Origin of the sequence: Salmonella sp. NW884, from assembly GCF_051700745.1 — a bacterium.
Taxonomy (GTDB): domain Bacteria; phylum Pseudomonadota; class Gammaproteobacteria; order Enterobacterales; family Enterobacteriaceae; genus Salmonella; species Salmonella enterica.
This window is the reverse complement of record NZ_JAMMDE010000012.1, coordinates 57,672-114,652: the sequence shown is the minus strand read 5'-3', so window position 1 is coordinate 114,652 and position 56,981 is coordinate 57,672. Positions and strand designations below refer to the sequence as shown.

The window sequence follows — 56,981 nt, the reverse complement described above, 5'->3', positions numbered from 1 at the left end:
CAGGCGAAACGAACACAGGAGCAAGGCAATCGGATAATGCCATACCGGTCTCCGTTAGCCGGAGGCGACTGCCATTCTGATAGCAGTAACCCTGCCGTATGAAGCGTTCAAGGTCGGGGAAATCCCTTAGCGCATCGCTGGCAAAATATTGCTGATAATCGCTAAGAGAAAGTCCCTGCCAGAAAAATAGATTTTTAATGATAAAGCGGCGTTTCATTTCATCAGGGGGAAGCAGATAACCGTGATTAATGACGGTTTTATCCGGGCTGTCGATAAACGCCTGAATGATTTTTCGTGATGTTTGCAGGTTCGACGACCACGGTGAACAGTAATGCAGATTGCCAAGATAACTTCTGCCGCCCGCGCCGAGCGCCAGTGAGTTTTCAAATCCGCAGCTTTCCGCCGCGGCGGATGGCGCTGGATTAAGGACGAAACGGCGCATGGACGTTTGGGTGTAGCCCGCGTTGCGTAAAAGATCGCGGGCTAAAACGTAGTAGCTATGCATATTTTCCTGGCGAGGCATATTATAAAGCGGATAAAGGAACAGCTCTTCCGGTTGATAAACGAGCGCCTGATGTAACGATTCCGTCAGGCTTGCGTGAGTCTGGCCGGGAATGCCATAAATAATATCAATATTGAGTGATGGAAAATGACCCGCCTTTAGCCATTCCAGCGCCTGGTGCGCGCTGGCGGCATTGTGGCGGCGGTGCAGCGTATGTAACTCGCTATCATGAAAACTTTGTACGCCAATACTGACGCGATTAACGGAAAAGGCGTTTAATAGCGCTACTTTTTCTGCCGTGGTATCCGTAGGGGAAGTTTCAATCGTTTTATAAATATTCCAGTCAACATTGAGCACATCAAAGACGGAAAAAAATAACTTCTCTAATTGCGCAATATTTAATAGCAGAGGTGTGCCGCCGCCTACGGTAAAGCTTGCCCAGTGGGCGGGCGCCAGCGCCATTTGTCGGCCCTGGGTAATAATCGCGTCGATATAGCTATCAATGAACGTATTATCTGCGCCAGTGCAGGTAAATAAATTACAGAACCCGCAGCGACTTTGACAAAACGGCATATGAACATACAGATGTGTGTCGTGCTCGTAAATGCGCGGTTTTACTTTGCTAAAGCTGACGTTCTCCAGCTCCCGATAAGCCGTCTTATGCGGATAACTGTACATATACTGACGATAAATATCATTGTTATTCATATTAATGATTACCGCTCAACAAGAAATGCATATAAGGAACGGTATTAACGATCGGATGATTAAAACTATGGAAATATTTCCCGTCTTCGCCATAGCAGGTACCGTGATCGGAACAGACAATAACGAACGTTTCGCCGCCGGTTTGGCGGAAAATGTTCAGTAATCCGTCGATGCGGGCGTCGATATAGCGTAGCGCGGCGGCATGGGTCTCTACGGTATCGCCAGGGGCCGCGCCCTCAACGTAAAAATGGTTAGGGTAATGAATAGTATCGATATTGATATACATCATGACCGGTTGGTTGCCAGCACGTTCGGCCATGATTTTTTGGATATAATGGATCTGGTTATCCATACTCTCTTTAACCGTACAGGCAAAGCGTGGATGCCAGTAACTCTCTTTAAACATCGACGGGAACACTTTTCCCATGCCGGAGCGGTTATTAAAGAAAGAGACGCCGCCAATACAGATGGTCTGGTAGCCTTTATTTTCCAGACTTTTTATCCATGTTGCGTCTTCAAAGGCAAATGCATTTTTCGGGCCTTTACGACCAAGTCCGATATCTTTTGGGAAAAACAGCATGGTCTGATTAACGGTATCATCAATAGGTTTTGGCATAAAACCTGAAAACATGGCGTGATGCGAAGGCCAGGTAAAATTACCGGCCGCCTCGCATTTCGTCCATTGTCCATAATGATTAAGGTTGGGCGTATTTCCGGCGGTTTGTTCCTGAAGCGCAATGTCGTAGCGTAACGAGTCCAGCACAATAAAAAGAATATGAGCGTTATTACTAATTAGCGCATTCATATCGAATTCGCCATCGCCTGTGTCAATCGACGCGTGCAGCGAGACGGGGACTTCATCCATTGAATTATACATTTTGCTTCCTCATGGCCCGGATTTGCGCCTGATAAATTAGATTATTCTGCTGCGCATCCTGATAAATCAAATCACCCTGGCCATTAATTTCAATAATATACGGCGTCAGGCTGGTGGTAAGTAAAACATCAATACCCGCTAAGCGAATGCCAGGGAAAAGTCGCATGGCATTTTGACAGAGCGTATCGATCTCAGTCACTTTTGCGGCAGATAACTCCAGACTTTCGAAGCAGTAAGCCTGGTTTTGCAGATGTAAGTTAGTAATGGGCTGCGAGGAGGTTCTGACCACTCGCCAGATAATTTCGCCATCCAGGCAGACGATGCGTAAATCATAGGTTTTATGCTTTACGCTGGCTTTGGGCAGCCACTGTTCGACGAGGTTTTCCTGCTGAAGAACGCCATCAATAATGAGCTGGATATCTTCTTTCTGACGATACTGTTGGATTTTTTTGCTGTTAAATAGCTGTTGTCCTGATATGGCAATCGCGCTGTAAAGCACCTGCTTTATGCCATCAGGGTGGCGGCGCAAAGCGATAACGCCCGCCGCGCCAGAACCCAGCGAGGGCTTAATGAACACGCTGGCGACCCTTTTTTCCTCCATGATGGCGGTGAGCTGTACAAAACTTTTTACGTCTTCCGCTACCAACGGCGGCGTGGGGATGCCGTGTTCCAGTAAGCGCCGCTTGCAGCGTTTTTTATCCAACAGGTGAATGAGGCCCGCCGGATGGTTAAGCCAGGTGACGCCAGGACGCGCCGCCATGTTCTGCAAAAAATGGATATAGTCCAGACCGATCGCGTTTATTTTGCGGATGTCTGTTTCACTGTGTACTGGCGGGTCGATTTTAACGATGCCAGAGGTCAGCGAAGCGTCCAGCGCTTGCGGATGAGTCAGCGCCGTGACGGGTTCCCCAAGTACGGCGGCAGCCTGCATAAAATAATGCGTGCGCTTGCTCTGATGGGGGCCAATGAGCGTAATCACAATAAATCCCTTTATCGGTGTGTAGGGGAATGTGCACATTCCCCTACACAATCACTCGGTGTACATCGCATTCATATAAATATCGCCATCGTAATCATCAGGCTCCAGCGCTTCTGAAAGATTCAGGTTTATCGGCAGTGTGGCTTTTAGCTTTTCCTGCATCTCCGGCGTCAAATAGTGGTGGTGGAGATCGAGTGTTTCCAGATGCGCAATTCGGTCTTTATGCTCCAGCAGCGCCTCTGCGCCGTTGTCCGTTAAGGTACCGCATGAGAGTTCCAGCACGTTAAGCTGCGGCAGGATATTACTTTCCAGCACCCGGCGGGCGATATCATCCTGCTCTTCGCTGTTCATCAACCCCAGATGGGTGAGCTGAGGGAAAAGATCTTTCGATGCCAGCGTCATCACGTCATCCAGCGAACCGTCAAAACCGTATTCCTCTACGCCCAGGAAGAGCTTCAGCGTTTTTAATGCAGGGAGCTGCGCATTTTGTAGTTCGGCAAGCACATTAGAAGGGATGCCGCCGGAAATGATTTCCAGGTGCTCCAGTTTCTCATGATGTATAGCGCCCAGTTGCAGATCCGACGCGCCTTTAATAATCAGTTCTTTCAGATTGGGTAACGCCGCATAGAGCCTGGAATAGTCACCTTGTTTAATCCAGGAGATCTCGCAGTCTTCGCTCTCCATATCACCGATAAACAGTGATTCCAGGTGAGAAAAGCGGGGGGCGTTCTCCACAATCATATCAATAATAGGCTGGCAGGTTTCGTCTTCCCAACAATCACCCCAGTTACCAATGGTCAGTGAGCGAAGCTTTGGCAGATCTTCATCGGTTAAAATCAAATTAATGAGCTGTTCCTGGGTTAATTCATTGCCCCAATCAATATTAAATCGCTTATTCATTTGTTTCCCTTTTCTATAAGCATGAATATGGTAAAACGCTTTGCGAATATTATCATGGCGCTTAGGGGCGGGATATCGGGAGTCTGATTCAGGATGAATGAGCGGGCAGAACAACTACCCGCTGTGATGCAGATTCGAAAAATAGAAGCGATAATATCAGAAGAAATACTTCGCCCCGATACGAATCTGGTTTTGCTCTCTATGGTAGGGGCCCACGTTACGATCTAACCAGCGTAATTCAAAGTAGGGCAACCAGTGTTCATTGATACGATAACGGAAGGTATTGGTGATTTCCCAATGATGCTTCGTACCATTACTACTATTAAAATCATTAACGTTATAAAAATAGTGTGGTTCAAAGGTATAAGAAAATTTATCGGTAATGATAAAATTCCAATAGTTACCGATTTCATAGCTGTCATTATTATCCAGTTCGCCATTCAAATCGGTTGAACTATAATTATTGTGATTATATCGGTTACGTACCGTAAGATTAAACCACGGGGTAAATTTATAGTTAACATCCAGATAGACGGCGCCGCCGGAACCAATGCTTTTGTCGTTTATTAACCCCCCAGGCTGGATGGTTAATTTATCTGTAGGTTTAAATAATGGATACCAGCCCTCAATCTCATTATAACCGTGCTTTAATTCATCATCACGCTGTAGCGTATAGGTATTGGTCAACATAATTCCGGCCCCCATATCGGAGTTATAGCCGACGCGCAGCATAAACTCCATTTGGTCAGACGCCAGGTTATAGGCCTCACGGTTTTCTACATAAGCGCCAGCAAAAACAGAGGTGGATATTACTGAAGTTAATATCACTAGAGTATTCAGAGATTTCATAATAAATCCATTTTTCAAATATAGGGAAGCCGCCATCCATCGGGATGGATAAAGCGGCAAGCGTCGTTTAATTATTTACAGTAGAAATACTTTGTTTATTATTAGTCGCGACAATTTGATTACCTGTTTTCTTTCGTTGGGCAATTTCCTCGATAATAAAAGCGAAACGTTGTTCATTGAGCTTATAAAAAAAGCCCATCGTTAGTGCTGCGATAATGGCAAGACCGCAAGGCCATAAAAAAATGAGCTGACGCAAACCAAGCAACGTGGTGTCACTTTGAGCTATGTTGGGGATATAACCGATTTGCGTCAGCATAATACCTGGCAAAAAGCCAGCAAGCGCAGCGGAAATTTTGCGGGAAAAGGTATAACCCGTATACACCGAGCCTTCAGCGCGAATACCCGTTTTCCATTCACCGTAGTCAACCGTATCCGGAACCAGCGCCCAGTTCAGGCTGTTGACGAAAGCGGTACCGAAGAAGGCGATACAAGAAAAAATGACAAAATAAAAGGAGTTATAACCCCAAAAATAATTTAAAACATCGCCCGCGGCCCATAAAAGCATACCTGCTAAATACACGCGTTTCTTGCCAAAGCATTTTACGGTCCAGGGAACTAACAAAACACCAATAATTACACAGCCCATACTAAAAAAACCCATCCAGGATAATAGGTTAATGTCATTTAGTACATATTGGGTATAATAAACCTGAATAGCGAGCTTGATATTAAATGCTGCTAGTGTACACAAATTTGCAATGCATAGAACTAATAGTGGTGGGTTGTGAAAAATTGCACAAAATGATTTGATGATGCTTGCCTTATGTCCCGGCGATGGGGGTTCAATGTAATGTTCTTTGGTTCCTTTATAACATAACATAATAAAAATGAAACCAAAGATAGAGAAAGTTAAGGCTGCATAACCATAACCAATGGTAGTTGTAGAGAATAAAGATTGAAGTGGAATAAAAGCAACCGTACAGATTAATAATCCTATTGTTGCCCCTCCCTGCCGGAAAGCTGCCAGTTGTGCGCGTTCATTTGGATTTTTTGTTATTGCTGGGATCATAGCGCCATATGAACAGTTCATTAGACTGTAAAACAGTCCGAATAACATAAATAGACCGGTAGCAATAGCGGTCTTTATCGGCAGACTAAATGTTGTAGCAATAAACTGAACTGTCGCAATAATTGCTGATGGTACTGCTGCATACAGAATGAAAGGTCTAAATTTCCCTCTGATTCCAATGTTTTTTTGAGAATCGAGAAGAAATCCGGTTAGCATATCTGTAAATGCAGTAAAGAATTTTGCTATGAGGAAAATAACCCCGCCATAATATGCAGGCATTCCTAGCTCATCTGTGTAAAACTTGAGCAAATATAATGTGCCAATGCTTAGCATTAGATTAGAGCCAATATCACCCGCACCGTAAGCGAGTTTTTCTCTCAAGCTTAGTTTTAGCGTTAGCGGATCATGGTCAGGCATAACCACTCCTTACAACGCCCCGAAGGGCATCAGTCATCATTATTGTTAAGCAGTACGTTTACGTGCTTCTATTTCCTCAACGATACGTATGTACATTTTCTCGTTGAGGTTGTAAAAACAGCCCATTGTAATCATGGCCAACACTGCGAGGGCACAAGGATATATGAAGATCAACTGACGTAATCCTTCAACAGTGCTGGTTGATTGCACCACGTTGGGTATGTAGCCAATTTGAGTAAGCATCCATCCGGGAAAAAATCCAGCCAACGCTTGGGACATTTTGCGAAAGAAGGTGAGCCCGGTATAAACGGTCCCTTCGGAACGAACACCTGTACGCCATTCACCATATTCCACTGTGTCCGAGACTAGCGCCCAGTTCAGGCTGTTGACGAATGCTGAACCAAAGAATGCCAGACAGGAGAAGGCCACGAAGCTCACCGAACTGTCGCCGAAGCTGTAGTTAAGCAAATCACCCACGGCCCAAATTAGCAGTCCGCCGATATAGACTTTTTTCTTACCAAAACGGCGTACAGCTGTAGGCATTAAAAATACGCCGATGAAGATACAACCCATACTGAAGAATCCCATATAGGACAACAGAATCGGATCGTTCAGCACGTACTGGGTGTAGTAGACCTGAATCGCCAGTTTGACATTAAATGCCGCAAGGGTGCAAAGGTTGGCGACGCACAGAATAAACAACGGGCGGTTACCGGCGATGGCGCGAAAGGATTGCAAAATTCCTGCTTTTTGTGCGGAATCAGCCTGTTTGACCTCGACATAACGCTCTTTGACACCCGCATAGCAAAGCCACATAAATAGCAGCCCGCATAACGAGAAAAGAGCAGCGGTTACGCCATATTGCAATTGTTGATTGCCTTCAATCAAATTCATTACTGGTACAAAAGCAACGGTGCCAATGAGAAGGCCTAAGGTGGATCCGCCCTGGCGCCAGGCTGCCAGCGAGGCACGTTCATTTGGATTTTTGGTTATAGCTGGCACCATCGCGCCATAAGAGCAGTTCATTAGGCTGTAGCATAATCCATACAGCATAAACAGCAGCGTTGCGACGACCGTTTTGCCCGTAATTTCTAACGGTGTTCCTATAAAGTTGGCTGTAGCCAGCAGTGCTACTGGGAATGAGCCATACAGAACGAACGGGCGAAATTTACCTTTCGGTCCTATTTTTCGCCGCGAGTCGAGCACAATACCAGTGCCCATATCGGCAAATGCGGTAAAGAATTTAGCGATTAAGAAAATAATCCCACCATAGGTTCCCGGAAGACCGAGGACATCTGTGTAGAATTTCAACAAATAGAGTGTGCCAATATCCAGCAGAATATTGGAACCCAGATCGCCTATGCCATAAGCTATTTTTTCTTTAAGCGGCAGGCGTAGCGTTGCCGGATCAGCAGAGGTCTGACTCATTATTTTTCTCCATCTGCCCGCAGGTTTCCCTGCGGGCGAGCCGTATTAGATATTCCGTAAAGAAGCAAAAAGTGAAGCCCACTCGCTCTTCGCGCGATAGAAGACCGGCGGCTTGCCAATGGGCGCATCCACGGTAATGTCACCGCCGTGGTGAACTTCGCCGGTCCAGATATTCACCCAGTGATCTTCCGGCAGGTACAGCGTCCAGTCGCAACGCCCCTGCTCGTGAACCGGCGCGACCAGCAGATCCTGACCGAGCAGATATTGATATTTCAGGGTGTAGGTTGCGGCATCGTTCTCGTAGTGCAGGAATAGCGGACGCATGACCGGCAGACCGGTAGCCGCGTTTTGCGCCACCGCCTGCTTGAGATACGGTTTCAGCGTGGTAAAGACGGTGGTCATGCGGGCAAAGTGGGCAATAGTTTCCGCGTCGCCGTCGAACTGCCAGTTATCGCCGGGGCGGTTGCCTTCATGGGTGCGCATCATCGGCGTAAAGGCGCTGAAATCGCACCAGCGCAGCAGCAACTCTTTGCTGCGTTTCATGTCAAACAGGGTGGTGTAGCCGCCGATATCGCTGTGATGTAGACCGTGGCCGGTCATCGCCAGCGACAATGCCGCAGGCACGACAGAGGCCAGACCATCATCAAGGCTCCAGTCAACGTTCTGGTCGCCTGCCCACATCATGGTGGAATATTTCTGACTGCCGGTGTAACCCGCACGCATAAAGAACAGGATCTCGCCGAGCTTGCCGGTCTCCTGTAGCGCTTCGTAGTTACACTTCGCCCACAGCGTAGGCCAGGCGTTATGCATGATCTCGGCGCTGACGCCGTTGTGCAGATACGTGTCGGTCGGCAGATATTCGCCGAAATCCGCCATCCAGCCGCTGCAGCCGAGCGCGATCATGTTCTTTTTGATGACGTCTTTGAACCAGTCGTAAGCTTCAGGATTGGTCAGATCGACCACGCCGCCGTAGAATTCGCCAAACTCGACCAGATAGTCGCCGCCCGTGGCGTCTTTCGCCAGGTAGCCGTGTTTCGCCGCCTCGGCGCAGAGGTCTTTATCACTGGCGACGTATGGGTTGATATAAGAGAGGAACTGGACGCCTTCTTCTTTCCACTGTTTGATACGGCTATCCAGCTGTGGATAGTTGTCGCTATTCCACTTCCAGTTCCACATCACGCGCTTGCCAAAGGAGGTCATGCGAATGCCGGACCAGTCCTGCGCCCAAATACCGTTCACTTTTACGCCTGCGTTGCGCATGGTATCCAGTTTTTGCTGACAAACTTCCGTACCGCCCTGAATGCCTAGCGTGACGCCGTCGTAAACCCAGTCCGGCAGCTCCGGCTGGCGGCCTAACAGCGCAGTCAGTTTTTCCAGCAGGGCGATGTAGGTGTCGGCACACTCAAAACGCAGCGTAGTTTTATCTTCCCACAGCGCCAGTTCGTGATACTCCGGCGCGCTGAAGTCGAAATTCATATAGCAGCTATTATCGACGTGGCAGTAATACTTCTGCGTGCTGACAAAGGTTGGCTGGGGGAAGAAGGTCCAGTAATAGTCGCCGCCGGCGTTCTCTTTGCAGTCTGCCTGCCAGGTGACATAGCTGGTTTTATTACGGCCAACGCCCTGTTCGCTGGTCCACAGCGGGAACGGCTTGCCGCGCAAATCGAAATAAGAGAACTGTTCGCCGCAGCCGTAGATATGGTCGTCTGGATTAGCCGCGAGGCGTAACCAGATACGGTTATGGTGCAGGTCGTCGTTTTGCAGATCCAACGTCAGGCGTCCCGCCTCATCGGCGGAGATGCGAAGGGTGGCGCTAATTGTTGCGCCACGGCTGAATTGTATCAGCCAGCCGTCGGGTAGCTCGCTGACCGTGGCCTCCGTTAATGCAATCTTCTCGTTAAGTTTGTCTTTGATGCTGAAGTTGCCGCGAAACATGTCAATGTCGGCAACGCCCGCGCCAATCCACAGACAGGGATTTTCGGTGCTGTGGCGTAAAATCAGGCGCTGGTGGTACGTCAGCGTAAAGCCCTCAATGTTCTTTTCTATCAGGACAGAGGATAAATGCTTACTTTGCGTGCTCATAAAATATTCTCCATGAAATTGAGGAACGCGAGCATACTGATTGTTTATGATTCGTTATTATTCATTAGCCTTAAATAGTTATGCGCTACTCTTGAAGTAGCGCCTGAACAAAGCAAGCACTTATTATTTGCTGGCATCCACTTTACGAATCTCAGCAATTTTTTTGCCTAAAAGTATTTGTAATATTGCCAACAGTACAAATGGTGGTAGAAGCGCAGTAGCCGCTGAAACACCTAATGCACCTTTTATTAACATTGCACCCGAAGCAATTAATAATAAAAATACTAAAACGCGGAATACTTTTACCGAAATACGCTTATGAACATATTGCCCGACTAAGGAACCGAGTATCATGGTAGGGATACAGAAAATAACCAGTTTAAATGTTGAAATTGTTAATATTCCACTGGTTGCCAGGCCGCCGACAACTGCAATGTTGTTTGCCGTAAAGAATGCATTCAGCGTACCGCGAAAAGCGGCTGGGCCAAGGTTACGTAGCATTCCATACATCACAACTGGCGGTCCATTTGTGGAAAAGGCCGCTCCTAGCGCCCCAGCTATCGCCCCTAACGGTGCAGCAATCCAACGTCTGTCATAGATGGGTAGACGGGGAATAAACATACTGTAGAATGAGTAGAGAATAAGAAACCCACCCAATCCTATTTTCATTATGTGATCAGGTAGATAGGAAAGAGCATATAAACCTACCGGAATGCCAAGAAAAGAGAAGCCGATAAGAACGGCAGCCGATCGCCAGTCCGTTTCTTTACGAGATAACCATGTGGCATAAATGGCGGTCGCTGTTCCGACAATAACAGAAAGTGGTGTTGCCATTTTTACAGGTAGCATTAGGGTTATGAGCGGCATGGTAGTCAATCCACCACCAAAGCCAGCACATATTCCTACGAATGTATAAAGAAACATTAAGGCGATAACGGTGTATATAACACCAGGTTCCAACATCACGCCATCAGGTGTAAATAAATTAAAGAAATCCATTATAATTCCTTCATTATCAAATTCTAAAATATTACTTTGACTGTTTTAAGTCAGGGTAATAGGTATCCTGCACAAATAAATACATGAACTATATGCATTCACCACAAATATTAAAAAACAATATATGCTGTTGTTTTGGTTTAAGTAATAGTAAGTCGATCCCAGAATTAAAGGCATTCGGCGGACAACTCATCGGTTCGATAGCTAATCCCCGGCGATTCAACTTTTCGCCACTATAGACCTGAAGCCACGGTTGATCGGAACATAAACTAACAGCCAGTTCCTGTTGATGGTTAATAATTTTCGCCTCCCATCGCTCGCTGTAAGTTTTGAAAGTATGATCAATCCGTTTATCACCAATTTTTTGTTGGATGGAATAGTCCAGATTCAGCTCATCGACGCGTAGTAACGTTGATGAGTTAGACTGTGTATCGAAAGCAAAAACCTCTTTTGCAGGAAGTTGCAGCGTATAATCATCAACAGGTGCTAAGTCACAGGTTAAGTAGGGGTGAACACCGACGCCATAAGGTGCTGGTTTATCGCCGATATTTTGGCTAATTATTTCAACGGACAGCCCTGTTGTTGCGTCCAGTGAGTAAATAACCTGCGAAATCAATGCGAATGGGTAGCCATAGCTTGGCGGTAAAAATATGGAGAACGAGGCTTTTGTGGCTGTTAATTCATCAACTTGCCAGTCTCTCCATGCAAGCAAGCCGTGAATAGCGGCGTTAGAGCCATGTTCATTAATCGGCAACTGATACTCATGCCCATCATGCTGATAGATACCATTGGCAATACGATTTGGCCAAGGGATTAATACCTTACCCAGATGAGCAAGAGGCATCTCTTCTGGTTTATGAGGTATAACCAGATGCTTGCCCTGCCAGGTTAATTCGGCAAGACCGGCACCCACTGAAACTATTTGCGCCCGGTAATCACCTGCAGCGAGTAATATCGTATTCCCACCACTATGCATACATATCACCTTAATATTAGATACCCTTACTAAACAACGGCATATGCAATGTTCATTTGCTGATATGCCGTCGTTACCAGGCTTATTTATTTCGCATTGATATCTAACAAACCTGCTGCTACGGCTGGTGCCAGCCCTGGAGCGAGCGGGATGCGTGGAATTACCAGACAGTGCAGAAGATGGTATATATCCTGCTTACCGTCCCAGACTTTAGTGGTCACCTTGTTGTCAGCATCCAATTCTTGCCACCAGGAACCATTTTCATAGTCCATCAGGTATTTAATGCAGTAATCCCACCATGTTTGATACCAGGTTTCGTATTGACGATCCCCTGTTACGGTATAGAGGGCATAGGCTGTCCCCATCGCTTCTACAATTGGCCAGCGTACACGTTCACGTACAACGGGTTTCCCTTCCCAATCAACGGTATACACAATGCCGTCTGCTCCATCCGGAGCCCAGGCATCACGTACCGTAGCGTGGAACAAACCTTTCGCGTCTTCCAGCAGCCATGCAGGGGGTTGTTCGCATCTGGCTTCCAGTGCTGCGTGGATATGCAGCATTAAACGACCCCATTCGATCCAATGACCTGGAGTACCGCCAAATGCACGGAAACGGTGTGCTGGATTTTCTTTGTTATAGTCGCGGATAGGATTCCACTGTGAATCGAAATGTTCATTAACACGGTAATGATTATTTCTGGCTACATCATGAATAATGACTGATGCGATTCTGATAGCGCGATCCAGCCATTTTTTGTCATGGGTAACGTCATAAACAATCAGGAACGCTTCGACGGCGTGCATATTGGCGTTACCGCCACGGTAATCTTCGGTTTTGCTAAAGGCTTCGTCCCAGGACTCCAGGCACATCTGCTCTTCTTCACTCCAGAAGTATTTCTCAATCACTTCTATGGTGTAATCCAGCAATTTTCTGGCTTCAGGATGACCGGTCGTGACGGCGCTGGCCGCGCCCAGCAAGGCGAAGAAGTGTTGATAACCCTGTTTAGAGGCATCCACCACGCCCTGATCGTTAACGCAGGCATACCAGCCGCCGTATTTTTTATCGCGCAGCGCGCCGTTCATGGCTTTGATGCCATGATCGACCAGATCATAAGCGCCCGGTCGGCCCATCGACGCCGCCACGGAATAAACGTGCAACATACGCGCCGTGATCCAAAGATGGGTGCCCATCTCTTCTTTAATTTGCCCTTTATTTCCCAGCCAGCCGAAGCCTGTCGGCACCACGGCGTTTTTACCGAAATTAAAGATGCGGTCGGTTTCCTGCTCCAGCCAGCGGTTGTGGCTCAACGTGTTAAACCATTTCATTCTTTCATCCTCGTATTAACGACGTTTCGCCATCATTTCATCGACGATCTCGCCCAGACGTTGCAATTTAGGCGCGGAAACATCACGTAGCATCAGCTCGGTATCCGGTAGACCAATCACTGATGACCAGACCGCGCGTCCCGCCAGGAACCCGGATGCGCCAGCTTCCATGGCGACCCTGACTGCGCGAGGGAACAGTTTTTCGTCCACACCGGAAGAGAGGATGACCCACGGCATATTGATATGCCCATTCAGGCGTTGTGAGGCGGTAAGAAGATCGGAACGCGCGCCTTTGCCGTAGAGCGGCATTTCAACTTTGTAAAGATCGGCGCCGCTGTCGCCCAGCTCTTTGGCCGCATCGATAATCGCCTGCTCGCGATCGAACTTGTCGCCGCAGCGCGGCGGACGTACAACCGGTTCGATAATGCTCAGCAAACCATTGGAGTGACATAATTCATTGAATTCTTTGACCATATCCAGACGCTGCTGCGCGTCTTCATCGCTGCGCCACAGCACCAACAGTTTTAAGGCTTTCGCGCCATCCCGTTTTACCGCCTGCGCATTAATTTTTTTATCAATGACCACGTTATCAACGGGAATACCGTTGCCCGGGATGAAATCATCCGCCGCGACGATCATGGCGCAGCTTTTAGCGACCGCGTTTTGTTCTACGGCCTGGCGATAACAGAACTGCTGATCCAGCAGAACGGCAGAGGCATACGGGGAAAGAATTTTCGCCGCATTCACTTTGAAATCCGTCAGCACGCTATCGGCAACGGGTGTTTTCGCACCAGCAGCAGCAAACATTAAACGCATCGCCTCGCGCTGATCGACAGCCAGCATGGCAAACCCGCCGGACGCTCGCGTAATGTCTTTGATGGTGTAGTTGTTCATTCAATTTTCCTTTATACAGTCGTTACTTTTTTACGTTGGCGGTCAGCCCGGCGCTGATGCGCACCTGTTCCAAGATGGCGCTCCAGTCTTCCCGACCGCGGCCTGCGGCCCGCGCCAGGTTATAAACTTCACGGGAGGCGGCGCCGAGCGGCATCGGTACGTGCAGTTGATTGGCGACATCCAACGCGATGCCAAGATCTTTGTGCGCCAGATCGATCATGAAGGCTGGAGACAGATCCCCTTTCATCACTTTATTCGGCCAGGTGGTGGTGAAATGCCCTTTGCCTGCGGCAGTGCCGCTCATCACTTTTAAAGCCACGTCGAAGGAAAGCCCCAGCGCTTCACACAGCACGGCGGCTTCGGCGGAGAGCGCATTTAGCGCAATACTCATGTAGTTGTTGATCAGTTTTACGCGAATACCCATTCCCGGGCCGCCGGTGTTGACCAGCTCATTACCCATCGCCATCAGAACAGGGGTAGCACGCTCTACTTGCTCCGCCGTACCGCCTGCCAGCAGCAACAATGTGCCGGTAATCGCGTTGTCGGATGTCCGGCCTACCGGCACATCCATCATGCTGAACCCTTTGCTCTGCATGTCGGCAATCAGCTTATCGGTTTGCAACGGATGAATAGTGGACATATCAATGACCAGCGCTTCACGGGAAAGAGTTTCACAAACGCCTTGCTCGCCAAACAAAACGGAACGAACCAGATCGCCGTTCGGGAGCATGGTGATAACAAATTCAGCGCCGATGGTTGCCTGAGCCGGGCTGCTTGCAGGTTGCGCGCCTTTGTCTACCAGACGCTGTACGGCGTCGGGATTAACATCGAAGACGCTGAGTTGATGGCCCTGCTTTAGCAGATTGCTCGCCATAGGGGAGCCCATCTGTCCCAACCCGATAAATGCTATAACTGCCATATCGTTCTCCTGAACACGGTGGTGTCATTTTTTGTCATTAATGAGCCCTTTTCTGTCTATTTGTGATCGTATTTGTAATTTATAGTCAAAAAATTGACAGCCGTCACTTTTTAAACATTTCGTGAAATTAAAATGAGCACATCGAAAATGCTTGAGGAATGACCATGGTTCGTATTGCTTGTGTAGGTATTACCGTGATGGATCGCATCTATTACGTGGAAGGATTACCGACAGAAGGGGGTAAATATGTGGCGAAGCGCTATACGGAAGTGGGCGGCGGGCCTGCGGCGACCGCTGCCGTGGCTGCGGCGAAATTGGGCGCGCAGGTGGACTTTATTGGCCGTGTGGGCGATGACGACACCGGAAACAGCCTGCTGGCGGAACTGGAATCCCTGGGGGTAAATACGCGCTATACCCGCCGCTACACGCAGGCCATGTCGTCGCAGTCAGCGATTATGGTGGATGCCAAAGGAGAGCGGATTATCGTTAATTATCCCAGCCCGGATTTATTACCTGACGCCGACTGGCTTAACGACATCGATTTTTCGCAGTGGGATGTGGTGTTGGCGGATGTGCGCTGGCATGACGGCGCAAAACAGGCGTTTACGCTGGCGCGTCAGGCTGGCGTCATGACTGTTCTTGATGGCGATATTACGCCGCAGGATATTAGCGAGCTGGTGGCGTTAAGCGACCACGCCGCCTTCTCCGAGCCAGGGCTGGCACGCCTGACGGGGATGAGCGAAGCCATTGATGCGCTAAAAAAAGCACAAATGCTCACAAATGGACATGTCTATGTCACGCGAGGCAGTGAAGGCTGCAACTGGTTGGAAAAAGCGGCGGTACGCCACCAACCGGGTTTTACCGTGGAGGTAGTGGATACTACCGGCGCGGGCGATGTTTTTCATGGCGCACTGGCATTTGGCCTGGCAAGCGGATACGCCATCGAAGAGGCTGTCAGATTCGCCAGCGGCGTTGCCGCGCTGAAGTGTACGCGCCCGGGTGGCCGGGCGGGTATCCCTGATTGTGAGCAAACCCGATCTTTCTTGTCACTTTTTGTATAATATGAGCAGTAGGAAGCTTTTAGAGGAATGCTCATGAGTCTTACCGAACTGACCGGTAATCCGCGACACGATCGGCTGTTAATGCTAATTGATGAGCGCGGCTATATGAATATCGATGAGTTAGCCAGTTTGTTGGAGGTCTCTACCCAGACGGTTCGCCGCGATATTCGTAAATTAAGCGAGCAGGGTCTGATTACGCGTCATCATGGCGGCGCCGGCAGAGCGTCCAGTGTGGTCAATACCGCCTTTGAGCAGCGAGAGGTCTCCTGGACGCAAGAGAAAAAAGCCATTGCGGAAGCCGTGGCTGACTATATTCCGGATGGCTCCACGATATTTATCACGATTGGAACGACGGTTGAGCAGGTGGCGCGCGCGCTGCTCAACCATAATCATCTGCGCATTATCACCAATAGCCTGCGCGTCGCGCACATTCTTTATAATAACCCTCGCTTTGAAGTGATGGTGCCTGGCGGCACGCTGCGCCCGCATAATAGCGGCATTATCGGGCCATCCGCGGCGGCGTTTGTCGCGGGGTTCCGGGCGGACTATCTCGTCACCAGCGTAGGCGCGATAGAGAGCGATGGCGCGTTACTGGAGTTTGATGTCAACGAAGCCAGCGTAGTGAAAACCATGATGGCCCACTCGCGACATATTTTGCTGGCCGCCGATCATACGAAATACCATGCTTCTGCGGCGGTTGAGATCGGCAATGTGTCACAGATTACCGCTCTGTTTACGGACGAGTATCCCGGTCCGGCATTACAGAATTTACTTCAATCCCAGCAAATCGAAGTGGTTCAGGTGAGTCCTTCGCTGGACGACGCCGTTTCAGCGTGACAAGCGCCCTTGCGCCGGAGGGTCGCGTCAGCGCTTTATCCGGCCAATAAAACGGCGCTGTGATGCAGGCGATATTGGGCATCGTCTGCGTTTCTATTGTCTTTTTGTTAATTGATTTATAAAGGGATACATAGTCAAACTTCTCCTTTCCCGCTACAGTTATTCATCCCCGGTTAGCAAGGAGAATGACATGCTCTACATCTTTGATTTAGGTAATGTGATTGTCGACATCGACTTTAACCGCGTATTAGGTGTGTGGAGCGATCTGAGTCGAGTACCGCTGGCTTCGCTGAAGCAAAAATTTACGATGGGCGAGACTTTTCACCAACATGAACGCGGTGAGATAACGGACGAAGCGTTTGCTGAAGCTTTCTGTCATGAAATGGCGTTATCGCTCAGTTATGAACAATTCGCGCACGGCTGGCAGGCGGTATTTGTCGGATTACGGCCCGAAGTGATTGCTATCATGCATAAACTGCGCGAGCAGGGGCATCGCGTGGTGGTGCTATCCAATACTAACCGACTGCATACCCACTTCTGGCCGGAGGAATACCCGGAGGTGCGCGCTGCCGCCGACCATATTTATTTATCCCAGGATTTGGGAATGCGTAAGCCGGAAGCGCGTATTTATCAGCACGTCCTGCAGAAAGAAGGTTTTTCTGCTGCCGATGCGGTCTTTTTCGACGACAATGCCGATAATATAGAAGGGGCCAACCAGTTGGGGATCACCAGCATTCTGGTGAAGGATAAAGCCACCATCCCTGACTATTTCGCGAAGCTGTTATGCTAAAAACCGTTCACCAAAAAGCTGGACGCCATACGCGCCCTGTTCGGGCCTGGCTCAAGCTATTATGGCAGCGTATCGATGAGGATAATATGACGACTCTGGCGGGAAACCTCGCCTATGTCTCATTACTCTCCTTAGTACCGCTTATTGCCGTCGTTTTTGCCCTTTTCGCTGCTTTTCCGATGTTTTCTGATGTCAGCATTCAGTTACGCCATTTTATTTTTGCTAACTTTATGCCAGCCACCGGAGACGTGATTCAGCGCTATATTGAGCAGTTTGTCGCTAACTCCAACAAAATGACGGCGGTGGGCGCCTGTGGACTGATTGTGACGGCATTGCTGTTGATGTACGCCATTGATAGCGCCTTAAACACTATCTGGCGCAGCAAACGCACACGCCCAAAAGTGTATTCTTTTGCGGTGTACTGGATGATCCTCACGCTCGGCCCGCTTCTCGCCGGTGCCAGCCTGGCGATCAGCTCTTACCTGCTTTCTTTACGCTGGGCCAGCGATCTGAATACGGTCATCGACAATGTATTGCGCATCCTTCCGCTGCTGCTCTCGTGGATCTCATTCTGGTTACTTTACAGTATTGTCCCAACAACTCGCGTACCGAACCGTGACGCCCTTGTCGGCGCGTTTGTCGCAGCGTTGCTGTTCGAGGCCGGAAAGAAAGGTTTCGCGCTTTATATCACCATGTTCCCGTCATATCAGCTCATTTATGGCGTACTGGCAGTGATCCCTATCCTGTTTGTCTGGGTATACTGGACCTGGTGTATAGTCTTGCTTGGCGCAGAAATAACTGTCACTCTCGGGGAATACCGAAAACTCAAACAAGCCGCAGAACAAGAAGAAGCTGACCAACCATGATTGCATTAATTCAACGCGTAACCCGTGCCAGCGTCACCGTGGAGGACGAGGTGACGGGTGAAATCGGCCCAGGACTTTTGGTGTTATTGGGTGTCGAAAAAGAAGATGACGAACAAAAAGCGAATCGTCTGTGCGAGCGCGTGCTGGGATACCGTATCTTCAGCGATGCTGACGGCAAGATGAATCTGAATGTACAACAGGCTGGCGGCAGCGTGCTGGTGGTGTCGCAGTTTACGCTGGCGGCAGATACCGAACGCGGTATGCGGCCAAGCTTTTCCGGCGGGGCTGCGCCGGATCGCGCGCAGGCGCTTTATGAATATTTTGTCGAACGCTGCCGCCAGCAGGCGATAAACACGCAAACCGGACGCTTCGCTGCCGATATGCAGGTTGAGCTGGTTAATGACGGTCCCGTGACATTCTGGCTCCAGGTATGAGTCAGCTTCCGGCGTGGCCGCGGATAACAAGAGAGAGTACGGCTATGTATCACCTTCGAGTTCCGCAAACAGAAGAAGAATTAGAACGTTACTACCAGTTTCGCTGGGAGATGCTGCGTAAACCGCTGCACCAGCCGAAAGGGTCGGAGCGGGATGGCTGGGATGCGTTGGCGCACCATCAAATGGTGGTGGACGAAGAAGGAAATTTAGTTGCAGTGGGCCGCCTGTATATCAATGCAGATAACGAGGCGTCTATCCGTTTTATGGCTGTACATCCCTCGGTACAGGATAAAGGGCTGGGGACATTAATGGCGATGACCCTGGAGTCTGTCGCCCGCCAGGAAGGCGTTAAGCGCGTCACCTGCAGCGCGCGCGAAGATGCGGTTGAGTTCTTTGCCAAACTCGGGTTTGTCAATCAGGGGGAGATTACTACGCCCACAACCACGCCAATCCGCCATTTTCTGATGATTAAACCGGTAGCATCGCTGGATGATATCCTGCATCGCGGCGACTGGTGCGGGCAGCTTCAGCAGGCCTGGTATGAGCACATTCCATTGAGTGAAAAGATGGGGGTGCGCATTCAGCAGTACACCGGGCAAAAATTTATCACCACGATGCCGGAAACCGGTAATCAAAATCCGCATCACACGGTGTTTGCCGGCAGCCTGTTCTCCCTGGCGACGCTGACCGGATGGGGACTTATCTGGCTGATGCTCCGTGAACGCCATCTTGGCGGGACGATTATTCTTGCTGACGCCCATATTCGCTACAGTAAACCCATTAGCGGAAAGCCAAACGCCGTGGCTGATTTGGGGTCGCTAAGCGGTGATTTGGACAGGCTGGCGCGGGGTAAAAAAGCGCGTGTCCAGTTGCAGGTTGAACTGTTGGGCGGCGAGACCGCCGGAGCAATTTTCGAAGGCATTTATATCGTACTACCTGCGAAACCGTTCGGCCCGTATGAAGAGGGCGGGAATGAGGAGGAGTAGCTGGACATATCCAACTACTCGATGAAGGCATCTGCTGGTAGTTTGAAGCGTTGTGTAAGCGCTTTAATATGATTAACCGTTAGTGCTCTGCGGCCATTTAAGATGTTGCTGACGTTCGATTTAGAACCAAGTTCGTTGGCAAGATCTGCTGCTTTGAGACCGTATTGATCCATGAGCGTTCGCAATACTGAAACGCCAGGGGGTGTTTTCTCCAGGTGTTGGTTGAGTGATTTGAATTCCGGCGCATGTTTTTCGTATTCACTGATTCGGGCACAGAGTAATTCAAATAGTGGGTTTTCAAGATCGTCGTGGTCGACCAGAAACTCCACTAGCGCTAGTGCCCTGCGATACTCATTGTCATTTCGGTCTTCCCCCATCAGTGGGACGGTTTTTACCGCATCGCTGAAGGTATCAACGATCTTTTTTGCGCTGGTTGCATCCATCTGACGATGAGTTCTCATTCTTTATTACCCCGATAGTATGCGGTCAGTTTGTCATATTCGGCATGGGAAACGATATGTTTCACAAATATCTTATGTAACCTGAAATCTATGTAGGAAATGAGTCTCAGGCTGTTACCAGAAACATCAATCACCCACCATTTATCTCTGTACTTAAAATTATCCAGTGAAGGAATATACCGCTTCATCTCTTCAGGCTGAGTGAATGTTTTTTTCTCCAGAACATTCAGCAACTCAGTGAGAGCAAGCTCATGGTTTGGATACATGAGCATCGCTTCATTGAACGGTTTTCGGATGATAACATGCACAATGTAGTTCCATTACAAAGTTTTCAACCTGAAAACAATTTAGCGCAACGTTATCCAGTTTTCAAGTTGAAAACAAAATTGAATTTTAGGTCATTTTGCCTGTTGATGGACTTACAACACGCCAGGCCACATCTCGCATGGCGCTTCGTGCCGCCTGGCTCACGCCTCCGAGCTGGAAAAAGCCATGGATGACACCGAGATAGCGCTGGCAAGTACATTCCACACCCTGTTCCTGGAACCGTTGATACAGGGCCTCGCCCTCATCGCGCAGTGGGTCGAATTCGGCAGTAATGATGTGCGTGGATGGCAGTCCGGCGAAGTCCTCACGCCAGAGCGGACTGGCTTCAGGATGCAGTGGATCGGTTCGCGGCATATACATCTCGTAGCCTGAAAGCAGCGTGTCACGCGTGATAATGTAATCCAGCCCATTACAGGTGTAGCTCGCAAACCTGGCGGTTGCGTCCAGCATGGGGTAGATCAGAATCAGCTGTGCAGGTTGCCATTGACGGGCGGCTTTCAGGCGTAGCGCGGTGACCAGCGCCAGATGCCCACCCGCGCTGTCACCAGCAAGCGTAATGTTCTCGCGATCTATCCCCAGTTTCTGGGCATATTTCCAGATAGTATTGGCTCCGGTTTCGGCATCGTTATGTGCGGCCGGGAAGGTGTGCTCTGGTGCAAGTCGGTACTGTGCCGCAATCACGCGACAACGGCTGTAAAAAGCTAACTGCCTTAACTGGTTATCGTGAGTGGCAAAACCGCCGCTGACAAAGCAGCCACCATGATAATAAATGATGCAGGGTAATTTCCCTGTGGCATTGAGCGGCGAAACCACGCGAAACGTCATGGCATCGAGTTCAATATCTTCAACCTGGACGCGGGTTTCTGTTTCTCCTGCCAGTGTCGTGCTGGCGATGTAGCCCGCCCTCCGGTCATCAATATTCTGTTCGCGAGAAGAGGGGCGGCCCGCGGCGATAAACCCAGCGACCAGTTCGGCAATTCCTTTTTCCAGTGGCATATAACGCTCCTTTGACTGTATGTATGTACAGTTTATAACCTGGTTCGTTGGGGATGGAAAGTGGTGAAACGAGGGGATAATGATTCTGGATAGAGGTTCGCAAAAAATGGAATGCGGTTGGCGCTGGGTTTTTAATTTTTGTACTGTGAAACGATGATGCTATACGCCATTGACGTATAGATTATTTTCACTACTATAAGCCAATGGCGTATGGAATATGCAATTTATAGAAACGGAACTCTTTACTGAAGATGTTAAAAAACTGCTCGATGATGATGAATACCATAAGCTTCAGGTTTTTATGGCTCAGCATCCAGATTGTGGTGATGTCATTCAGGAAACGGGCGGCCTGAGAAAAATGCGCTGGGGAGCGCGAGGCAAAGGAAAGCGTAGTGGCGTGCGAATTATCTATTTTCACCGTAGTCAACGGTATGAGATTCGCTTGCTTCTGATTTATCAAAAAGGCATTAAAGATGATCTCACGCCGCAGGAAAAAGCGGTGCTTCGTATGCTGAATGAGAGGTGGTAGATGGATAAAGTGTTATTTGAGCGATTAACTCAAAGTATGTCTCAAATGAATGAAATCATTGAAGGGACCCGTGAACCTTCTCGTACCTTTCATATTGATGCAATGAAGATTAAAGAAATACGGCAGGCATCTGGGTTGTCGCAATCTAAGTTTGCAGAGCTGATTTCGGTCAACGTGGATACGCTGCGCAACTGGGAGCAAGGAAGACGTTCACCGACAGGGCCAGCCAAAGCGTTACTTCGCGCCATTGCCAACGACCCGAGAAACGTTATACAAGCATTGCGTTATTGAGCAATGATCCGGCTAACGTAGATTGCTAGCCGGTATACCAGAGAACTTATTCCCCTTCCCCCGGGAACAGGAACGGGTTGATGGAACTGCGGGCGAAGCCCTCCTGTTCCATGCGCGCGTCCAGCACCAGCGAGGCGAGGTCGTCGGCCACTGCTTCTACTTTCGGGTCTTTTTCCTGATAGAGAATCTTCAGGTAAGTCCCGCAATCGCCGCAGCTTTCGGCTTTCACCGCAGCCTGCTCATTTTCCAGCGACCAGTAGTGTAAGTCGCGGCTCTGTTCGCAGTTACTGCATTTTACGCGCACGACATGCCATTCGGTTTCGCACAGGTTACAGTGCAGATAACGCAGCCCCTGCGTGGTGCCGATCTGCACCATGCTGGAGACCGGCATCGAACCGCACACCGGGCAATACTGGCGCGCTTCACCGTATTCCGCGCGGGCTTTGCCTGGAATCAAGCTGGCCATTTGCGCCCAGTAAAGGGAGAGCGCGGCCCAGATAAAGGGGGCTTTATCGCTGCTGACGGAGGCAAAATCCGAGGCAAACAGCGCGCTGGCCATCTGCTCCAGCTCCTGCTCTGAGGCTTTCTCCAGGTTCTCGATCACCGCCAGCGCGGGGCCGCTCATCTCGGGTTTTAGCTCGGCAATTAACGAATGCAGCAGTTTTTGCCAGTGCTTATCACGCGGCAGCACGTGGATATCCAGCGGCGGCTTGCCCTGGTCGTTCGCTTCTTTAATACGTGCGGTCAGATCCATCTCCAGCGGATGGTCGTACAGCACCACTTCCTGCGCGTGCGCGATAAGCGCGGCAAAGCGCAGGTAATCGCCCAGCGGGTTATTTTCAGCCAGCTCGCGCAGACGTTCGGCGCGGCGGTTGTAGACGTTTTTGAGTCGGGGGAACAATAACGGCGGAATCATATCCGCCGTACGTTTCTCGCTCGACCCCAGCTCATCTTGCGGGATTATGCGAATACTCATTCAGTTTCTTTTTCCGTTGTCTTGCGGACTTCTCGGTACCAGCGCGGGTGATGTTTCTTCGCCCACGACCGGGTTACCCAGCCTTCCACCATCGCGGTAATGGTGCCTTTCACCCAAAGGGCGGCGTAGATATGCACCATGATAACCACAATTAACGCTACTGCGGCAAAAGAATGCAACATTAACGCGAATCGGATCACCGGGATTGAGAAAGCAGGCGCAAAGTACGGACGCCAGATAATTACCCCGCTCACCAGCAGCAGCACCAGGAAGATAATCGCCGCCCAGAATACGCATTTCTGACCGAAGTTATAACGCCCGGTGTCACCCACTTCCTCGTTGACGACGATCTTACGAATATTCTTCGCCCAAAAGATATCATCCCGATTGATTAGATTGTGGTGCCAATAACGGAAAAACATGATGATGAACGAGGCAAACATAACCACGCCCACAAACGGGTGCAGAATTCGCGCCAGTTGCGGGGTGCCCAGGATATGCATCAACCAGTTGAAGGATGGGAATAAAAAGCCCAGCCCGCTCACCGCCGCCAGCACGAAGCAGAAAGCGACGATCCAGTGGTTGATGCGTTCCGGCGCCGTATAGCGCACGATGGTGTCACGTCGTTTCATTTGCGCACCTCGTCTTTCTCTTCATGCAGGTTGTCATCTTTCTCTTCCGCGCGGTTCGGGCCGACGCCGACATAGTGGAAGACGCTGGCGGCAAAGGTCGCGGCAAAACCGAACGCGGCGAGCGGTTTCCAGACGCCTTTCCAGAACTTAACGGTTTCGCTGATTTCCGGGTTTTCCGGCAGACCGTGATACAGATTCGGCTTGTCGGCATGATGCAGCACGTACATGACATGCGTACCGCCTACTCCCGCCGGATCGTACAGACCCGCGTTGTCATAACCACGGGTTTTTAGTTCCGCCACACGCTCGCCCGCCAGCGTTTTCATATCCTCTTTCGAGCCAAAATGAATGGCGCCGGTTGGACAGGTCTTCACGCAGGCCGGTTCTTGCCCGACGGTCACGCGGTCAACGCACAGCGTACATTTATAGACGCGGTTGTCTTCCGGGTTGAGGCGCGGCACGTTGAACGGGCAGCCAGCGATACAGTAGCCGCAGCCGATACACTGCTCGGACTGGAAGTCGACAATACCGTTAGCGTACTGAATGATCGCCCCTTCCGCCGGACAGGCCTTCAGGCAGCCTGGATCGGCGCAGTGCATACAGCCATCCTTACGGATCAGCCACTCCAGTTTGTCGTTCTGTTCCACTTCCGAGAAGCGCATCACCGTCCAGGATTTCGCGGTTAAGTCCGCCGGGTTGTCATACACCCCGACGTTATTGCCCACTTCATCACGGATGTCGTTCCACTCGGAGCACGCCACCTGACACGCTTTACAGCCGATACAGGTGGTGACGTCGATGAGTTTCGCCACCTCTTCCTGGTGGTCCCGCGCCTGGGGCGCGGGGGTGAAACCGTTAGTGGCGGAACGACGAATGATGTCTTGCGATTGATAAGCCATAGGTCGTCTCCGTTACACCTTTTCCACGTTCACAAGGAAGGATTTAAACTCCGGCGTTTGCGTGTTCGCATCACCGACGAAAGGCGTTAACGTATTGGCGATAAAGCCTTTTTTCGCCACGCCTTCGTAGCCCCAGTGAATAGGAATACCGATGGTATCGATATCCTTGCCGTCCGCTTTCAGCGTGCGAATACGCTTGGTCACCACCGCTTTGGCTTTGATATAGCCGCGGTTCGAGGAGACCTTCACGGTATCGCCATGCGCGATACCGAGCTTATTCGCCAGCTTCTCGCCAATTTCCACAAACTGTTCCGGCTGGGCGATAGCGTTAAGCAACGCGTGCTTGGTCCAGTAGTGGAAGTGCTCGGTCAGACGGTAAGTAGTTCCGACATACGGGAACTTATCCGCTTTACCCAGCGCGTCGGCATCGTCTTTAAAGATACGGGCGGCAGGGTTAGAGATAACGTTCGGGTGCAGCGGGTTAGTGCCCAGCGGCGTTTCAAACGGCTCGTAGTGTTCCGGGAACGGCCCTTCCGCCATCTTATCGATAGCAAACAGGCGACCCATCCCTTCCGGCTGCATGATAAACGGTCCGACGTCGCTGCCGGGCGCGGCGGCGCTGTAGTCCGGAATATCCCATCCGGCCCATTTTCCGCCTTCCCATTTCAGTAGCTGACGTTTCGGGTCCCAGGGATTACCCTGCGGATCGGCGGAGGCGCGGTTATAGAGGATGCGGCGGTTAAGCGGCCATGCCCATGCCCAGCCCAGCGTGTTGCCGAGACCAGACGGGTCGGCGTTATCACGACGCGCCATCATGTTGCCTTCCGGCGTCCAGCTACCGGCGAAAATCCAGCAGCCGCTGGACGTCGTACCGTCATCGCGCAGTTGCGCGAACGAACTGAGTTGTTGGCCTTTCTTCACCACCACCGCGCCGGTTGCCGGATCGATAAGATCGGCCAGCGCTTTACCGTTACTTTCCATCGCCACTTCTTCAGAGGCGGGTTCGTATGGTTTGGTGTAGTTCCAGGTCATATTCAGCACCTGTTCCGGGTTGGCGCCGCCCTGTTCAGAGTACATCTTACGCAGGCGTAAGAAGATACCGGCGAGGATTTCGCCGTCGGTCATGGCAATTCCCGGGGCGTCCGCGCCCTTCCAGTGCCACTGTAACCAACGACCGGAGTTAACGATGGAACCATTTTCCTCGGCAAAACAGGTGGAAGGCAGACGGAACACTTCGGTCTGGATTTTTGCGGGATCAACGTCGTTCGACTCACCGTGGTTTTGCCAGAAGGTGGACGTTTCGGTGTTGAGCGGATCGATAGTCACCAGGTACTTCAGTTTGGAAAGCGATGCGACCACTTTGTTTTTGTTCGGGAATGAGGCCACCGGGTTAAAGCCCTGGCAGATATAGCCGTTGACCTTGCCCTGTTTCATCATCTCGAAGTACTGCAGTACATCGTACCCTTTGTCCCACTTCGGTAGCCAGTCGAAGCCCCAGCTATTTTCCGCTGTCGCTTTATCACCAAAGAAGGCCTTCATCATCGAGACGAAGAATTTCGGATAGTTGCCCCAGTAGTTGACCTGATCCTTCAACAATGGCTTCGGCGTATTGGCAGCCAGATAGGTTTGCAGGTCGGTCTGTTTTTCGCTCGGCAGCGTCAGATAGCCCGGCAGACTTTGCGACAGCAGTCCTAAGTCGGTCAGTCCCTGAATGTTGGAGTGACCGCGCAGGGCGTTAACGCCGCCGCCCGCCATCCCCATGTTACCGAGCAGAAGCTGGATCATCGCCATAGTACGGATGTTCTGCGCGCCGATGGAATGCTGCGTCCAGCCCAGCGCGTACAGGAACGACGCGGTTTTATCTTTTGCGCTGGTTTCTGCAATGTACTCGCACACTTTCAGGAAGTCCGCTTTCGGCGTACCGCAGATATTTTCTACCACGTCCGGCGTATAGCGTGAGACATGCTGTTTCAACAGATTCCAGACACAGCGCGGGTGTTGCAGTGTCGTATCGCGTTTGGCAAAACCGTTTTCGTCCAGCTCATAGTGCCAACTGGTTTTATCGTACTGCCGCTTGTCTGCGTCGTAGCCGGTGAACAGACCATCATCGAAGCCAAAATCTTCACGCACGATCAGGCTGGCATTGGTATAGGCCTCGGTGTATTCACGGTTGTATTTTTCGTTGGTCAGCAGATACAGCATCACGCCTGACAAGAAGGCAATGTCAGTACCAGAGCGTATTGGCGCATAGAAATCGGCCACCGACGCGGTACGCGTAAAGCGCGGATCGATCACAATCAGCTTCGCGCCGTTGTGAATTTTGGCTTCCATCGCCCAGCGGAACCCGACCGGGTGAGCTTCTGCGGCGTTACCGCCCATCACCACGACGAGGTTGGCGTTCTTGATGTCGACCCAGTGGTTGGTCATCGCACCGCGACCAAATGTTGGAGCAAGACTTGCTACCGTTGGTCCGTGTCAGACACGCGCTTGGTTGTCGACCGCGAGCATACCCAGCGCGCGGGAGAATTTTTGCGTTAAATAACCCGTCTCGTTACTGGATGCGGAAGCGCACAGCATCCCGGTGGTGAGCCAGCGGTTAACGGTAACGCCTTCGGCGTTCTGCGCCTGATAGTTGGCGTCGCGATCTTCCTTCATCAGTTTAGCGATGCGGTCAAACGCTTCTTCCCAACTGATCTGTTGCCACTTATCTGAACCCGGCGCGCGGTATTGCGGGAATTTCAGGCGGCTTTCAGAGTGGATAAAGTCCACCAGACCGGCCCCTTTCGGGCACAGCGCGCCACGGCTTACCGGATGATCCGGGTCCCCTTCGATATGGAAAATAGATGCTTTGGCGTTTTTCGCACCGTCGCCGAGGCTGTACATCAACAGCCCGCAGCCAACGGAACAGTAGGTGCAGGTGTTACGGGTTTCGCGGGTGCGCAGCAGTTTATATTGCCGTGTTTCCGCTAGCGCTACGCCGGGCGCGAAGCCCAGTGCCGCCGCCGTGGTGCCTGCCATACCGCCAGCGCAGATCTTAAAGAACTGCCTTCTGCTGACCTGCATGGTTTGCTCCTTGTTTCGACATTGTCACTTCTCTTTCACATTTCTCTATCCGAAACGCTCAGGGAGTGGTTGTTATTTTTCTTTGCGGACGGGCCCGCAAAGGTTCAGAATTGGATAAATTTTCCTCCATCCGGGAGGAGTTGTAACAGAATACCATAATGTTGGTGTGTGTGTTCTTATATGGTTAAAAGAAAGTGAACAATATACTGTCTGAAGAAGTCCTAAATGTGACTGATTTCACAACCTCACGCCAGTTGACTCTCTGGAAACGCGAGGATTTGCAGTCCTCCCAACTTGATGATGTTGCCGAGGAAGTGCCAGTGGCACTGGTGTATAACGGCATTTCGCATGTCGTTATGATGGCCTCTCCGAAAGATCTGACGCATTTCGCAATGGGGTTTTCTCTGTCGGAAGGGATCATTGACAGCCCGCGTGAAATCTATGGCATGGACGTTGTGCCGTCCTGTAACGGACTTGAAGTGCAGATTGATCTTTCCAGCCGTCGATTTATGGGGCTGAAAGCGCGTCGTCGCGCGCTGGCCGGACGTACCGGTTGCGGCGTATGTGGCGTGGAACAGCTCAATGACATCGGTAAGCCGGTGCAACCGCTGCCGTTTAGCCAAACGTTTAATCTCGGTAACCTTGATCGCGCGTTAAAACATCTGAATGATTTTCAACCGACGGGTAAGCTGACGGGTTGTACGCACGCTGCGGCGTGGGTCATGCCGTCGGGTGAACTGGCGGGGGGCCATGAAGATGTCGGACGCCACGTTGCGCTGGATAAACTGCTCGGCCGCCGCGCTACGGAAGGTGAGGAATGGCGGCAAGGCGCGGCGCTGGTTTCCAGTCGCGCGAGTTACGAAATGGTGCAGAAGTCCGCGATGTGCGGCGTTGAAATTCTGTTTGCCGTCTCTGCCGCAACGACGCTGGCGGTCGAGGTGGCTGAACGGTGTAATCTGACGCTGGTGGGGTTTTGTAAGCCGGGTCGGGCGACGATTTATACCCATCCGCAGCGGTTAATCGCAGACTAAAATAGTACCCTCTACATTTGCGTAAAATATATATTTTCTCAATTTTACAGCCTCTCTTGATAACGGAATCACGTATAGTGGCGAGGCCATACAGGTTTTAATCGTTTTTATGCTGGACCGCAGCTTATTCCAGCCATTCACGAGGCGCTTGCTACCCGGTAATACTTCGAACGAAAAAAGCGCCCCTGGGGCGCTCTTTCGGCAGTCGCTAACGTCTTATTTGCTCAGTTTAGCGGTTATATGCACGCGATTTGCAGCGTGAAAAGCTTAGAACTCACGCTCAAGATGATAGCCATTATAGGTGTCGATGAGTTCGTTATAAGCTTTAACCACAGCCTCATAAGAACCATCTACCATATCGCCGCTGCCGCTATTGAGGTAGTCCTGCTCATGCGAGGTATACGCCACGTTATCGCGCACGCGCCGAATGCGTTTTTTCACCTTGCCCTGGAATTTTTCCAGCTCAGAAATAAAGCCAGGGAAGCTACGATGTTTATCTATATCAACGTTGATCTTCTCGTTTAGCTTCTGAGTATGCTCTTCAAAATCAGCGAGCTGTTTGCTTACTGCCGCCACATCAAAAGAATCATCAGCTACAGCGTCATTAAGCGTCTCGGCTTCCTGCATCGTCAAAAGCGTATAGTACTTAATGGATTTACCTTCTTTCTTCTCGGTCGCCTTAATTTCATTAGCCGCATGCTGCCCACTCATAATGGTAATCTCGGCGATATATTTCTTCGCAATGGGATCAAACTCATCGAACTGTTTTATAAACGTTTTATGGAACGCTTTAGCGCCAGCAAAGGCATCATCCTTGAAGTTATCTTGATCATAGTATTTATTCATACTATTGATTGTTTCAGCTAGTGGCCCAGCCGCATTAATAAATGCCAGAGCAGCACTATCCAGAGAGGCAAACGCCGGCTTTAATTCAGCCGCCGCCTTGATGTCTTTCCGGCAGTCCTGGATAAATGCAGGATACACAGGAACCAGCGGAGAGGGATCGTCTTCCTTACCGGTAGGGCCGGTGCGGAAATCGTCGAATGTGTTAGCATAACGATTTACAGCACGGTAAATATCTGCCTGGAGATTATTATAACAATCAATGTAAACATTCAGCTTTTGGTTAAGAACATCGTTCGCATCTGCGCTTTCCGCTGATGTGGGTTGTGTATTGCTCGCTGATGAGTCCGCACTCTGAGCTACAGGTTGTTCGTCCGCTTTTTTTTCATCACAAGCGCTTAGCCCGGCAGTCATCAGCATAGCGATAATAATTGATGATAACAAATCCTTTTTCATTAGAATAACCTATAAATAATATCATTGAAATTTACAGATTCATTTTAATGAAAAAAAACAGGTATGTGATTTATTCAACACAAAAATACTTAATCCATATTTCATTATAATTAACATTATCAATATCAATGTGTTCGTTAAAATAAGAGAACCCCAACGTAAATATACAAAAGGCAATTAAATGAAAAGGAATTTATTATCCTCAGCGATAATCATTGCGCTAATGACCCTGGGCGCAACAGGATGTGATGACAATAATGTTAAAACCGAGGCGACGCCGGCCGCCAGCAGTCAGCCTGCGACGCCAGCGCCTTCTCAGACTCCGGAAACGCAATCTGGCGAAAGTCCAGCGCAGCCCTCAGCAGCGAAGCCAGAAACGGCAACTCAGCCCCCGGTGGCGAAACCAGAAACGCCAGCTCAGCCGGAGGTTGACGCTGAAGAAGTTTATAGTGAAAAAATGGATGTCTATATCGATTGTTTTAATAAACTTCAATTGCCCGTTCAGCGCAGTCTGGCGCGTTACGCGGATTGGGTGAAAGACTTTAAAAAAGGTCCGACAGGGAAAGAGAGCCTGGTTTATGGCATTTATGGTATTACGGAGTCTTACATAACGAATTGCCAGAAAGAGATGAAACAGGTGGCCGCCTTAACGCCATTACTTGAGCCTATTGATGGCGTTGCCGTTAGCTATATTGATAGCGCCGCCGCGCTGGGTAATACCATTAACGAAATGGAAAAATATTATACCCAGGAAAACTATAAAGATGATGCCTTTGCTAAAGGTAAGGCGCTGCATCAGACATTACTGAAGAATATCGAGGATTTTAAACCCGTCTCGGAAAAATATCATGAGGCTATTCAGGAAATAAATGACAGGCGGCAATTGACACAGTTGAAGAGAATAGAAGAAGCGGAAGGCAAAACATTTAACTATTATTCTCTGGCTGTCATGATTTCGGCAAAGCAGATCAACAAGGTTATTTCTGCCGATACCTTTGATGCCGAAGCGATGATGAAAAAAGTCGCGGAACTGGAAACAATGATTGCGCAATTGAAAGAAGTGAATACTGATGGCCGTAATTCTTCTTTCATCAGCTCTGCGGCTGATTATCAGCTACAAGCTAAAAAATATATTCGTCGCATCAGAGACAATGTTGAGTATTCTGATTTTGAAAAGAAACGGGTGCAGGACCCTGCAACAGGATGGATGGTTGCGGATTCTTATCCGGCGTCGTTGAGAAGTTATAACGAGATGGTGGATGATTATAACCGCCTGCGTTGAGTGACGGCACATTAACTGCGCGCAGGCTGGCGAAAGCGCCTATAAAATTACGCTATAACGCCAATAAAAAGCGCCGATCAGGCGCTTTTTTCGTTCATGTATTTCGTCAGGCAATATCCGTAAAAATAGCTGACGTAAACCTTAACTAAGGAGAGTTATTAGGAAAACCAGTAATCTGAAGCTATCACAAGATGTTGAAGTTACTCTGACAGTGTAATTGAGGATCGGCATTCATATGGAAAGCATTTATCCCGCCTGATGCGAAAGTTCTGGGCTACTTCAGCATAGGGCGGCCCAGCCTTCATCACTTATAGGGTGTCACGTCCAACTGTTCTGTAAGACGTTAATTAATACCTGCCAGCCGCAACAGTGCTGTCACTACCGCAGCGGCGATAATCACCACAATAAGCGGCATTTTACGCCAGGCTAAAAATACGGCGAAGCCAACCCCAAGAACGCGCGCCATTCCGGCAAAATGTTCGCCTTCGTAAAAGGTGGTCGCCAGCGCGACGGAGAATAGCAGCACCGTTGCCGCATCCGAGAGCAGCGCCTGTGAACGCTCAGACAGCGCCAGACGGCTGCCAAGTTTCGCGCCGCCGAGGCGCATCAAATAGGTTCCCGCAGACAAAAGAGCAATACCGATAATAAATAGCGTCATATTGCCCATTATTTTTTCCTCGCCAGTAGGCCAAGCAGCGAAAGCAACACCGGCAATCCGGCAGCCACAAAGGGAACGGCGGCAAGCGACAGCGCGGCGCCGCTGCAACCACGAATCAATGTGGTGCGGTTTTTAAACGCCGGGATCACCAGCGCTAGTAAGATTGCCGGGAATACGGCATCCAGACCGATGGTTTCTGGGGCAGGGAGCAGTTTGCCGACACCTGCGCCAATCAGTGTGCCAATCGGCCAGAATAGGGCGACGCCCAGACCGCATAGCCAGTAGGCGGCTTTACGTTGTTCGGGTGTTTTTTGCGACAGGCCGAACACCACGCTCTCATCATTCATAATATGGCAGCCGAAAAAGCTGGCGGCGCGGGTGCCAACCAAATCGCGCACCGTTACGCCAAACGGCACGTGGCGCGCATTCACCAGCAGTCCTGCCGCCGCCGCCGCTAACGGATTGCCGCCGCTGGCAACAATGCCGATAAACATAAATTCGGACGCGCCCGCCAGCACAAAAATAGAGAGGACAAACGGCACCCACAGTGGGAAACCGTAGGCCATCGCCAGTGAGCCATAGGACATGCCGACGACGCCCACGGCCAGGCACACTAAAAATATCGCTTTTATCGTGTCTCCCTTGAGACAGGAAAAATAGTGTTTCATCTTCTTTAGTCATATCGAACGAATTTTCATTATAATGAACGGAACAGATTTGCTTTACAAGACGAACATTTCGTTCGTTATAGTGAACGTTGGATGCTTTATGACACAACCTATTAGCGTCATTGCCAGAAGTCTGGTACGCGAACGCCAGCGAACCGGACTGTCGCTGGCGGAGATTGCGCGGCGCGCAGGCATCGCTAAATCTACGCTTTCACAACTGGAAGCAGGGAACGGCAACCCCAGCCTGGAGACGTTATGGTCGCTATGCGTCGCGCTCGACATTCCCTTTGCCAGGCTGCTGGAGCCGCAGGTACAAAAAACGCAGGTGATTCGCCGCGGAGAAGGCACCAAAGTGGTGGCGGAGCAGGCGCATTATCAGGCGATATTACTGGCGGCGTGTCCGCCCGGCGCGCGGCGTGATATCTATCTGCTGTTGACGCAGCCGGGGGCCGACCGGATCTCTCACCCGCATCCGCCGGGGTCGGTGGAACATATTATTGTTACGCAGGGAAAAGCCCTCGTCGGCTTAACCGAGGCGCCGGAAGAGCTGGCGGAGGGCGATTACATTTGTTATCCCGGCGATCAGGCGCATATCTTTAAAGCGCTGGAACCGGATACTCAGGCTATCCTGGTAGCGGAGCAGAATTGAAATTGCCGGATGGCGGCGTAACCGCCTTATCCGGCCTACAAAAAATAAAACCGTAGGCCCGGTAAGCTTGCGCCACCGGGCACACGACTTACTGCAGATAGAACACCTCTTTTAGCTCTGCGCTGACCGGGCTGTTATCCGGATTCGCGGGCATAACGTTACGCATATGTTTCCACCAACGCTGGCAAACGTCGGTGCTGGCAACGGCGTTCCAGCGCTCCTCGGATTCAATCTCAACGGTGGCGAACAGCAGATTGCGCTCCTGATCGAGATAAATCGCGTAGTGATGCGCGCCGTGAGATTTTAATACGGCTTCCAGCTCCGGCCAGATAGAGTTATGACGACGCTGATACTCCTCGTGCGCGTCGGCATTTACCTGCATCACAAAGGCTTTGCGGATCATAACGCCTCCAGGTACAGCCCGCGAACTTCATCGCGGCTGGCGGTGCGCGGGTTACACGGCGCGCACGGGTCGGCGAGGGCTTTATCCAGCCAGCCTTCGATATCTTCTTTTGTGACGCCCAGCTTGCTGAAACCTTCTGGAATGCCGACGCGTTTGCTCAGCGTACGGATAGCGTTAATCGCTTCCTGACTTGCGGCTTCGTCAGACATACCGCGCGTCTCCACGCCCATCGCCTGTGCGATGCGGGCAAAACGCGCGACGGCGTTCGGACGGTTAAAGTTCTCGACAATTGGCAGCAGGATAGCGTTGCAGACGCCGTGCGGCAGGTTGTGAGTTGCGCCCGGCTGGTGCGCCAGCGCGTGAACCAGCCCCAAACCGGCGCTGTTGAACGCCATACCCGCCAGGTACTGGCCGAATGCCATTTGCTCACGGGCTTCGAGGTTATGGCCATCGTCAACCGCTTTCGGTAGCCACACATTGATTAAGCGAATCGCTTCCAGCGCGTTAGCGTCGGTGAGCGGATGCGCGCCAACGGAGACATAGGCTTCCACCGCATGGGTCAGGGCATCCATGCCGGTTGCGGCGGTCACAGAAGCGGGGATTTCCAGCATAACGCTGGCGTCATCCACGGCAATATCCGGGATGATGTTCGGGTCGATGATCACCTCTTTGACCTTACGGGCAGAGTCGATAATCACCGCGTTGCTGGTCATCTCTGCCGCGGTACCTGCCGTAGTGTTAATCGCTACCAGCGGTACGCCGGCGTTTTTCACTTTGCCGACGCCGGAGTAGGCGGTAGATGGACCTGGGTTGGCGGTCAGAATTTTCACCGCTTTTGCGGTATCGATCGGGCTGCCGCCGCCGAAGGCGATAATGTAGTCACATTCTGCGCTCTGATACGCCGCAAAACCTTTCTGCACCAGCTCTTCTGTCGGGTTTGGGAACACCTCATCAAACAGGTGGTAAGACATTTGATGTTCATCCAGTGCGCTAAACAGGCTATCCAGCAGGCCCAGCTTTACCAGTTGACCATCGGTAACGATCAGCGCTTTGCCCCATTGCTTATTCGCCACGAGGTTCACCATATCGGCAATCGCTCCAGCGCCATGCAGGCTAATTTTTGGCAGTGCCAACATAAAGCTCATCACTATTCTCCTTAAAAAAATTCCCTGTTGCCCGATGGCGCTACGCTTATCGGGCCTACGGTAAAATGCGCACCGACCTGTAGGCCGGATAAGGCAAAGCCGCATCCGGCGTTGAGTTGGGAGGTATCAGTACAGCGCTACGGCGCTGGCCAGCGGTGTCACGCCAAAACGTTTGCCGAGTGCGACCAGTTCTTCGCGCGTGATGGTCTGCTTCATACCGCCCATCGAATAGATTTTGACTAATACCTCAGCGGATTTCTCTGCGGTATCTATCAAACCGAAGGTTTCATCCAGCGTAGGTCCGCTTCCGAACACGCCGTGAAACGGCCACAGCACCAGCGAATGTTTCTGCATTTCTTGCGCGGTGGCCTGGCCGATTTCATCGGTGCCTGGCACCATCCACGGCAGAATGCCGACACCGTCCGGGAATACCACCAGACATTCGGTGCTGCCTTCCCACAGTTTGCGGGTGATCAGCGCAGTGTTGTTTTCCAGTACGTAGGTGAGGGCGATCAGGTTAGTCGCATGGCAATGCATAATGACGCGGTCTTTGCCGTGGGTGGCTTTGATGCGTTCGCAGTGGGAAAGGAAATGCGCCGGGAGTTCAGAGGTGGGTACCGCGTCGTGGGTTAAGCCCCACAGAATGTGGTAGCCTGCGCCGTCGCTGTCGATTTTGACCACGCCTAAATTGGCTGCCGGATCGAGCTGGACGTTGCGGAAGAATTTGCCGGAACCGGTAACGATAAACGGCGTGTTCGCCAGCAGCGGCATGGGTTGACTTAGCGCGATGTAGCGCGGTTTTTCGTGGAAATTAGCTGCAAACGGTGCGATATCGGCTTCATCCAGACGCAGCGTCAGGTTACCGCCATTACGTTCGTCCCACCCTTTCAGCCACGCATCAGACGTGGCTTTAATCATGCCCTGGACAAACCAGGAATCGGTAATATTTTGCATGTTCGTGTTCCCATTCATTGCCCGAAGGTTATTCGGGTCTTACGTAGGCCGGATAAGCGCAGCGCCATCCGGCAATCGTGTTTCATTTATTGCCGGATGGCGACGCGGGCGTCTTATCCGGCCTACAGATCAGGTGTCGCTGTCAGCTACGTTTGCTCAGGATCTCTTTTTCGTAGGCGCGAACGCTTTCCAGCCACTGGCTGCCAGCCGGCGTGTCGTGACGCTGGCAATACATTTCCCAGACGGCCTGCCACGGCAGAGATTTTTGCTCTTCCAGCAGCGCCAGACGCGCGGTGTAATCTCCGCTGGCCTCAAGCTGACGAAGTTGATCTGTGGGTTCCAGCAGAGCGCGCAGCAGCGCTTTTTTCATGTTGCGGGTACCGATAACCCACGCGGCGACACGGTTGATAGAGGCGTCGAAGAAATCCAGGCCGATATGCACACGGTCGAACAGGTTATGACGGACGATCTCGCTGGCAATTGCCTGGGTTTCATCGTCCAGGAGCACCACGTGGTCGCTATCCCAGCGTACCGGGCGGCTGACGTGCAGCAGCAGCCGTGGCACATAGAGCATGGCGGCGGAAATTTTGTCGGAAATCACTTCAGTGGGATGGAAGTGGCCCGCATCAAGGCACAGCGCGGTCTGACGGCTGGTGGCGTAGCCCATGTAGAACTCATTGGAGCCGACGGTGTAGCTTTCCGCGCCGATGCCAAACAGTTTGCTCTCAACGGCGTCGATGTGGTGCGCCGGGTCGAATTTCTCGCTAATGACCTCATCCAGCGCTTCCAACAGGCGCTGGCGCGGGGCTAAACGGTCGACGGTAATGTCTTTCATGCCGTCCGGAATCCAGATGTTCATCACCGACGGCGTACCGAGCTGCTCACCAAAGTATGCCGAGACGCGGCGGCTGGCTTTGCAGTGATCGATCCAGAACTGGCGAATTTTCGCGTCTGGATGAGAGAGGGTAAAACCGTCAGCGCTCAGTGGATGAGAAAAACAGGTGGGGTTGAAATCCAGCCCCAGCCGGTTCGCTTTCGCCCACTCCACCCAGTTTTTAAAATGCTCCGGTTTGATCTGGTCGCGAGCAACCGGCGTATCCGACTCAAGGTAAATGGCGTGTAGGTTCAGCCGTTTTGGTCCTGGGATCAGACGCAGCGCCTGTTCCAGATCGGCGCGCAGTTCGGTGGCGTTACGCGCTTTGCCCGGATAGTTGCCGGTCGACTGAATTCCGCCCGTCAGCGAACCTTCCGGGTTCTCGAATCCGGCAACATCGTCGCCCTGCCAGCAGTGCATGGAAACCGGCAGGCGATCGAGCTGGCGCAGCGCCTCCTCGACATCAATACCTACTGCGGCGAAACGTTGTTTTGCCAGTTCCCAGGCTTGTTCCAGTTGAGTGGTCATGCGCAAAGCTCCTTTGTCTGTCGTTTGGGTTGAAACTGCGCAACGTGGCGGGCAATTTCACTATCAGGATTAGGGATATAGGTTGTCAGGTCGTAGTTAGCGCTGACGACCTGACGGAAGTCATCGACGTTGTTTAATTCGTCGAGGGTCATAAGCTGAATACCAATATTGCCAAGGGTGGAGGCTTCAACCGGCCCGGCCATCACGCGAATGCCACATGCATCGGCGCACAACTGGTTGAGTAGCGCGTTTTGGCATCCGCCGCCGACAATATGCAGTTGGGTAAATTTTTCGCCGCGCAGATTTGCCAGTTCGTGCAGAATGTCGGCATACAACAGCGCCAGACTGTCGAAAATGCAGCGCGCCAGTTCGGCATCGCTGACGGGAACGGGCTGGTCGGTCTCGCGACAGGCGGCCTGGATTTCAGCGCGCATATCGTCAGGATTGATAAAGCGATCGTCATTCGGGTTAATCAGGAAACGGCAGGCCGGCAGCGCTTCTGTTTGGGCGATAAGCGCAGGCAGATCGGTAATGCGCCGTTCTTTCAGCACGCGCTGGAGCAGCCACAAACCCATAATGTTTTTCAGTACCCGATAACGCCCTTCCGCGCCGCCTTCGTTGGTGATATTGGCGGCCAGCGCCTCATCAGTGGTGTAGGGCATTTTGCTTTCAAAACCCATCAATGACCAGGTGCCTGAAGACAGGTAAGCGCTATGTTTATTTGCCAGCGGAGAGGCAATAACGGCGCTGGCGGTATCGTGGCTGGCGACGGCTACCACCGGAATACGGTTGCCCTGCGGGCAAATCCAGTCGCCGATAACATTGCCAGGGTGCGAGGGGCGACCGAACCAGCTCTTTTTCGCGCCAGTCCACGCCAGCAGGGTATCGTCCCAGTCATCGGTATTGATATTGACCAACTGGGTGGTCGTGGCGTTGGTGTATTCCCAGTTCATTTCACCGGTCAGGCGGTAACTGAAATAATCGGGCATCAGCAGCGCATGAGCGACCTGCGCTGTTAACTCAGGCTGTTGTTTCGTCAGCGCGCGTAGCTGATAGATGGTGTTAAACGGCAGAAACTGAATCCCGCTGCGGCGATAGATTTCGCTTTTGCCGATCTGGACCAGCGCTTGCGGCATGATGCCCGTGGTACGGTTATCGCGGTAGGAGACCGGCAGGCCGACACGCTGACCTTGTTTATCCAGCAGGACATAATCGACGCCCCAGGTGTCGATGCCGATGCTGTCGATAAGAATGCCTTCATTACAGACTTTCTTCAGACCAAGACGGATATCCTTTTCCAGACTGTCGATGTCCCAAGTGTCAAACCCGTCTGTTTTTTGTAGGCAGTTCACAAAACGGTGAATTTCACGTAGCGTCAGGGTGCGGTGTTTGCTGTCGTAACGCGCCAGCATCACGCGCCCGCTGGATGCGCCGAGATCAACCGCGACACAATGGCGAAAAGTCATAATCAGGTCCTTCTTAGAGTCATTGCGCACAGTCTAAAAAAGCCCTCAAAGACCTACCTTCTCGTTACTGACAGGAAAATGAGCCGCTGGCAACAAGGCAAAGATGAACGTGATAGCGTTCACAGTTTCTACTAATAGGCCGGTGTGATGTCGTCCGCATTTCCCGCTTTTTCCCGCCTTTTCTTGAAAAAAAGACCATGTTTGCGCGCTTTAGCGTCAAAAATTTAAGGTGAGGCCGATAGCCCTTAATTACTATTCGGACATGTTGAATTCAGGAGGAAGCAACCATGACCGTACTGCATAGCGTGGATTTTTTTCCATCAGGTAAAGCGCCCGTAGCGATTGAACCTCGTCTGCCGCAAGCCGCTTTCCCTGAACATCATCATGATTTTCATGAAATCGTGATTGTGGAACACGGTACGGGCATTCATGTATTCAACGGGCAGCCGTATACCATCAGCGGCGGTACCGTGTGTTTTGTTCGCGATCACGACCGGCATTTATATGAACATACCGACAACCTATGCCTGACGAATGTACTGTGGCGTTCACCGGACGCCTTCCAGTTCCTGGCGGGGTTGGATCAATTGCTGCCGCAGGAGCAGGATGGTTACTATCCTTCTCACTGGCGGGTGAATCAGAGTGTGTTGCAGCAGGTGCGCCAGTTGGTCGGTCTGATGGAGCGCGCCGGAGACGGCATGGATGCGCCTGCCGTGGCGAATCGCGAAATTTTGTTTATGCAACTACTGGTGTTGTTACGCCGCAGTAGCCTGATGGAAGGCGCGACCAATAACGACGCCAAACTCAACCAACTGATGGCATGGCTGGAAGACCATTTTGCGGAGGAGGTCTGCTGGGAGGCGGTAGCTGAACAGTTTTCGCTGTCGCTACGTACGCTGCATCGTCAGCTTAAACAGCATACCGGGCTGACGCCGCAACGTTACCTTAATCGCCTGCGTTTGATCAAAGCCCGGCATTTATTACGCCATAGCGATCATAGCGTGACGGAAATCGCGTACCGCTGCGGTTTTGGCGACAGTAACCACTTTTCGACTCTGTTTCGCCGAGAATTTAACTGGTCGCCGCGGGATATCCGTCAGGGACGCGATGCGATGATCCAGTAACGCGAACGCTATCAACGTTTTTCGTCGCCAATATGCTGATAATTATACCCTTTAATACCGGATGGCGGTTGCGCCTTACCTGGCCTACGGCGGCGAGCGGTAGACAGAATAAGCGTAGCGCCAGCCGGCAAGCATTCAACATGAGGTGCTGCGGTGGCAAATCAGTTAATCCTTTTGAAAAAAGATTTTTTTACTGATGAGCAGCAGGCCGTTACGGTTGCCGATCGCTATCCACAGGATGTTTTTGCGGAACATACGCATGAGTTTTGTGAACTGGTGATGGTCTGGCGGGGCAATGGCCTACACGTTCTTAATGAGCGCCCATACAGAATTACCCGCGGCGATCTGTTTTACATTCGTGCTGAAGACAAACACTCCTATACTTCCGTTAACGATCTGGTGCTGCAAAATATTATTTACTGCCCGGAGCGTTTGAAACTCAATGTAAACTGGCAGGCGATGATTCCCGGCTTTCAGGGAGCGCAGTGGCATCCTCACTGGCGGCTGGGCAGTATGGGAATGAATCAGGCGCGGCAGGTCATTAACCAGCTTGAACATGAGAGTAATGGACGCGATCCGCTGGCGAATGAGATGGCGGAATTGCTGTTTGGTCAACTGGTGATGACGTTAAAACGGCATCGCTACGCGACCGACGATCTTCCGGCAACCTCCCGAGAAACCCTGTTGGATAAATTAATTACCGCTTTGGCTAATAGTCTTGAGTGTCCCTTTGCGCTGGATGCGTTTTGCCAGCAGGAACAATGCAGCGAACGGGTGCTGCGGCAGCAGTTTCGCGCCCAAACCGGGATGACGATTAATCAATATTTACGCCAGGTCCGTATTTGCCACGCGCAGTATCTGCTTCAGCATAGCCCGCTGATGATTAGCGAGATTTCGATGCAGTGCGGTTTTGAAGATAGCAATTATTTTTCAGTGGTGTTCACGCGGGAAACCGGGATGACGCCGAGCCAATGGCGTCATCTCAGTAATCAAAGCGATTAACTGGCCATGCCTAAACCGACAATATTCGCCGCGATAATAATTACCACGCAGCCGAGGCTTAATACGGCAACGGGACGGCGGCCAGCATTTTTCCACTCTTTTAGCACCAGACCGACAAGCCCCCCGCACAGCACATAGAAGCTCATGTGCAGCATCCAGCTCATGTAGTCATATTGCGCGGGAATGCGCGCGTGACCCCAGGCATAGAAAAAGAACTGTAAATACCACATCAGACCGCCAAGCGCGGACAACAGAATATTGCTGATAATCAACGGTCTTGCCAGCGAGAAGTCGGCTTTTATCGACAGATTTTGCACTTTTGCCAGGCGGATAAAACAGAAACCGAGGTTCACCAGCGCGCCGCCGCCCATAATCACCACGTAACTCGGCAGCGCGACATAGAGCGGGTCAACGCCAAGCGCGGCAGCAGCTTCATGCATCGGTTTCGCGGCGTTCATGGCAAAAGACATCCCCGCCGAGAAAATACCGCACATCACTGCCAGCAGAAGCCCTTTCTTCAGATTGAACTCCTCCGCTTTAATGCCCATTTTGCGTTCTTTTAACTGTCCGGCGCGCGTCACAATCCCGACGCCGATCAGCGCGACAAAAACGCCAAGTAGCGTCATGCGTCCCCCTTCGGTATGGATTAACACATCGAAGTTACCGTTGATGATAGGCGTCATCAGCGTGCCGACGATAAGCGTAATGCCGATAGCGATGCCGATACCCATCGACATCCCGAGATAACGCATGGTTAGACCGTAATTAATATTGCCGATGCCCCACATGGCGCCGAACAGAAAAACCGGTAAAAGGGTGGAGAGGTTAAACTGCCCATAATAGGCCCAGAAATCAGGCAGTAACAGAGCGCTAATTGTCCACGGCAGAATAAGCCATGAGACGATGCCGCCCACTGACCACATGGTTTCCCATGACCACTGTTTCACTTGCTTGAACGGGGCATAGAAGCAGGCTGCACTGGCCGCCCCTATCAAATGCCAGAAAATACCCATCGTAATCGCGTTACTCATGACATGTTCCTCATTATTTTTTATGGACGGGATACCCCTTCCGTTTGCATGAGTTTAAAAATTACGCAGCCTGGTAACCTTATAACGATTGCCGCCGTTGGGTGTATTCTGGCAATCAGCACGTTAATGAAGTGATTAACTTCACGTTTTAAAAAAGTCGGAGCGCATCGTGACCGTCTGGATGTTATTTAAATCAGTGGGTAATATTTGTTTTCTAAAATACCTTCATCATAACGACACGAAACGACTTAGCTGGCAACAATACAAAGAAAACGCTGCGTGAGATCACATAATGGGAATGGTCTGACTTACCGTTTGATAAAAGGGTAGTTATACAGTAATTATTTGGTTGTTTTATTTGTATTTACAATTTAAATATATTGAAATTAACGTTAGGAATCAATGAAATATAAGTATAAGGAAATTCCTATATTAGTGTTGTTGATGGTGTTTTGATTTTTATTTTATATGACGAATATGAATTTCATTTATTTTATTTTGCTTTTTGAACATTATCCCAATTTTAAATTAAAGATCTTTGTCTATATTGTCGCCATTCACATTGCGTATTATGGTTGTAACGGTCTGACATGAAACAACGTTTTAATTTTAAATTAAATGGATTCTGTTATGAGAAAATCTCTTTTCTTACTATTACCTCTTGTTGTAACAAATGCGCATGCAGTATATGTCGATGTTCGTCATGAATATCTTGATGACAGTAAAGCTAACTATGACCGTGCGTATATTTCTCATCGGTTTGCGAATGGTGTTGGTTTTGCGATAGAAGCTATCTCAAAATCAGGCGGGGATGACACCAATAAAGCGTTTAATGACCTGGAAACACAGGGTAACGAATATACGATAAGTTACCAATTTAAAACCGGTGATGTCGCCTGGCAACCGGGTTTCGTGCTGGAAACAGGCAACGGTTACTCTACCTATAAGCCTTACTTCCGCGCGACGTGGACATTAAATGAAAGCTGGTGGGTTGGTGCGCGCTATCGTTTTGAATATGTACGCCGTTCTTCTGATATCCGTGATGATGATACCATCAATCGTATGGATGTCTGGGCGGGTTATAAATGGAACAACTTTGACTGGACAATCGAAGGAATTTATAAGAAAGCTGATAAATATGATCTTTACGATGGCGGCAAAGATAACTATGAATATAACTTCAGAACTGCCTATATTATTGATCAATGGTCGCCATTCGTTGAGGTAGGTAATGTTTCCGTCAATAGCAACAGCGATGAAAGACAAACCCGTTTCCGCGTGGGTATAGGCTACACATTCTAATCATTATCCCTGTTTATTATTTATTCCCTTTTCCGGCTACTTTATAGGTAGCCGGTTTTTTTTACCTGGTGATGACCTGCGGATAATTATTATCGTGCGTTGGCCGGATAAGACGCGAATCGCCATCCGGCAACGAGATGTGCAGGAAACTATGCGCTTACATGATGCCCAGTAGACGGGGTAAGAACAGTGTGATTTCCGGAATGTAGGTAATTAATAACAGAACGCCGATAATCGCGCCGTAAAAAGGCAGCAACGGTTTAATCACTTCCTCAACTTTGACCTTACCGACGCTCGCCCCGACATATAAACCACTGCCAACTGGCGGCGTAATGGTGCCAATCGCCAGGTTATAGATCATGATAATGCCGAAATGCACCGGATCGACGCCCAGTTTAGCCATGATCGGCAGCAGAATCGGGGTAAAAATCAGAATGGCCGGACCGATATCCATAAATGCGCCGATAATCAACAAAAAGACGGTAATGACTAACAGGATAACCAGTTTATTGGCGGAAATACCGAGGATCATATCGCTCAGCGCCGCAGGAATATTGGTGATCGACATTGAGAAGGACATCGCCGAAGAGGTTGCCAGCAGGAACATGATGACCCCGGTCATTACCACTGTCTGGAGCAAAATCGAAGGCAAATCCTTAATTTTCAGCGTGCGGTAAAACACCATCGTCAGCAATAACGTATACACCACGGCAATCGCGGAGGCTTCAATGGCGGTGAAAATCCCCTGCACAATGCCGCCGACGATAATCACGATCAGCAGCAGGCTGGGAATGGCCTCAACGGCAACTTTTAGCGCCATGCCTTTTTGGACGGTGAAGAAAACCCGATAATTTCGACGCTTAGCGACCACCAGCGTGACCAGCATACAGCCAACGCCCCACAGCACACCCGCAACCAGACCGCCGGCGAACAGAGCGGCAATCGATGTTCCCCCGCTTGCCAGCGCATAAAGGATAAAAGCCGTGGTGGGCGGAATTAACATTCCCGTCGGCGCGGAGGCGATATTCACCGCGGCCGCAAAACCGCGATCGTAACCTTCGCGCGCGCTCATCGGCACCATCACGCCGCCGATAGAGGTTGAGGCGGCAATCGCCGATCCGGAAATAGCACCAAACATCATATTGCCGACGATGTTGGTATAAGAGAGCGAGCCGGGCAGTTTGCCAGTAAACAGTTTGGCAAAATTGACCAGCCGGGCGGCAATTCCCCCGCTATTCATGATCACCCCGGACAAAACGAAGAACGGCACGGCCAGCAAGGCAAAACTGTCCAGGCTGGAGAACATTTTTTGCGCGGTGGCGAACATCGAAATATCGAAAGGCAGTACCAGCATCATGGTGCTGAAAGAGGCGATAACGATGCAGATCCCGATAGGCGCGCCCATGGCCAGTAAAACAACAAAGACGGCAATTAGCGTACAGGACGCAAAAATAGGGTCAATCATGTGATTTCTCCAGAGTGTGCTCAGTGGTATCCGTGGCGGAATGGATAGCTTTCAGGGCGTCAACGATATTCAGCAGCCCATAGAGGATGATCAGTACGCCTGCGCAGGGGAGCGCGTAATAAATTTTCCCCATCGGAATGCCCAGCGCAGGGGAGATTTGCAGCATAGAAATCGCAGAAATCTTTAAGCCGCCGATAATCAATACCCAAATGGAAAACGCGATAAAAATGACCTGCAGAATAATATCCCACCAGCCGCGAATCGTCGGCGACACCTTATCCAGTAAGAGAGTCAGGCTGATATGCTGTTTCTGACCGGCGACAAAAGCCATGCCCAGCATTGATACCCACACCAGGAGAAATCGCAGCATCTCTTCGGTAAGGGTGCTGGGAACGCCCAGAATGTAGCGGCTCACCACCTGCCAGCAGGCGATGCCAACCATTATCGCCAGCACCAGGCAACAGATAGCGCCCAGCAATAAATCAAGTCCTTTTCTGAATGTGTTCATCTTAATTTCCTGATTAGATTAATTTTTTGCTGTCTGGATACGTTGATACAGCCCGTAAAGCCGCGGTTTGTTTTTCAGGCCGTCGTAAATAGGCTGTACTGCCTTCTGGAAGGGTTTTTTGTCGATCTCGTAGAATTCAACGTTGAAATCTTTTACCGCCGCCAGCCTGGTTTTCTCTATTTCCTTGTCCCATGCGGCTTTCTCAAATTCGATCGACGCCTTGATGGCGGCTTCGACGATGCGCTGCTGTTCCGGCGTCAGCTTTTCCAGCGTGAGGGTACTCATTAGCAGGATATCGGGAATGCGGGTGTGCATATCGTAGGTGTAATAACGGGCGACTTCGCCGTGGCGGGCGATGGTGAGAGCGAACTCATTGTTTTCCGCGCCGTCGAGAATGCCTTGTTGTAACGAGGTATAGACCTCCGCCTGGCTCATGGCGATGGGCGAAGCGCCCAGCAGTTTGAGAGTTTGGATCGCCGTCTCACTCTGCATGACGCGGATCTTCTTCCCGCGTAAATCCTCAATGCGTTTAACCGGCGCTTTGCTCATATAAAAATTACGCGCGCCGGAATCATACCAGCCTACGCCGACAAACCCCTGCGCGGCGGTGGACTGATAAACAGGCTCCATCACCTGTGGGTTATCCATTACGCGGTAGTATTCATCGACGGTGGCAAACAGGTAGGGAAGTGAGAACACGCCGTACTCAGGCGAAAAACTCTCCATCAGCCCGGACGACACTTTAGTGATGTCGACGACGCCGACCTGCGTCAACTCCACCAGTTCGCGCTCTCCGCCAAGCTGTCCGTCCGGGAAGTACTGTACTTTGATATCGCCGCCCGTTTTCTCTTCAACTTGCTGCCCCAGGAAGTGCAACGCATCTTTTACCGGCTGGCTATTTTCAGCGTAGGCCAGGCGCAAAATGGTTTCGCCGTGGGAGAAGAAAGAGAGTGTGGAGAGTAAGGCCAACGTAGCCAGACGTATAAAACCAGGTTGCTTCATAATTCCCTCGCAATTGTAATAATTTACCGGGAATGTAATTGCATGGTGAAATTATAACCTTCTTGATTTTGCCACCGCTGACAAAAATTGGCACCAAAAGAAAGATTTTGAAACCCTGTTTCACATTTCATGATTTCCAGGAATTCATCAACAGGCGGTTTCGGTTGGAGGCGTAAAAAACGATTTTTTTCAGCGGATGCCGTAACGTTTATAACCCTGGAAAAAGTACGGCATTGATAATCATTTTCAATATCATTTAATTAACTATAATGAACCAACTGCTTACGCGGCGTTAACACTGTGCCGCTCGACAATAATGGAGATGATTATGAGTTATACACTGCCATCCCTGCCGTACGCTTATGATGCACTGGAACCGCACTTCGATAAGCAGACGATGGAGATTCACCACACCAAACACCATCAAACCTATGTCAACAACGCTAACGCGGCGCTGGAAAACCTGCCTGAGTTTGCCAGCCTGCCGGTTGAAGAACTGATTACTAAACTGGACCAGGTGCCAGCGGACAAAAAAACTGTGCTGCGTAACAACGCGGGCGGCCATGCTAACCACAGCCTGTTCTGGAAAGGGCTGAAAAAAGGCACCACTCTGCAGGGCGATCTGAAAGCGGCTATCGAGCGTGACTTCGGTTCCGTTGACAACTTCAAAGCTGAATTCGAAAAAGCAGCAGCAACCCGTTTCGGCTCCGGCTGGGCGTGGCTGGTGCTGAAAGGCGACAAACTGGCTGTGGTTTCTACCGCAAACCAGGATTCCCCGCTGATGGGTGAAGCCATTTCCGGCGCTTCCGGCTTCCCGATCCTGGGCCTGGACGTGTGGGAACACGCTTACTACCTGAAATTCCAGAACCGCCGCCCGGACTACATCAAAGAGTTCTGGAACGTGGTGAACTGGGACGAAGCAGCAGCGCGTTTCGCCGCTAAAAAATAATTTGCATTGCACGTCTGTAGAAGCGAGTCTGATGACTCGCTTTTTTTGTATCCGCGTAAGGAGCAGCAGATGCATTATCCGGTTGACGTGTTTATTGGCAAAATTCGTGACTATGACGGCAGCCGCCCGAGCGCTATCGCCAAGGTGCAAATCGACGGCGAACTCATGCTGACCGAGCTCGGTCTGGCAGGCGATCAGCAGGCCGAAAAGAAAATCCACGGCGGCCCCGACCGCGCGCTATGCCATTACCCCCGCGAACACTATGCTGATTGGATTCGCCAGTTCCCCGAGCAGGCGACGCTGTTTTGCGCCCCGGCGTTTGGCGAGAATCTGTCGACGGACGGAATGACCGAACACAACGTGTTTATTGGCGACATCTACCGCTGGGGCGAGGCGTTGATCCAGGTCACTCAGCCGCGCTCTCCATGCTTTAAACTTAATTTCCACTTTGGCATCAGCGACATGGCCCTCCTTATGCAGAACAGCGGAAAAACCGGCTGGCTGTATCGGGTCATTGCGCCAGGTAAGGTCTCCAGCGATGCGCCGCTGGAACTGGCGTCACGTCTGAGCGATGTCTCGGTTCATGAAGCGGGTGTTATCGCCTGGTCTATGCCGTTTGATGACGAACAATATCACCGGCTGTTGAGCGCCGCCGGGCTGTCGGCGAGCTGGAGCCGCACCATGCAAAAGCGTCGTTTGAGCGGCAAAATTGAAGATAGCGCCAGACGACTGTGGGGGGATAAAACTCCGCCAAAATGAAAGGAAGGATTATGACTGAAGCTGAAAATGCGGTGGCGATCGTAAAAGAATTTTTGGTGGCCTCAATGATTCCGGATGCTGAACGCGCCGCAACGTATATGCACCCGGAGGTGAAAATTACCTTCACCGGAGGCCGGGCGATGGCGGGCGCGGCAGATATCGCGCAGTTTAACGGCGCTCGCTACAAGTGGGTGAAGAAGGCGCTGGGCGAGTTTGATGCGGTGCAGCATGATGATTACGTTGTGATTTATTCCAACGGTACGTTGTATGGGGAATGGCCCGACGGTCGCCCGTTTGCCGATAACCGCTTTATCGACCGCTTCGAAGTGCGCGATGGCAAAATTACCCGGATGGACGTGTGGAATGACAGCGCCGAGTGGATTCTGGCGCCAGACATTTCCCGGTAAATCTCGACGGCGAGATAAAAAATCGGCCTGCATTCGCAGGCCGATGGTTTTTAGGTTCGCTTGTACAGCGGTAGCCACAGCGTGAGCCGCAACCCGCCGAGCGGGCTATCGTCAGCCTTCACCCAGCCGCGGTGCTGCTGCATGGCGCTTTCGACAATCGCCAGCCCCAGCCCGGTGCCGCCAGACTCGCGGTCGCGCGCCTCATCAGTGCGATAGAACGGACGGAAGATCTGCTCGCGGTCTTCAGGGCTGACGCCCGGCCCGTCGTCATCGACCGTGATCGTAATACCGTCTTTATCCACCGAGAAGCCGACTTCAATCTTCGTATGTGAATAGCGCAGCGCATTACGAACTATATTTTCCAGCGCGCTTTCCAGCGCGTTTGGGTTGCCATAGAGCGGCCACGGCCCTGGCGGATAATTTACCGTTAACGACTTGCCCATCTGTTCGGCTTCAAAGGCGGCGTTATCCAGCACTTCGCCCCATAGTTGATTGGCTTTCATCGTTTCGCTGACCAGCGCGTTTTTCTGTTGGTTACGCGACATCACCAGCAGGTCATTGATCATGCTGTCCAGACGCTGCGCTTCGGTTTCAATACGCTCCAGCTCTTTGCTTTCGCCGCCACGACGACGCAGCAGCGCGGTACCCAGTTGCAGGCGCGTAAGGGGCGTTCGCAGCTCATGGGAGATGTCTGACAGCAAACGCTGCTGCGAGGTCATCATCCGTTCCAGCGCCGTCACCATCTGGTTAAAACTGGCGCCAGCGGCGAGGAACTCCTGCGGACCCGCCTCCAGCTCCGGATGCTGACGCAGGTTGCCTTGCGCCACTTCATCAGCCGCGTTTTTCAACTTACGCGCCGGTTTCGCCAGACTCCATGCCAGCCATAGCAAGAGCGGCGAACTGACCAGCATCGTGACAATGAGCAACAGAAGCGGGCGGTCAAACAGCAGATTAATAAAATCGGATTGCGAACTGCTGGCCGGTCGAATCAGGTAAAGCTGGTAATTATCCTCTCCGTCGCGAACGGAGAACGGCCCCACCATCTCTACGCGGCCATATTTTTTCTTCTGCGGATGATCGGCGTTATCCGCCTGACCAATGAAGTTACGAATGATCTGCATTTCGCTGCGTTCAGCGCCGATCACGCGTCCTTCAGAGGTCACCAGTAATAACCGCTGTCCAGGCGGCGCCCACTTATCGATCGCGCGGAACAGGCGACGCCACCACATCAGGTCGTTGGGCGGATCGTTCGCAAGTTCAGCTTCTACATGTTGCTCTATCATCAATCCCTGGCGCTGTTCGCTGTCCAGCAGCTCGGTCATCTGGCGTGAATCGAGCTTGGGCAACATCAGTACCAGCATTAGCACCAGCGCCAGCGTCAACCAGAAGATGGCGAAGATGCGCGCGGTTAAACTTCCTATCATGAAGCGGAAACCATCAGATAGCCGCGACCACGCAATGTTTTAAACCACGGGTGACCGTCTTTGCGTTCCGGCAGTTTGCGGCGCAGGTTAGAAATATGCATATCAATGGCGCGATCGAACGGCGTCAGGCGCTTACCCAGCACTTCCTGACTTAAATGTTCACGGGAAACCACCTGGCCGAGGTGTTGCGCCAGCAAATAGAGCAGGGTGAATTCCGTACCGGTCAGCTCCAGCGTTTGGCCATCGAAACTGGCTTCCTGGCGACCCGGATTAAGGCTTAGCGCATCAACTTCCAGCGTCGGCGAGCCGTTGTCGCTGCTCTGCTGCTGTTCGCTCCAGTGGGAACGGCGCAAAATAGCCCTGATGCGCGCTACCAGCTCGCGGTCGTTAAATGGTTTGGGTAAATAGTCGTCCGCGCCCAGCTCAAGGCCGAGAACGCGATCCAGCTCGCTGCCGCGCGCGGTCAGCATAATGACAGGCGTCTGGTGTGTCTGGCGAAGCGCTTTCAACGTATCGATACCGTTTTTCTTCGGCATCATGACGTCAAGCAAAAGTAAATCGATGCTGTCATCCAAAAGCTCAAGCGCCTGCTCGCCGTCGTGGGCCACCAGGACATTAAAACCTTCCATTTCGAGGAGCTCTTTTAACAGGGAAGTCAGCTCTCGGTCATCATCAACTAACAGGATTTTATTCATTGTTTACGTACCTCCGAGGCAGAAATTACGTCATCAGGCGTCGCTAATCCATGACTTTACGTTGTTTTACACCCCCTGACGCATGTTTGCAGCCCGAATCGTAAACTGTCTCTCGTTGAATCGCGACAGAAAAGATTTTGGGAGCAAGCGATGCGCAAAGTTACCGCTGCTGTTATGGCCTCAACGCTGGCATTCAGTTTTTTAAGCCACGCAGCTGAAGTTGTTACAAGCGATAACTGGCACCCCGGTGACGGGGCCACGCAGCGTAGCGCGCAAAATCATATGTTTGACGGCATAAGTTTAACCGAACATCAGCGTCAGCAGATGCGAGATCTTATGCAACAGGCAAGGCATGAACAGCCTCCTGTTAATGTTAGCGAAATGGAGACAATGCATCGGCTTGTCACCGCAGAAAAATTTGATGAAAGCGCTGTGCGCGCTCAGGCAGAAAAAATGGCGCAAGAGCAGGTTGCCCGCCAGGTCGAAATGGCCCGCGTGCGTAACCAGATGTATCGCCTGTTAACGCCGGAGCAGCAAGCGGTTTTGAATGAAAAGCATCAGCAACGAATGGAGCAACTGCGCGACGTGGCGCAATGGCAAAAAAGTTCATCGTTGAAATTATTGAGTAGTAGCAACTCACGTTCCCAGTAACAACCCTGTTTTCCTTGCCATAGACACCATCCCTGTCTTCCCCCACATGATGTGGGGGTTTTTTTTATCTCCAGTTTGTCATTCTGTTATTAGCTTACTGTTTTAAACCATCCGTTATACTACCGGCAGAAGATAGCGGGAGTATTTATGAATCAAACCTATGGACGGCTGGTTAGCCGGGCGGCTATCGCGGCAACGGCGATGGCATCAGCGTTACTTTTGATCAAAATTTTTGCGTGGTGGTATACGGGATCGGTGAGTATTCTGGCGGCGTTGGTGGACTCGCTGGTGGATATTGCCGCGTCATTGACGAATTTGTTGGTCGTGCGTTATTCGCTGCAACCCGCAGATGATGAACACACGTTTGGGCACGGTAAAGCGGAGTCGCTGGCGGCGCTGGCGCAAAGTATGTTTATTTCCGGTTCGGCGTTGTTTCTGTTTTTGACCAGTATCCAGAATCTGATTAAGCCGACGCCAATGAACGACCCCGGCGTGGGGATTGGCGTTACCGTCATCGCTCTGATATGCACTATTATACTGGTCACGTTTCAGCGCTGGGTGGTACGCAAGACCCAAAGTCAGGCGGTACGGGCGGATATGCTTCATTATCAGTCTGATGTTATGATGAACGGAGCGATTCTTATCGCGCTTGGGTTATCCTGGTACGGTTGGCATCGTGCGGATGCCCTGTTTGCGTTAGGTATCGGCATCTATATTTTGTATAGCGCGTTACGTATGGGGTATGAGGCGGTGCAGTCATTATTGGATCGCGCGCTGCCCGATGCGGAACGACAGGAAATTATTGATATCGTGACGTCATGGCCGGGAGTCAGCGGCGCGCACGATCTCCGCACGCGGCAGTCAGGGCCGACTCGCTTTATTCAGATTCATTTGGAAATGGAAGATAATCTGCCGCTCGTTCAGGCGCATTTTGTGGCTGACCAGGTAGAGCAGGCGATTTTACAGCGTTTTCCGGGTTCAGATGTCATTATTCATCAGGATCCCTGTTCAGTCGTTCCCAGGGAAGGCAGGAAGTTCGAGCTTGTATAATTGATTGTTAAAAAGTGAGCCAGGCCAGCATTTTGTGTATAAATTACCGCCATTTGGCCTGACCTGAATCAATTCAGCAGGAAGGGATTGTTATACTATCTGTATATTCGTTGGATCGTTTCGAAGTGCGAAATCGGCTTCCGGCAATAGATTTCATTTTGCATTCCAAAGTTCAGAGGTAGTCATGATTAAGAAAATCGGTGTGTTGACAAGCGGCGGTGATGCGCCGGGCATGAACGCGGCAATCCGCGGTGTTGTGCGCGCAGCGTTGACGGAAGGGCTGGAAGTCATGGGCATTTATGACGGCTATCTGGGCCTGTATGAAGATCGTATGGTTCAGCTTGACCGTTACAGCGTATCTGACATGATCAACCGTGGCGGTACTTTCCTCGGTTCTGCCCGTTTCCCGGAATTCCGTGACGAAAATATTCGCGCTGTCGCGATCGAAAACCTGAAAAAACGCGGTATCGATGCGCTGGTAGTTATTGGCGGCGACGGTTCTTATATGGGTGCAAAACGTCTGACTGAAATGGGCTTCCCGTGCATCGGTCTGCCAGGCACTATCGATAACGACATCAAAGGCACCGACTACACTATCGGCTATTTCACTGCTCTCGGCACTGTAGTGGAAGCGATTGACCGTCTGCGTGACACCTCCTCTTCTCACCAGCGTATCTCTATCGTTGAGGTGATGGGCCGTTATTGCGGCGACCTGACGTTGGCGGCGGCTATTGCTGGCGGCTGTGAGTTTATCGTGGTGCCGGAAGTTGAATTTAATCGCGAAGATCTGGTGGCCGAAATCAAAGCCGGGATCGCGAAAGGGAAAAAACACGCTATCGTCGCTATTACTGAGCATATGTGCGATGTTGACGAACTGGCGCACTTTATTGAAAAAGAAACGGGCCGTGAGACGCGTGCGACGGTGCTTGGCCACATTCAGCGCGGTGGTTCCCCGGTACCTTACGATCGCATTCTGGCTTCCCGTATGGGCGCGTATGCTATTGACCTGCTGCTGGAAGGCCATGGCGGTCGTTGTGTCGGTATCCAGAACGAGCAGCTTGTTCATCATGACATCATCGATGCGATTGAAAACATGAAGCGTCCGTTCAAAAGCGACTGGATGGAGTGCGCGAAAAAACTGTACTGATTGTTTTTGCGCGCCTGATGGCGCTACGCTTATCAGGCCTACAGGTTGCAGAAACGTGTAGGCCGGATTAGGCGCTAGCCGCCATCCGGCAATCCCTCAGATTTATTCCTCGAAGTTATAGCCAATCTTTTTTTATTCTTTAATGTTTGGATCTCTTTCTGGCACGCTTTGCTCATCACAACACAACATAAGCGAGTCGGGCGATGAAAAAGTGGGGCGTGGGGTTCACATTATTGCTGGCGTCAACCAGCATTCTGGCAAAGGATATTCAGTTACTTAACGTATCATACGATCCAACGCGTGAGCTGTACGAGCAGTACAACAAAGCGTTTAGCGCGCACTGGAAGCAGGAAACCGGCGACAACGTCGTGATCCGTCAATCGCACGGCGGTTCGGGTAAACAGGCGACTTCCGTTATTAACGGCATTGAAGCCGATGTCGTGACGCTGGCGCTGGCTTACGATGTGGACGCTATTGCGGAACGTGGTCGTATCGATAAAAACTGGATTAAGCGTCTGCCGGATAACTCAGCACCTTACACTTCAACCATCGTTTTCCTGGTCCGCAAAGGCAATCCAAAACAAATTCATGACTGGAACGATCTGATTAAACCCGGTGTGTCGGTGATTACGCCAAACCCGAAAAGCTCCGGCGGCGCCCGCTGGAACTATCTGGCGGCATGGGGCTACGCCCTGCACCACAACAATAACGATCAGGCCAAAGCGCAGGACTTTGTCAAAGCCCTGTTTAAAAACGTTGAAGTGCTGGACTCCGGCGCGCGCGGCTCAACCAATACTTTCGTTGAACGCGGTATCGGTGATGTGCTGATTGCCTGGGAAAACGAAGCGCTACTGGCGACGAATGAACTGGGTAAAGATAAATTTGAGATAGTGACCCCGAGTGAATCTATTCTCGCAGAGCCGACCGTTTCCGTGGTCGACAAAGTGGTGGAAAAGAAAGACACCAAAGCGGTAGCGGAAGCGTATCTGAAGTATCTCTACTCGCCGGAAGGGCAGGAGATAGCAGCGAAAAACTTCTACCGTCCGCGCGATGCTGACGTGGCGAAAAAATACGACGATGCGTTTCCGAAGCTGAAGCTTTTCACCATTGACGAGGTGTTTGGCGGCTGGGCGAAGGCGCAAAAAGATCACTTCGCTAATGGCGGTACGTTCGACCAAATCAGCAAACGCTAAACCGTTTATAAACCCGGTAACGTATTATGTTACCGGGTTTTTTCTTTGCCACAATTTTGCGTTACTCTTCCCCGTCTATGGGTCACAGGGAACGCATATCATGAAAAAAACAGGCTACTTTTTACTGGCGGTGATAGTGATTGTCGCCGCGGCGGGCGTCGGTTACTGGAAATTTTCCGGCAATCCTGATGCATTACGGGAAATCGTGCTTGAACAGTGCCTGCCCGATCAGTTACAGCATCAAAACCCAGCGCCTTGCGCGGAAGTCAAACCTCGCGCCGGCTATGTCGTCTTTAAAGATCGTCACGGTCCGTTGCAATATTTATTGATGCCCACCTACCGTATCAACGGTACAGAAAGCCCGCTATTGCTGGAACCCGCTACGCCCAACTTTTTCTGGCTGGCCTGGCAGGCTCGCGGCTATATGAGTAAAAAATACGGGCATGATATTCCGGATAGCGCGGTCTCGCTGGCGATTAATTCGCGGCTTGGTCGTTCACAGGACCATTTGCATATCCATATTTCTTGCATCCGTCCTGACGTTCGGGAACAACTGGATAACGATCTCACGCGCATCAGCACTCGCTGGCTTCCGCTGCCGGGTGGCCTGATGGGGCATGAATACCTGGCGCGCCGGGTAACCGAGAGCGAACTGGCGCAGCGTAGTCCGTTTATGATGCTGGCGGAAGAGGTGCCGGAAGCGCGCGATCATATGGGACGCTATGCGCTGGCGGTGGTACGCCAAAGCGACGACTCTTTTGTCCTGCTGGCGACCGAGCGTAACCTGCTGACGCTTAATCGCGCATCGGCGGAAGAGATTCAGGACCATAGTTGCGCCATTTTGTCTTCCCGCTGATTTTCGTTACACCCCCCTGCTCATTATCTTATTGATTCTTATCCCGGTTTAAAACTGGGGTAAGATCGTGTCTATAAAAATATGTGAAACCGATCAAAAGATATAAAGGTATACCTTTATATCTTTTGATGGTTAGTTACACTCTCTTCATAGCCTCCATAGATTGTCTGGTGGATGGCTTATATAAAAACGTTTTTATTTCATGTAGTGACATCATTAATTGTTCACCAGATTTGCGCTGTTAAGCGTAAAGGAATATCAACATGAAACTTTCTATCGTGGAAAAAATCGGCTTCGGCGCGGGAGATATGGCGATAAACGTTGTGATTATCGCCATGCAGCTGCTCCTCGCCTATTTCTATACCGATATCTACGGCCTGAGCGCCGCTGATGTTGGCGTACTGTTTGTGGTTGTGCGGATGATTGATGCCATTATCGATCCGGCCATGGGGGTTCTTACCGATAAACTGAACACGCGCTGGGGGCGTTACCGCCCGTGGCTGCTGTGGTTTGCCATTCCTTTTGGTTTCGCCGTGTATTTGATGTTTATTACGCCTGACATGGCTTATATGGCCAAGCTGGCGTGGGCCTATGGCACCTATATTCTTATGACCCTGGTCTATACCGCGATCACCATTCCCTATATTTCGATGATTGGCGTGATTACCAGCGACCCCGTCGAACGGTTAAGCGCCAACGGTTATCGTTTTGTGATGACCAAGATTGCCGCTTTTCTGGTGACTATCGTCGTACCGATGCTTGCCGTCTGGCTGGGGCAGGGTAATAAGGCTTTGGGCTATCAGTTTTCGATGGGGCTGATGGGGGCGATGGGCGCCTTGCTGTTTATCTTCTGTTTTCTTACCACGCGTGAACGCAGCGAGCCGGAAATTACCTCGCTATCGGTGGGGAAACAGTTTAAATATCTGTTACGTAACGATCAGTGGATTATTCTCGGCGTTGTTATTCTGCTGCTGATGTGCGGTTATGTTATTCGCGGTTCCGTTGCCGCTTATTACGCCAAGTATTATCTGAACGGCGGAGATAGCCTGATTTCACCCTTCCTGACTACCGGCGTCGTTGCCTCTATTTTAGCGATGATCGCTACCACCTGGATAACCAAGTTCTGGGACAAAATTAAGATGTTCCGCTACACCCAGATTATTACCTTTATCCTGAGCGCGCTGATGTATTTCTCCGTTGGGCGTGAAAATCTTATCCTGGCGTTTGCGTTCTATTTTCTCATTAATTTCTTCTGCGATATGCAGATGCCGGTGTTCTGGTCCTCTATCGCCGAAGCGGTGGATTACGGCGAAAAGAAAACCGGTCTGCGCGTTTCCGGGTTGGCGTTTGGCGGCATCCTCTTCTTCCAGAAGTTTGGGATGGG

The 56,981-nt window shown here is 51.1% G+C and carries 57 protein-coding genes (2 of these 57 cut by a window edge); 23 read left to right on the top strand and 34 right to left on the bottom strand.

Annotated features, from left to right (window positions below; all coding sequences use genetic code 11):
* From NA197_RS20595 to yihU, 13 genes are all read right to left on the bottom strand, one after another.
* A protein-coding gene (locus NA197_RS20595; RefSeq protein WP_064042971.1) for an STM4012 family radical SAM protein crosses the window boundary here: on the bottom strand, positions 1 to 1,210 show its 5' portion. The gene continues 32 nt to the left of window position 1, outside the view; only the first 1,210 of its 1,242 coding nucleotides appear in the window; its start codon is at positions 1,208 to 1,210; its stop codon lies beyond the left edge, outside the window.
* A 1-nt stretch (position 1,211) separates the two neighbouring features.
* A complete protein-coding gene (locus NA197_RS20590) occupies positions 1,212 to 2,087 on the bottom strand; it encodes an STM4013/SEN3800 family hydrolase (protein WP_064042972.1) in 876 nt (291 codons plus the stop codon).
* Complete coding sequence (locus tag NA197_RS20585; RefSeq protein WP_077950658.1) at positions 2,080 to 3,105, bottom strand: STM4014 family protein; 1,026 nt, start codon at positions 3,103 to 3,105, stop codon at positions 2,080 to 2,082. Before NA197_RS20585 ends, NA197_RS20590 begins: the two co-directional genes overlap by 8 nt.
* 12 nt (positions 3,106 to 3,117) lie before the next feature.
* Positions 3,118 to 3,966: an STM4015 family protein gene (locus NA197_RS20580; protein ID WP_064042974.1), complete on the bottom strand. Its 849-nt coding sequence runs from the start codon at positions 3,964 to 3,966 to the stop codon at positions 3,118 to 3,120.
* 156 nt (positions 3,967 to 4,122) lie between these two features.
* Positions 4,123 to 4,815 carry a porin OmpL gene (ompL, locus tag NA197_RS20575; protein WP_000838828.1) on the bottom strand — a complete coding sequence of 231 codons (693 nt, stop codon included), beginning with the start codon at positions 4,813 to 4,815 and terminating at the stop codon, positions 4,123 to 4,125.
* Between the two features lie 67 nt (positions 4,816 to 4,882).
* Positions 4,883 to 6,301, bottom strand: a complete 1,419-nt coding sequence (locus NA197_RS20570; RefSeq protein WP_001112785.1) for an MFS transporter — start codon at positions 6,299 to 6,301, stop codon at positions 4,883 to 4,885.
* A 45-nt stretch (positions 6,302 to 6,346) separates the two neighbouring features.
* Positions 6,347 to 7,729 (bottom strand): MFS transporter, encoded by a 1,383-nt coding sequence (locus tag NA197_RS20565; protein ID WP_000084233.1) that lies wholly within the window; start codon positions 7,727 to 7,729, stop codon positions 6,347 to 6,349.
* A 45-nt stretch (positions 7,730 to 7,774) separates the two neighbouring features.
* A complete protein-coding gene (locus NA197_RS20560; protein WP_064042975.1) occupies positions 7,775 to 9,811 on the bottom strand; it encodes an alpha-glucosidase in 2,037 nt (678 codons plus the stop codon).
* 123 nt (positions 9,812 to 9,934) lie between these two features.
* Positions 9,935 to 10,810 (bottom strand): sulfite exporter TauE/SafE family protein, encoded by an 876-nt coding sequence (locus NA197_RS20555; protein WP_000345334.1) that lies wholly within the window; start codon positions 10,808 to 10,810, stop codon positions 9,935 to 9,937.
* 88 nt (positions 10,811 to 10,898) lie between these two features.
* Complete coding sequence (locus tag NA197_RS20550; RefSeq protein WP_024131638.1) at positions 10,899 to 11,801, bottom strand: aldose-1-epimerase; 903 nt, start codon at positions 11,799 to 11,801, stop codon at positions 10,899 to 10,901.
* A gap of 71 nt (positions 11,802 to 11,872) precedes the next feature.
* Positions 11,873 to 13,114 carry a sulfoquinovose isomerase gene (yihS, locus tag NA197_RS20545; RefSeq protein WP_000870940.1) on the bottom strand — a complete coding sequence of 414 codons (1,242 nt, stop codon included), beginning with the start codon at positions 13,112 to 13,114 and terminating at the stop codon, positions 11,873 to 11,875.
* A gap of 15 nt (positions 13,115 to 13,129) precedes the next feature.
* Positions 13,130 to 14,008, bottom strand: a complete 879-nt coding sequence (gene yihT / locus NA197_RS20540; protein WP_001067413.1) for a sulfofructosephosphate aldolase — start codon at positions 14,006 to 14,008, stop codon at positions 13,130 to 13,132.
* Between the two features lie 22 nt (positions 14,009 to 14,030).
* Positions 14,031 to 14,927, bottom strand: coding sequence for a sulfolactaldehyde 3-reductase (gene yihU, locus NA197_RS20535; protein WP_000268248.1), 897 nt, complete (start codon positions 14,925 to 14,927; stop codon positions 14,031 to 14,033).
* A 164-nt stretch (positions 14,928 to 15,091) separates the two neighbouring features.
* Between yihU and NA197_RS20530 the strand changes: the two genes are divergently transcribed.
* The 6 genes from NA197_RS20530 to fabY all read left to right on the top strand — a co-directional run bounded on the left by NA197_RS20530 (position 15,092) and on the right by fabY (position 19,901).
* A complete protein-coding gene (locus NA197_RS20530) occupies positions 15,092 to 15,988 on the top strand; it encodes a sugar kinase (protein WP_001520529.1) in 897 nt (298 codons plus the stop codon).
* Between the two features lie 33 nt (positions 15,989 to 16,021).
* On the top strand, positions 16,022 to 16,825 hold the full coding sequence (locus tag NA197_RS20525; protein ID WP_000059693.1) for a DeoR/GlpR family DNA-binding transcription regulator: 804 nt from the start codon (positions 16,022 to 16,024) through the stop codon (positions 16,823 to 16,825).
* A gap of 190 nt (positions 16,826 to 17,015) precedes the next feature.
* Positions 17,016 to 17,615, top strand: coding sequence for a glucose-1-phosphatase (yihX, locus tag NA197_RS20520; RefSeq protein WP_000965695.1), 600 nt, complete (start codon positions 17,016 to 17,018; stop codon positions 17,613 to 17,615).
* Entirely contained in the window at positions 17,609 to 18,481 is an 873-nt protein-coding gene (locus NA197_RS20515; RefSeq protein ID WP_000921423.1) for a virulence factor BrkB family protein, read from the top strand. Before yihX ends, NA197_RS20515 begins: the two co-directional genes overlap by 7 nt.
* Positions 18,478 to 18,915 (top strand): D-aminoacyl-tRNA deacylase, encoded by a 438-nt coding sequence (dtd, locus tag NA197_RS20510; RefSeq protein WP_000560969.1) that lies wholly within the window; start codon positions 18,478 to 18,480, stop codon positions 18,913 to 18,915. Before NA197_RS20515 ends, dtd begins: the two co-directional genes overlap by 4 nt.
* 44 nt (positions 18,916 to 18,959) lie before the next feature.
* Positions 18,960 to 19,901, top strand: a complete 942-nt coding sequence (fabY, locus tag NA197_RS20505; RefSeq protein ID WP_001518251.1) for a fatty acid biosynthesis protein FabY — start codon at positions 18,960 to 18,962, stop codon at positions 19,899 to 19,901.
* 14 nt (positions 19,902 to 19,915) lie between these two features.
* Here fabY and NA197_RS20500 read toward each other — a convergent pair whose 3' ends face one another.
* From NA197_RS20500 to NA197_RS20490, 3 genes are all read right to left on the bottom strand, one after another.
* A complete protein-coding gene (locus NA197_RS20500; protein ID WP_001259012.1) occupies positions 19,916 to 20,362 on the bottom strand; it encodes a helix-turn-helix domain-containing protein in 447 nt (148 codons plus the stop codon).
* Positions 20,359 to 20,670: a type II toxin-antitoxin system HigB family toxin gene (locus tag NA197_RS20495; RefSeq protein ID WP_064042976.1), complete on the bottom strand. Its 312-nt coding sequence runs from the start codon at positions 20,668 to 20,670 to the stop codon at positions 20,359 to 20,361. Before NA197_RS20495 ends, NA197_RS20500 begins: the two co-directional genes overlap by 4 nt.
* A gap of 85 nt (positions 20,671 to 20,755) precedes the next feature.
* Entirely contained in the window at positions 20,756 to 21,685 is a 930-nt protein-coding gene (locus tag NA197_RS20490; RefSeq protein ID WP_001127705.1) for an alpha/beta hydrolase, read from the bottom strand.
* A gap of 217 nt (positions 21,686 to 21,902) precedes the next feature.
* Between NA197_RS20490 and NA197_RS20485 the strand changes: the two genes are divergently transcribed.
* Both NA197_RS20485 and NA197_RS20480 read left to right on the top strand, forming a co-directional pair.
* Complete coding sequence (locus tag NA197_RS20485; RefSeq protein ID WP_001159630.1) at positions 21,903 to 22,214, top strand: cytotoxic translational repressor of toxin-antitoxin stability system; 312 nt, start codon at positions 21,903 to 21,905, stop codon at positions 22,212 to 22,214.
* Positions 22,215 to 22,505 (top strand): helix-turn-helix domain-containing protein, encoded by a 291-nt coding sequence (locus NA197_RS20480; protein WP_000362050.1) that lies wholly within the window; start codon positions 22,215 to 22,217, stop codon positions 22,503 to 22,505. It begins immediately after the preceding gene.
* A 46-nt stretch (positions 22,506 to 22,551) separates the two neighbouring features.
* Here the strand turns inward: NA197_RS20480 and fdhE are convergent, their stop codons facing one another.
* Genes fdhE through fdnG form a run of 4 tightly spaced genes read right to left on the bottom strand, consistent with a single transcriptional unit; the run spans position 22,552 to position 28,075 of the window.
* The gene (fdhE, locus tag NA197_RS20475) at positions 22,552 to 23,481 is read right to left on the bottom strand and encodes a formate dehydrogenase accessory protein FdhE (RefSeq protein WP_000027730.1); all 930 of its coding nucleotides are present in this window, start codon (positions 23,479 to 23,481) and stop codon (positions 22,552 to 22,554) included.
* Positions 23,478 to 24,113 carry a formate dehydrogenase cytochrome b556 subunit gene (gene fdoI, locus NA197_RS20470; RefSeq protein ID WP_000829025.1) on the bottom strand — a complete coding sequence of 212 codons (636 nt, stop codon included), beginning with the start codon at positions 24,111 to 24,113 and terminating at the stop codon, positions 23,478 to 23,480. Before fdoI ends, fdhE begins: the two co-directional genes overlap by 4 nt.
* The gene (gene fdxH, locus NA197_RS20465; RefSeq protein ID WP_064042977.1) at positions 24,110 to 25,012 is read right to left on the bottom strand and encodes a formate dehydrogenase subunit beta; all 903 of its coding nucleotides are present in this window, start codon (positions 25,010 to 25,012) and stop codon (positions 24,110 to 24,112) included. The genes fdoI and fdxH overlap by 4 nt, the downstream gene beginning before the upstream one ends.
* Positions 25,013 to 25,024: 12 nt before the next feature.
* On the bottom strand, positions 25,025 to 28,075 hold the full coding sequence (fdnG, locus tag NA197_RS20460) for a formate dehydrogenase-N subunit alpha (RefSeq protein WP_077248424.1): 3,051 nt from the start codon (positions 28,073 to 28,075) through the stop codon (positions 25,025 to 25,027).
* Between the two features lie 194 nt (positions 28,076 to 28,269).
* Between fdnG and fdhD the strand changes: the two genes are divergently transcribed.
* Complete coding sequence (gene fdhD / locus NA197_RS20455; RefSeq protein ID WP_001059747.1) at positions 28,270 to 29,106, top strand: formate dehydrogenase accessory sulfurtransferase FdhD; 837 nt, start codon at positions 28,270 to 28,272, stop codon at positions 29,104 to 29,106.
* 267 nt (positions 29,107 to 29,373) lie between these two features.
* Here fdhD and NA197_RS20450 read toward each other — a convergent pair whose 3' ends face one another.
* Positions 29,374 to 30,405: a YiiG family protein gene (locus NA197_RS20450; RefSeq protein ID WP_000710966.1), complete on the bottom strand. Its 1,032-nt coding sequence runs from the start codon at positions 30,403 to 30,405 to the stop codon at positions 29,374 to 29,376.
* 181 nt (positions 30,406 to 30,586) lie between these two features.
* Here NA197_RS20450 and NA197_RS20445 point away from each other — a divergent pair, with 181 nt between their 5' ends.
* Positions 30,587 to 31,687, top strand: coding sequence for a YiiG family protein (locus tag NA197_RS20445; protein ID WP_064043005.1), 1,101 nt, complete (start codon positions 30,587 to 30,589; stop codon positions 31,685 to 31,687).
* Between the two features lie 343 nt (positions 31,688 to 32,030).
* Here the strand turns inward: NA197_RS20445 and NA197_RS20440 are convergent, their stop codons facing one another.
* Entirely contained in the window at positions 32,031 to 32,354 is a 324-nt protein-coding gene (locus tag NA197_RS20440; RefSeq protein WP_000527676.1) for an AzlD domain-containing protein, read from the bottom strand.
* Complete coding sequence (locus tag NA197_RS20435) at positions 32,354 to 33,013, bottom strand: AzlC family ABC transporter permease (RefSeq protein ID WP_000683586.1); 660 nt, start codon at positions 33,011 to 33,013, stop codon at positions 32,354 to 32,356. The genes NA197_RS20440 and NA197_RS20435 overlap by 1 nt, the downstream gene beginning before the upstream one ends.
* Positions 33,014 to 33,113: 100 nt before the next feature.
* Between NA197_RS20435 and NA197_RS20430 the strand changes: the two genes are divergently transcribed.
* A complete protein-coding gene (locus NA197_RS20430) occupies positions 33,114 to 33,662 on the top strand; it encodes a helix-turn-helix domain-containing protein (protein WP_001517951.1) in 549 nt (182 codons plus the stop codon).
* An 88-nt stretch (positions 33,663 to 33,750) separates the two neighbouring features.
* Here the strand turns inward: NA197_RS20430 and rhaM are convergent, their stop codons facing one another.
* The 5 genes from rhaM to rhaB all read right to left on the bottom strand — a co-directional run bounded on the left by rhaM (position 33,751) and on the right by rhaB (position 39,032).
* On the bottom strand, positions 33,751 to 34,065 hold the full coding sequence (gene rhaM, locus NA197_RS20425) for an L-rhamnose mutarotase (protein WP_064043006.1): 315 nt from the start codon (positions 34,063 to 34,065) through the stop codon (positions 33,751 to 33,753).
* A complete protein-coding gene (gene fucO / locus NA197_RS20420; RefSeq protein WP_001627376.1) occupies positions 34,062 to 35,210 on the bottom strand; it encodes a lactaldehyde reductase in 1,149 nt (382 codons plus the stop codon). Before fucO ends, rhaM begins: the two co-directional genes overlap by 4 nt.
* A gap of 126 nt (positions 35,211 to 35,336) precedes the next feature.
* Positions 35,337 to 36,164, bottom strand: coding sequence for a rhamnulose-1-phosphate aldolase (gene rhaD, locus NA197_RS20415; RefSeq protein ID WP_001179685.1), 828 nt, complete (start codon positions 36,162 to 36,164; stop codon positions 35,337 to 35,339).
* Between the two features lie 142 nt (positions 36,165 to 36,306).
* The gene (gene rhaA, locus NA197_RS20410) at positions 36,307 to 37,566 is read right to left on the bottom strand and encodes an L-rhamnose isomerase (RefSeq protein ID WP_000211471.1); all 1,260 of its coding nucleotides are present in this window, start codon (positions 37,564 to 37,566) and stop codon (positions 36,307 to 36,309) included.
* On the bottom strand, positions 37,563 to 39,032 hold the full coding sequence (rhaB, locus tag NA197_RS20405) for a rhamnulokinase (RefSeq protein ID WP_000143965.1): 1,470 nt from the start codon (positions 39,030 to 39,032) through the stop codon (positions 37,563 to 37,565). Before rhaB ends, rhaA begins: the two co-directional genes overlap by 4 nt.
* A 287-nt stretch (positions 39,033 to 39,319) precedes the next feature.
* On the opposite strand from rhaB, the gene rhaS reads away from it, so the two are divergent.
* Together rhaS and rhaR are read left to right on the top strand one after the other, a co-directional pair.
* Positions 39,320 to 40,156, top strand: coding sequence for an HTH-type transcriptional activator RhaS (gene rhaS, locus NA197_RS20400; RefSeq protein WP_023216601.1), 837 nt, complete (start codon positions 39,320 to 39,322; stop codon positions 40,154 to 40,156).
* Positions 40,157 to 40,309: 153 nt separating this feature from the next.
* Positions 40,310 to 41,158 carry an HTH-type transcriptional activator RhaR gene (gene rhaR, locus NA197_RS20395; protein WP_000013290.1) on the top strand — a complete coding sequence of 283 codons (849 nt, stop codon included), beginning with the start codon at positions 40,310 to 40,312 and terminating at the stop codon, positions 41,156 to 41,158.
* On the opposite strand, the gene rhaT is transcribed toward rhaR, so the two are convergent.
* On the bottom strand, positions 41,155 to 42,189 hold the full coding sequence (rhaT, locus tag NA197_RS20390) for an L-rhamnose/proton symporter RhaT (protein WP_000063541.1): 1,035 nt from the start codon (positions 42,187 to 42,189) through the stop codon (positions 41,155 to 41,157). The two genes, rhaR and rhaT, sit on opposite strands and share 4 nt — an antisense overlap.
* Before the next feature lie 618 nt (positions 42,190 to 42,807).
* Between rhaT and NA197_RS20385 the strand changes: the two genes are divergently transcribed.
* Complete coding sequence (locus NA197_RS20385) at positions 42,808 to 43,491, top strand: oligogalacturonate-specific porin KdgM family protein (RefSeq protein ID WP_000378721.1); 684 nt, start codon at positions 42,808 to 42,810, stop codon at positions 43,489 to 43,491.
* Positions 43,492 to 43,648: 157 nt separating this feature from the next.
* On the opposite strand, the gene NA197_RS20380 is transcribed toward NA197_RS20385, so the two are convergent.
* From NA197_RS20380 to NA197_RS20370, 3 genes are read right to left on the bottom strand one after another with little or no spacing between them, the layout of a single operon-like run.
* Positions 43,649 to 44,956: a TRAP transporter large permease gene (locus NA197_RS20380; protein WP_000566800.1), complete on the bottom strand. Its 1,308-nt coding sequence runs from the start codon at positions 44,954 to 44,956 to the stop codon at positions 43,649 to 43,651.
* Positions 44,949 to 45,464 carry a TRAP transporter small permease gene (locus NA197_RS20375; protein ID WP_001091413.1) on the bottom strand — a complete coding sequence of 172 codons (516 nt, stop codon included), beginning with the start codon at positions 45,462 to 45,464 and terminating at the stop codon, positions 44,949 to 44,951. Before NA197_RS20375 ends, NA197_RS20380 begins: the two co-directional genes overlap by 8 nt.
* Before the next feature lie 18 nt (positions 45,465 to 45,482).
* Complete coding sequence (locus NA197_RS20370; RefSeq protein ID WP_000812816.1) at positions 45,483 to 46,466, bottom strand: TRAP transporter substrate-binding protein; 984 nt, start codon at positions 46,464 to 46,466, stop codon at positions 45,483 to 45,485.
* 328 nt (positions 46,467 to 46,794) lie between these two features.
* Here NA197_RS20370 and sodA point away from each other — a divergent pair, with 328 nt between their 5' ends.
* The 3 genes from sodA (at position 46,795) to NA197_RS20355 (ending at position 48,581) form a co-directional block, all read left to right on the top strand.
* A complete protein-coding gene (gene sodA / locus NA197_RS20365) occupies positions 46,795 to 47,415 on the top strand; it encodes a superoxide dismutase [Mn] (RefSeq protein ID WP_000122635.1) in 621 nt (206 codons plus the stop codon).
* Positions 47,416 to 47,484: 69 nt separating this feature from the next.
* Positions 47,485 to 48,174: a 6-hydroxyaminopurine reductase gene (gene yiiM / locus NA197_RS20360; protein WP_064043008.1), complete on the top strand. Its 690-nt coding sequence runs from the start codon at positions 47,485 to 47,487 to the stop codon at positions 48,172 to 48,174.
* 11 nt (positions 48,175 to 48,185) lie between these two features.
* Positions 48,186 to 48,581, top strand: coding sequence for a nuclear transport factor 2 family protein (locus tag NA197_RS20355; protein WP_000133441.1), 396 nt, complete (start codon positions 48,186 to 48,188; stop codon positions 48,579 to 48,581).
* Positions 48,582 to 48,631: 50 nt separating this feature from the next.
* Here NA197_RS20355 and cpxA read toward each other — a convergent pair whose 3' ends face one another.
* Both cpxA and cpxR read right to left on the bottom strand, forming a co-directional pair.
* Complete coding sequence (gene cpxA, locus NA197_RS20350) at positions 48,632 to 50,005, bottom strand: envelope stress sensor histidine kinase CpxA (RefSeq protein ID WP_000580402.1); 1,374 nt, start codon at positions 50,003 to 50,005, stop codon at positions 48,632 to 48,634.
* Entirely contained in the window at positions 50,002 to 50,700 is a 699-nt protein-coding gene (gene cpxR / locus NA197_RS20345) for an envelope stress response regulator transcription factor CpxR (protein WP_001033731.1), read from the bottom strand. Before cpxR ends, cpxA begins: the two co-directional genes overlap by 4 nt.
* 150 nt (positions 50,701 to 50,850) lie before the next feature.
* On the opposite strand from cpxR, the gene cpxP reads away from it, so the two are divergent.
* The 6 genes from cpxP to NA197_RS20315 form a co-directional block, all read left to right on the top strand.
* Entirely contained in the window at positions 50,851 to 51,351 is a 501-nt protein-coding gene (gene cpxP, locus NA197_RS20340) for a cell-envelope stress modulator CpxP (protein ID WP_001233463.1), read from the top strand.
* Between the two features lie 147 nt (positions 51,352 to 51,498).
* A complete protein-coding gene (gene fieF, locus NA197_RS20335; protein WP_001077320.1) occupies positions 51,499 to 52,401 on the top strand; it encodes a CDF family cation-efflux transporter FieF in 903 nt (300 codons plus the stop codon).
* Between the two features lie 184 nt (positions 52,402 to 52,585).
* The gene (pfkA, locus tag NA197_RS20330; protein ID WP_000591793.1) at positions 52,586 to 53,548 is read left to right on the top strand and encodes a 6-phosphofructokinase; all 963 of its coding nucleotides are present in this window, start codon (positions 52,586 to 52,588) and stop codon (positions 53,546 to 53,548) included.
* 203 nt (positions 53,549 to 53,751) lie between these two features.
* On the top strand, positions 53,752 to 54,741 hold the full coding sequence (locus tag NA197_RS20325; RefSeq protein ID WP_000758711.1) for a sulfate ABC transporter substrate-binding protein: 990 nt from the start codon (positions 53,752 to 53,754) through the stop codon (positions 54,739 to 54,741).
* Positions 54,742 to 54,841: 100 nt separating this feature from the next.
* A complete protein-coding gene (locus NA197_RS20320) occupies positions 54,842 to 55,597 on the top strand; it encodes a CDP-diacylglycerol diphosphatase (RefSeq protein ID WP_000750762.1) in 756 nt (251 codons plus the stop codon).
* A gap of 263 nt (positions 55,598 to 55,860) precedes the next feature.
* On the top strand, positions 55,861 to 56,981 hold the 5' portion of the coding sequence (locus NA197_RS20315) for an MFS transporter (protein WP_064043059.1). Its footprint extends 214 nt past the window's final position; only the first 1,121 of its 1,335 coding nucleotides appear in the window; its start codon is at positions 55,861 to 55,863; its stop codon lies beyond the right edge, outside the window.

Excerpts from the sequence above, each read along its gene's own strand:
- NA197_RS20485 (WP_001159630.1), top strand. The coding sequence starts at position 21,903 with ATGCAATTTATAGAAACGGAACTCTTTACTGAAGATGTTAAAAAACTG.
- NA197_RS20435 (WP_000683586.1), bottom strand. The coding sequence starts at position 33,013 with ATGAAACACTATTTTTCCTGTCTCAAGGGAGACACGATAAAAGCGATA.
- NA197_RS20585 (WP_077950658.1), bottom strand. The coding sequence starts at position 3,105 with ATGTGCACATTCCCCTACACACCGATAAAGGGATTTATTGTGATTACG.
- rhaM (WP_064043006.1), bottom strand. The coding sequence starts at position 34,065 with ATGATCCGCAAAGCCTTTGTGATGCAGGTAAATGCCGACGCGCACGAG.
- NA197_RS20580 (WP_064042974.1), bottom strand. The coding sequence starts at position 3,966 with ATGAATAAGCGATTTAATATTGATTGGGGCAATGAATTAACCCAGGAA.
- fdoI (WP_000829025.1), bottom strand. The coding sequence starts at position 24,113 with ATGAAACGACGTGACACCATCGTGCGCTATACGGCGCCGGAACGCATC.
- NA197_RS20560 (WP_064042975.1), bottom strand. The coding sequence starts at position 9,811 with ATGAGCACGCAAAGTAAGCATTTATCCTCTGTCCTGATAGAAAAGAAC.
- fucO (WP_001627376.1), bottom strand. The coding sequence starts at position 35,210 with ATGAGCTTTATGTTGGCACTGCCAAAAATTAGCCTGCATGGCGCTGGA.
- yihT (WP_001067413.1), bottom strand. The coding sequence starts at position 14,008 with ATGAACAACTACACCATCAAAGACATTACGCGAGCGTCCGGCGGGTTT.
- sodA (WP_000122635.1), top strand. The coding sequence starts at position 46,795 with ATGAGTTATACACTGCCATCCCTGCCGTACGCTTATGATGCACTGGAA.
- cpxA (WP_000580402.1), bottom strand. The coding sequence starts at position 50,005 with ATGATAGGAAGTTTAACCGCGCGCATCTTCGCCATCTTCTGGTTGACG.
- pfkA (WP_000591793.1), top strand. The coding sequence starts at position 52,586 with ATGATTAAGAAAATCGGTGTGTTGACAAGCGGCGGTGATGCGCCGGGC.
- NA197_RS20490 (WP_001127705.1), bottom strand. The coding sequence starts at position 21,685 with ATGCCACTGGAAAAAGGAATTGCCGAACTGGTCGCTGGGTTTATCGCC.
- NA197_RS20385 (WP_000378721.1), top strand. The coding sequence starts at position 42,808 with ATGGATTCTGTTATGAGAAAATCTCTTTTCTTACTATTACCTCTTGTT.
- yihS (WP_000870940.1), bottom strand. The coding sequence starts at position 13,114 with ATGAAATGGTTTAACACGTTGAGCCACAACCGCTGGCTGGAGCAGGAA.
- NA197_RS20525 (WP_000059693.1), top strand. The coding sequence starts at position 16,022 with ATGAGTCTTACCGAACTGACCGGTAATCCGCGACACGATCGGCTGTTA.
- NA197_RS20530 (WP_001520529.1), top strand. The coding sequence starts at position 15,092 with ATGGTTCGTATTGCTTGTGTAGGTATTACCGTGATGGATCGCATCTAT.
- NA197_RS20555 (WP_000345334.1), bottom strand. The coding sequence starts at position 10,810 with ATGGATTTCTTTAATTTATTTACACCTGATGGCGTGATGTTGGAACCT.
- NA197_RS20570 (WP_001112785.1), bottom strand. The coding sequence starts at position 6,301 with ATGCCTGACCATGATCCGCTAACGCTAAAACTAAGCTTGAGAGAAAAA.
- NA197_RS20590 (WP_064042972.1), bottom strand. The coding sequence starts at position 2,087 with ATGTATAATTCAATGGATGAAGTCCCCGTCTCGCTGCACGCGTCGATT.
- ompL (WP_000838828.1), bottom strand. The coding sequence starts at position 4,815 with ATGAAATCTCTGAATACTCTAGTGATATTAACTTCAGTAATATCCACC.
- yihU (WP_000268248.1), bottom strand. The coding sequence starts at position 14,927 with ATGGCAGTTATAGCATTTATCGGGTTGGGACAGATGGGCTCCCCTATG.
- NA197_RS20380 (WP_000566800.1), bottom strand. The coding sequence starts at position 44,956 with ATGATTGACCCTATTTTTGCGTCCTGTACGCTAATTGCCGTCTTTGTT.
- NA197_RS20450 (WP_000710966.1), bottom strand. The coding sequence starts at position 30,405 with ATGAAAAAGGATTTGTTATCATCAATTATTATCGCTATGCTGATGACT.
- fdxH (WP_064042977.1), bottom strand. The coding sequence starts at position 25,012 with ATGGCTTATCAATCGCAAGACATCATTCGTCGTTCCGCCACTAACGGT.
- NA197_RS20515 (WP_000921423.1), top strand. The coding sequence starts at position 17,609 with ATGCTAAAAACCGTTCACCAAAAAGCTGGACGCCATACGCGCCCTGTT.
- rhaA (WP_000211471.1), bottom strand. The coding sequence starts at position 37,566 with ATGACCACTCAACTGGAACAAGCCTGGGAACTGGCAAAACAACGTTTC.
- NA197_RS20430 (WP_001517951.1), top strand. The coding sequence starts at position 33,114 with ATGACACAACCTATTAGCGTCATTGCCAGAAGTCTGGTACGCGAACGC.
- rhaD (WP_001179685.1), bottom strand. The coding sequence starts at position 36,164 with ATGCAAAATATTACCGATTCCTGGTTTGTCCAGGGCATGATTAAAGCC.
- NA197_RS20500 (WP_001259012.1), bottom strand. The coding sequence starts at position 20,362 with ATGAGAACTCATCGTCAGATGGATGCAACCAGCGCAAAAAAGATCGTT.
- NA197_RS20370 (WP_000812816.1), bottom strand. The coding sequence starts at position 46,466 with ATGAAGCAACCTGGTTTTATACGTCTGGCTACGTTGGCCTTACTCTCC.
- cpxR (WP_001033731.1), bottom strand. The coding sequence starts at position 50,700 with ATGAATAAAATCCTGTTAGTTGATGATGACCGAGAGCTGACTTCCCTG.
- NA197_RS20440 (WP_000527676.1), bottom strand. The coding sequence starts at position 32,354 with ATGGGCAATATGACGCTATTTATTATCGGTATTGCTCTTTTGTCTGCG.
- NA197_RS20355 (WP_000133441.1), top strand. The coding sequence starts at position 48,186 with ATGACTGAAGCTGAAAATGCGGTGGCGATCGTAAAAGAATTTTTGGTG.
- dtd (WP_000560969.1), top strand. The coding sequence starts at position 18,478 with ATGATTGCATTAATTCAACGCGTAACCCGTGCCAGCGTCACCGTGGAG.
- fabY (WP_001518251.1), top strand. The coding sequence starts at position 18,960 with ATGTATCACCTTCGAGTTCCGCAAACAGAAGAAGAATTAGAACGTTAC.
- rhaT (WP_000063541.1), bottom strand. The coding sequence starts at position 42,189 with ATGAGTAACGCGATTACGATGGGTATTTTCTGGCATTTGATAGGGGCG.
- rhaB (WP_000143965.1), bottom strand. The coding sequence starts at position 39,032 with ATGACTTTTCGCCATTGTGTCGCGGTTGATCTCGGCGCATCCAGCGGG.
- fieF (WP_001077320.1), top strand. The coding sequence starts at position 51,499 with ATGAATCAAACCTATGGACGGCTGGTTAGCCGGGCGGCTATCGCGGCA.
- NA197_RS20325 (WP_000758711.1), top strand. The coding sequence starts at position 53,752 with ATGAAAAAGTGGGGCGTGGGGTTCACATTATTGCTGGCGTCAACCAGC.
- yihX (WP_000965695.1), top strand. The coding sequence starts at position 17,016 with ATGCTCTACATCTTTGATTTAGGTAATGTGATTGTCGACATCGACTTT.
- NA197_RS20375 (WP_001091413.1), bottom strand. The coding sequence starts at position 45,464 with ATGAACACATTCAGAAAAGGACTTGATTTATTGCTGGGCGCTATCTGT.
- rhaS (WP_023216601.1), top strand. The coding sequence starts at position 39,320 with ATGACCGTACTGCATAGCGTGGATTTTTTTCCATCAGGTAAAGCGCCC.
- cpxP (WP_001233463.1), top strand. The coding sequence starts at position 50,851 with ATGCGCAAAGTTACCGCTGCTGTTATGGCCTCAACGCTGGCATTCAGT.
- yiiM (WP_064043008.1), top strand. The coding sequence starts at position 47,485 with ATGCATTATCCGGTTGACGTGTTTATTGGCAAAATTCGTGACTATGAC.
- NA197_RS20480 (WP_000362050.1), top strand. The coding sequence starts at position 22,215 with ATGGATAAAGTGTTATTTGAGCGATTAACTCAAAGTATGTCTCAAATG.
- NA197_RS20445 (WP_064043005.1), top strand. The coding sequence starts at position 30,587 with ATGAAAAGGAATTTATTATCCTCAGCGATAATCATTGCGCTAATGACC.
- fdhE (WP_000027730.1), bottom strand. The coding sequence starts at position 23,481 with ATGAGTATTCGCATAATCCCGCAAGATGAGCTGGGGTCGAGCGAGAAA.
- NA197_RS20320 (WP_000750762.1), top strand. The coding sequence starts at position 54,842 with ATGAAAAAAACAGGCTACTTTTTACTGGCGGTGATAGTGATTGTCGCC.
- NA197_RS20565 (WP_000084233.1), bottom strand. The coding sequence starts at position 7,729 with ATGAGTCAGACCTCTGCTGATCCGGCAACGCTACGCCTGCCGCTTAAA.